Raw genomic sequence first — 54514 nt, forward strand, 5'->3', positions numbered from 1 at the left:
GCAAATAACGGCTGCTGCTTCCGTTACATTTTTGAACGGGCTATTTTTCCCGAAATAGCGGCGCTCACCGCCGTTAAAAAAGCAGTGAACGCCGCGCCCTAATACGCACCAGGCATCTCGATTAAAATTCGCCAGCCACGCCACCCAGCCCCCCGCCCGGCCGGGTACTCCGCCGACAGGGTGACGGGCAGCCTGCCCTACCCTGAAATAACACCGGTCCGTGCCGCAGGCCGGATGGTGTTATGGAAGCCTCGAAATCGGCAAAGCCGATTTGAGGGCCATCTTCGACATTTCATCGGTCTTTGGTGCGGCGGAAAACCCTTGACCTTATCCCCAGGGTTTCCCCCGTTTGCCCGGAATAGAGGAAAACGGATTCCGTTATGCGGGGGCCGAAGAGGGGGCCTGAAACGGAGGCCCAAACAGGGGCTAAAGTAGAGGTTGATGCAGAGAACTGACGTAGAGCCCAAAACGGAGGCTGAAGTGGAACCCGACGTGAAGCCTGGAACGGAGGCCGAAGCGAACCCGAAACGGAGCAACCCTCCCTGCCTGGAGCCCCGGCCCAAAAAGCAAAAAGCCAGCCACCATTTAGTGGCTGGCTTTTTGCCTTTTCGCCTGTTTGCGCCCGCCTCAGAGATGTCCGCCGGCTATGCCATCAGCTGCTCCCAGGCTTCATAATGGCCCTGAAGCTCCTCCCGTTTGGCATCCAGCGCGGCATTGATTTCCTGTACGGCAACATAGTCGTTATAGACCTCCGGGAGGGTCAGCTGCTCCTCCAGCCCGGCGATTTCCTGCTCCAACCGCTCAATCTCCTGCTCCAGCTGCTCCACCTTGCGCTGGCGGCTGCGCTCCTCGCGCTTGGCCTGTTTGTCGGCTTCATAGTTGTTGGCGGGGTTCGCCGCACCGCTCTTGGCGCTGTCGGCCGCGGAGGCCGGGTTCCGGATGGATCCGGCGCCTGCGGCTCCGCTTCCCCAATCCGGCCGGGAAGCCGGCTTGGACGCAGAATCGGCAACCTCCGCGCGGGCTTCCTCCAGCTCCAGCTTTTTCTCAATATAATCGTCATAATTCCCCAGGTAGGCGGTAATGCCGTCCTTGTCCAGCTCAAGCACCCGGTCTGCCATTTTGTTGAGAAAATACCGGTCGTGGGAAATAAACAGCAGGGTGCCCTCATAATCCATCAAGGCGGCCTCCAGCACCTCCTTGCTGAACAAATCCAGATGGTTGGTGGGTTCGTCCAGAATCAGCATGTTGGCATTCTGGAGCATCAGCTTGGCCAGGGATACCCTGGCTCTTTCGCCGCCGCTTAAGGATGAAATCCGCTTGAATACGTCCTCGCCGCTGAACAGGAAGTTGCCCAGCACGGTGCGCACCCGGGCCTCCTCCAGATGCGGGTATTCGTTCCATACCTCGTCCAATACCGTGTTGGCCGGGTTCAAATGGGACTGCTCCTGGTCGTAATAGCCGATTTGGACCCGGGTTCCCCAATAGAAGGTTCCGCCACACGCCTTGAGCTGCCCTGTCAGCACCTTGAACAGGCTGGACTTGCCGATGCCGTTGGGCCCGATCAGCGCAGCCGTGTCGCCGCGGGAGAGCTTGAAGCCTGCATTTTGGAATAAAGGAGGCTGTCCCTCGTAGCACACCGCCAGCCCGGAGACATCCAGGACATCCCGCCCCGACGGGTAAGCCGGCTCAAAGGAGAAGGCCGCTTTTTTCAGCTCCCCCTGGGGCTTGTCCATCCGCTCCATCCGCTCCAGCGCCTTGCGGCGGCTTTGGGCCCGTTTGGTGGTGGTGGCGCGGACGATATTTTTCTGGATAAAATCCTCCATCCGGGCGATTTCTTCCTGCTGCTTGTCGTATTGCTTCATCCGGTTTTCGTATTCTGCCGCCTTCAGCTCCATAAAACGGCTGTAGTTGCCGGTATAACGGACGGATTGATGCCGTTCGATTTCGTAGATGACGGTCACCAGCGCATCCAGGAAATACCGGTCATGGGATACAACCAGAATCGCGCCGGGGTACGAGCGGAGATAACCCTCCAGCCAGGTCAGAGTGGCGATGTCCAGATGGTTGGTGGGTTCGTCCAGCATCAGCACATCCGGCTCCTGGAGCAGCATTTTGGCCAGGGCCAGACGGGTGCGCTGTCCGCCGCTCAGGGTGGCAATCAGGGTATCCGGGGCAAAATCCCCAAAGCCCATTCCCGCCAGCACGCTGCGAATCCGGGATTCCATGCTGTAGCCGCCTTTTTCCTTAAACTGCTCGGATTTGGCGGCGTATTGATGCAGCAGGGTTTCATATGCCTTTTCGTTCTCATGCAGCTTCGGGTCGGCCATTGCCGCTTCCATCTCCCGCAGCTCCCGCTCGGTTTGAATGAGGGGAGCAAACACATCCAGCATTTCCGCCCAAATGGTCCGCTCGCTTTGCAGGCCGCTGTTCTGGGCCAAATAACCGACACGAATATCCTTGTTCTTGAAGATTTCGCCGCTGTCATACGACATTTCCCCGGAAATAATTTGCAGCAGCGTGGATTTTCCCGCCCCGTTGACACCAACCAGGCCGATTCTCTCTCTGTCCTGCACCTGTACATTTATATTCGACAGCACGGTTCGGGTGCCGTAGCTCTTGCTGATGTTTGAGGCCTGAAGCAAAATGGCCATGTTCCTTCGTCCCTCCGTATTTCCCGCTTGAAATTCCCATGCTGGGGCACATTCTGAAAAGCGCAAATTGGCATTTCCGCCGCTGTTTTTGCGCTCTTTGTATACCAGTGTAACATATCCGGCTCCCTTTTCTCACCCCATGAAATATTTATAGCCAAAAAGTCCAATGGCATTAAGGACAGGGGCGGTTTTTTCAGCAGTAGATGCGGTGTCGATGTTCCATTGATTGTTTGTTGCGGACAGAGGGGGCGTTATTTTCCGCATACGGTTCTTTTATCGATTTTCAAGGACACACGATTCGTTATTTCGCTTCAGAAGCATGGAGAACCGCTGTTTTTTCACAACTAAAGGATTCTGTGTCCACTTACGAGAAAAAAAGGCCGGTTTTCGAAAAATAACGGAACCAGGGTCCGCACAATGAGGCGTATGATGCTGAATGTTCAGGAGATAATGGGTCCGAGAAAAACTGGTGTGAGAATCACAGGTGACGCTATTTTACGGTCATGCGTATTGCCGGCATTGCCAGGAGGGAATGATTTTGCGGTGGCGGAGGATTCTTCGGGAACTTTATCGAAGATGTTTTGCCTGGGGGGATTGTTTTTTGCAGGGTGGAATAATATGCTACAATAGAACTAATCTAACCGAACGGATTAACGGGCTTCGCCGGCGGAGGGAAGGAGTGTGCATCAGGCATGTCCCAATGGAAAAAAGAGCTTCGCCGCACGATGCTGGAACAGCGGGAGAGGCTGGGGGCGGAGGAGAGAAGGGTGAAATCCGCCAGTCTTTGCAGCCGGATTGTGGACATGCTGGAAGGGCAGGGGATTCTCCGGGGCCAGGGACAGCTGCTTACCTTTATGCCCTTCGGCCATGAGGCGGACATTCATCCGGTGGCAGAGCGGTGCTGGGCTGCAGGCGGTTCCGTGGCGGTTCCCAAAACTGTTCCGGCGCAGAAGAAGCTGGAGCTGTTCACCGTCCGCAGTCTGGAGGAGCTGACTCCCGGGTTATGGGGAATTCTCGAGCCGGATGCGGAGAAGGGGGCTGTTCCGGCAGACCCGGCGCAGCTGCTGGCTGTGCTGGTGCCGGGAGTTGCTTTTGACCGCAGCGGGGGAAGGGTAGGCTATGGCGGCGGATATTATGACCGTCTGCTGGCGGGTCTTGAGGAGCAGGGCATTCGGCCCTTGAGGATCGCCCCGGCTTTTGAGATGCAGATTTGTGAGGAGCTTGCCCTTGAAGCCCATGATATAAGGGTGGATGCAGTTGTAACCGAATCAGGCTGGTATGTGACGGAAGGGGGTGGAGGCGGTGTCGGAGCATTCCGGGGAATTCAGCCATTTTAATGACCAGGGAAGAGCGCGGATGGTGGATGTGACGGACAAGGCGGCAACGGAGCGCAGCGCGGTGGCGGAAACGGCGGTGCGCATGCGTCCGGACACGCTGCAGCAGATCAAAACCGGCGGGATCGCCAAGGGCGATGTGCGGGCGGTGGCCCAGATTGCCGGTATCATGGCGGCCAAAAAAACCTCCGACTGGATTCCCATGTGCCATCCGTTGGCGCTGACGGGTGTGGACATCCGTTTTTCCGATAATGACAGGGATGCGCTATATATAGAAGCAACGGTGCGGACCACCGGCAAAACCGGTGTGGAGATGGAGGCCTTGACCGCCGTTTCCGCAGCGGCCTTGACGGTGTACGATATGTGCAAGGCGCTGGACAAGGACATGGAGCTTGGCCCAACACGCTTGCTGGCCAAGCAGGGTGGCAAAAGCGGCCCGTACGCAAGGCCCGGCCAATCCGCATTCCAAGACGAGGGAGGAGACCGCTATGGGGTTTAGAGTAGGCATACTGGCCGCCAGCGACCGCGGCGCGCGCAAGGAGCGGGAGCATACCAGCGCGCAAGTGATCCGCGAGCTGGTAGAAGAAGAGCTGATGGGCACAATTGTGGAATTCCGGATTGTTCCGGATGAGAAGCAGGAAATTATGGCGGCCCTCATTGAAATGACGGATTATTATGAGGCGAATCTGGTCATCACCACCGGAGGGATTGGATTGAAGCCCCGGGATGTGACGCCGGAGGCGACTCTGGAGGTAGTGGAGCGTCTTGCTCCAGGCTTTGCCGAAGCCATCCGCAGCGCGATGATTGCGGCGAATTTGCCGGAGGCGCTGTGTATGAGGGGGATTTCCGGGCTGCGGGGGCAGTCGCTGATCCTGAACCTGCCCGCCGACCCCAAGGGCGTCCATGAAAGCATGAAGGCGGTGATGGGCTATCTTCCCACAGCTCTGAACCAGCTGGAGGGCCGGGAGAGCGGAGATGAGGGGGAGGGGGCTTCATTTTAGCCCAATCTGGCCGTTGCCGGTCCGGCTATAAAGCGGTACAATGGTACTGCCGGCGGACTTTTAAAACGCTTGCATAACGATCCATAAAAGGGGAGATGGCCTCATGTTTAACGGAATTGGCGCAACCGGCATTGTGTTGATTATTCTGGTTGCATTGCTTTTGTTCGGGCCCAACAAGCTTCCGGAGCTGGGCAGGGCGTTTGGCCGCACGCTTCGCGAATTCAAGGAAGGCGCCAAGGACATCATGGACGAGGAGCCCAAGCCCCGCAAGGAAATCCGCTCTGAAGAGGTACATGTCCAGCAGGCCCAGAAGTCCGAGAGCTCTGAAGGCTCCGCCAAGCTGCCGGATTGAACCGGTTTTGCGAGCAGACATAATTGACGGATCGGGCAGGTGGTGGCATGCAGGAGATGAAGGATGAAGACATGTCTCTGGTGGAGCATCTTGCGGAGCTGCGCAAACGGGTTATTCTGGTGCTGGCGGTTTTCGTGGTCTCCGTGGTTGGCGGGCTGTTTGCCTCCTCTTATGTGATTGATCTCATCAAAAGCGCCGAACCGGCCAAGTCCATGGCCTGGCATGCCATATCCCTCTGGGACGGCATCCGCATCTATATGCAGTTTGCCGTCGGCATTTCCCTGGTAGTGGCGCTTCCGTTCACCCTGTATCAGGTGTGGGCGTTTGTGAAGCCGGGTTTGAAGGAGCATGAGCAAAAGGCGGCGCTCCGGTTTATCCCCTTTTCGGTGGTGCTGTGGCTGGTGGGACTGGCCTTCGCTTACGGCGTGGTGTTCCAGATGGCGGTGTATTTCACCAGCAAGGTCAACCGGGGGCTGGGCCTGACGGAGATTTATGGGGTCAGCCAATATTTCAGCTTTATGTTCAATATTCTGATCCCGGTGTCGCTGCTGTTTGAGCTGCCGGTGGTGGTCATGTTCCTGACCCAGCTTCGGATTCTGAATCCCCGCTTGATGAAAAAGCTGCGCCGTTTCGCGTATCTGGCGCTGGTGATTGTGGCGACGGCCATTACGCCGCCGGATTTCATCTCGGATTTTCTGGTGGCGGTTCCGCTGATTCTGCTGTATGAGTTCAGTGTGCTGCTGTCCGCCAGGGTGTACCGCAAGCAGCTGGACAAGGACAAGGCGTGGGAAGAGGAGTTCTACGGCAAGAAGCAGGAGCATCCCGTCTAGGGCGTGTCTGATAACTCCGAGGGGAGCAGCTAAGGCCCAAATTTTCGTTCATGGCAAGGAACTTTCGTGAAGGCGTACCGGGGGTACGTCAAGCGGAAGTAACGATGCAAGAGACGAAAAGGCGGTGAAAGATGCCTTCAAGCGGGTTTTCAGACACGCCCTAGCATATGTTTTCCGAAGCTGCGCTTGCTTCGCAAGCGCTTAGGCGGGACAGGGAGGCGTTATCCAATGAAACCGTGGTCCGGGAGGGCGGCGGTTTTTTGCTGTTCCAAGGAGGCGGCTTCTGCGGTCTGCGTGGCTGAACCATTGGTCGCCTTGGAAACGGGGTGGTTGCATGGGAGCCGTGGTGTAAGAGTCGCCTTGTGTATGTGAAAAATCGAGTATAATTCTGCAGAATGGGGGGATAAGCAGCAATTGTATTCGAAAAATCATTCATAATTGGGCTTGCCATAGGCACACGGGCTAAATATATGCGAAAAACCGCATACAATTGAGCAAAATGGAGGTTTGACGAAAGTTATATATGAAAAACCGAGTACATCTGCAGCACATGCAGCCGCCCACCGTGTACTTTCCTCCGTTTCGGCCCGGGCCCTACTTGTTGCGCGGCCATGGAGCCTCATTGCGGAATATTTTTCCTTTCGGTGGAGAGAATGAGGAAGGTGCCTGGGGAATCTTTGATTTTTTGGCCCAAAGGACTTGCAAATTGTTCCCAAACTGATTAATATAAGAATTGTTGTTAGCACTAAGTTGGTTCGAGTGCTAACAGAGCGCATCATGCGCAACCTTACATCCAACTAAACCATTTTTCAAGGAGGCATTTGATCCATGATCAAACCGTTAGGCGACCGCGTAGTACTTGAAGCCATTGCGAAGGAGGAAACCACGGCGAGCGGCATCGTTCTTCCCGATACTGCCAAGGAAAAGCCGCAAGAGGGCAAAGTTGTTGCTGTAGGCAGCGGACACCTGAAGGATGGACAGCGCGTAGCTTTGGAGGTTAAGGAAGGCGACCGCGTTCTTTTCTCCAAATATGCCGGTACCGAAGTGAAGTACCAAGGCAAAGAGCTGTTGATCATGCGTGAAAGCGACATCCTGGCCGTACTGGGCGAATAAGCTTCCTAAGGCGCTGCCGACCGGCAGGCTTGGCCGAACATACATTGCAACATTAAATTCTACTTATTTCGGGAGGTTTCCATAACATGGCAAGAGACATTAAGTTCAGTGAAGACGCCCGCCGCTCCATGCTTCGCGGTGTGGATGCTTTGGCGAATGCAGTGAAGGTAACCCTCGGTCCCAAGGGCCGCAACGTGGTGCTGGAGAAGAAATTCGGCAGCCCGCTGATCACCAATGACGGCGTAACCATCGCCAAGGAAATCGAACTGGAAGACCCGTTCGAAAACATGGGCGCCCAACTGGTTAAGGAAGTAGCTACCAAGACCAACGATGTAGCAGGCGACGGCACCACTACCGCAACCGTTCTGGCTCAAGCCATGATCCGCGAAGGTCTGAAGAACGTGACTGCAGGCGCCAACCCGATGGTGATCCGCAAGGGCATCGAGAAGGCTGTCAGAGCTGCCGTTGAAGAGCTGCAAAAAATCTCCAAGCCCATCGAAGGCAAACAATCCATCGCACAGGTTGCATCCATCTCCGCTGCTGACGAAGAGCTGGGCCAACTGATTGCCGAAGCTATGGAGAAGGTTGGCAATGACGGCGTGGTTACCGTTGAAGAGTCCAAGGGCTTTGTGACCGAGCTGGAAGTTGTAGAAGGTATGCAATTTGACCGCGGCTATGTGTCCGCTTATATGGTAACCGACAGCGACAAGATGGAAGCTGTTTTGGATAACCCGTATATCCTCATCACCGACAAGAAGATCACCAACATTCAAGAAATTCTGCCCGTTCTCGAAAAAATCGTACAACAAGGCAAGCCGCTCCTGATCATCGCCGAGGACGTAGAAGGCGAAGCAATGGCTACCCTAGTACTGAACAAGCTCCGCGGCACCTTCACTTGCGTGGCTGTTAAGGCTCCCGGCTTCGGCGACCGCCGCAAGGCTATGCTGGGCGACATCGCTGCTCTGACCGGCGCTCAAGTGATCACCGAAGAGCTGGGCCTGGAACTGAAGTCCGCTACTGTGGCTCAGCTGGGTTCCGCCCGTCAAGTGCGTGTGACCAAGGAAAACACCATCATCGTGGACGGCAGCGGCGACAAGAAGGACATCGGCCAACGTGTCAGCCAAATCCGCGCCCAACTGGAAGAAACCACTTCCGATTTCGACCGCGAGAAGCTGCAAGAGCGTCTGGCTAAGCTGTCCGGCGGCGTAGCTGTTATCAAGGTTGGCGCTGCTACCGAAACCGAGCTGAAGGAACGCAAGCTGCGTATTGAAGACGCCCTGAACTCCACCCGTGCGGCTGTGGAAGAAGGCATCGTTTCCGGCGGCGGTACTGCCCTGGTGAACGTATATGCTGCTGTTGCTGCGGTTGTTGCCGAGGGCGACGAAAAGACTGGCGTAAACATCGTGCTGCGCGCTCTGGAAGAGCCGGTACGCATTATTGCCGGCAACGCCGGCCAAGAGGGCTCCGTTATCGTTGAGCGTCTGAAGAAGGAGCCTGTAGGCACCGGCTACAACGCCGCTACCGACGAGTGGGTGAACATGTTCCAAGCCGGTATCGTTGACCCGGCCAAGGTTACCCGTTCCGCACTGCAAAACGCTGCTTCCGTTGCAGCTATGTTCCTGACCACTGAGGCTGTTGTCGCCGAGAAGCCGGAAGACAAAAAAGCCGGCATGGCCGAAATGAACGCTATGGCTGGCGGTGGCATGGGCGGTATGGGCGGATTCTAATCCACCCCCTGCTCCAACCCTATATAGAATTTAGGAAGAGACCCTTCGGGGTCTCTTTTTTGTCTTATAATAAATGGCAAAAGGAGTGGATGAGGGCAATGAGCAGCCGGGAGCAGGATTTTTTGAGGGGAATCGCTTATTTGGCCTTGGGAAATGCGCGGCAGCAGGAGGCTTGCCGAGCGCTTCGGAAGCTTAGGATGATGGAGGAGCTGGAGCAATACCATCCTGTGCTGGTGGGGACGGTTCCTATTGACGTGGATATTCCCGGGAGCGATCTGGATGTAATCTGCCAGGTGAAGGAAGGGAAGCAGAAGGCGTTTGAGGCTCTGTTGAAAAAGGTATTCGGAGGGCTGGATGGCTTTGAGTATGCCGCCAGAGTGGTGGACGGCTTGCCCCGGCAGGTGGGCCGGTTCCGGCATGGGGGTTGGATGGTGGAGGTTTTTGGCCAGCCGGTGCCGGTTGAGGAGCAGAATGGTTACCGCCATATGGTGGTGGAGGACCGGCTTCTTGAGCTGCTGGGTGACGGGGGCCGAGAAGCCATCCGCAGGCTGAAGCTGCAGGGGCTCAAAACAGAGTCTGCCTTCGCCCGGCTGCTCCAATTGGAAGGGGACCCGTACCTGAAGCTGCTGGAGATGTACAATTGGACGCCGGAACAGCTGGAGGAGCTTGTAAGGGGCCGAGAATGGCGGAGCCCGGTATAGGCAGGCGAATATTCGGGGGAGAAGGGAATGTATCAGGCCTTAGGTTTCCAAATTCTTCATATATTCTTAAGCTCAAACCAGAACAGATGTGCTATAATAACATGCAAATCATGTACCAGCTACGAGGAGCGGATGGAATGGAACAGCTGATTGCCTTTTTGCAGGAGCAACAAGCGGATTTTGAGATCATCCGCCACGAGCGTTCCTTTCATACAGCCAAGGAGGGAGCGGAGGCGCTGGGGATTGAGCTGGGGCAAACTGCTCCGTCCCTCATCGTCAAAACGGAGGCGGGATTCTTTGCTGTTATGCTGTCGGGCGCCGGAGGGCGGTTGAATATGAACCGGCTAAAGCCTATTCTCGGTGTACAGCAGGTGAAGCTGGCATCTCCTGTTGAGGTGGAGGAGCTTACCGGCTCCAAACCTGGGGATGTGGGGCTGATGCAACGGTCGCTGCCAACCGTTGTGGACAAGCGGCTTTTCCGTTTCAGATACATTTTCGGAGGGACGGGGGTCCCGGATACTACTCTGAAAATCCGGCCGGAGGACGCGGTTCGGCTCAACCGGATTGCAGGATATTTGGAAGAGGAAGCAAATGAAGGGCGGAGAGTGGATTGAAGGACAGGTTCAAGCTGATCCCGGCGGTTCATTTGTTTTTTATCCGGGAGGACCGAATTTTGCTGCTGCGGCGCTACAATACCGGTTATGAAGATGGAAATTACAGTGTGGTTGCGGGGCACCTGGATGGCGGTGAAGAAGTTTGGCAGGCTGCAGCCCGGGAGGCGTACGAGGAAGCGGGAGTTATCCTCAGGCAGGCGGATGTGGAAATGGCGGGGGTTATGCACCGGTTGTCCGATGACGAGAGAGTGGATTTTTTTGTACATATAAGGGCTTGGGAGGGGGAGCTTGTGAACCGGGAGCCGGATAAATGCGATGAGCTGGCATGGTTTGCACTGGATGAGCTTCCTGCCAATACGATTCCGTATGTGGCCAGAGCCATCGGCAATTACCGCAAAGGGCAATGGTTTGACAGCTTCGGTTGGGAGTCAGCGGTCCGGCCGGGCTTGCAATAGGAAAAAGCAAGGCAAACTCCAATCGGATTGCAGGGAGCGGATGCTATGGAAAGCGGGACAAAGCTGAAGCTGGATGGGGCGGAGCTGGGGATGCTTGTCCGGGAGGCCTTCGGGGCTGATCCGGAGGAGACGGAGGAGCTGTCCGATGGCTGGGCGAATACGGCCTACCGGGTCCGGCTGCAGGACGGGAGAAGGATGGTGCTGAAGCTGGCTCCTCTGCCCGAAGTGAAGCAAATGCGGTATGAGGTCAAGCTGATGCAGACGGAGGTGGACATGCTCAAGCGGCTGGAAGGGGTGCTGCCCGTTCCCCGCGTGTTTGTGTATGATAACAGCCGCAGTCTGGTGGCTTCGGACTATTTCTTTATGGAGCATCTGGACGGCACTCCGTACAACAAGCTGAAGCCGTCGCTGAGTCCGGAGGAGCGGGAAGCGGTGGAACTGCAGCTGGGCCGATATAACCGGACGCTGAATGAGGTGCGGGGGGAGAGGTTCGGACTTTATGCGGCTCCGGCGGCTGCGGAGGTTGGCTGGTTTGAGGTTTTCCGCGGGCTGGTGGAAGATGTTCTGGAGGATGGCAAGGAGATGTCGGTGGATTTGCCTGTGCCGGAGCAAGAGGTTTTGGCGCTTGTTGAGGGCAGCCGCTGCGCGCTGGACGAGGTAACGGAGCCCAGGCTGGTCCATTGGGACTTATGGGACGGCAATGTATTCGTCCGGGACGGAAGGATTGCCGGGCTGATCGATTTTGAGCGGGCCATGTGGGGGGACCCCCTTATTGAAGCATACTTCCGCAACGGGACTCTGACAGAGGCGTTCCGCCAGGGCTACGGGCTGGAAGCCTTCTCGGCTGCCCAGGAAGCACGGGTAATGCTTTATGACCTGTATCTGGACTTGATCATGCATATTGAGCGCCCGTTCCGCCAGTTTGCTTCCCCGGATCATGAAGCATGGACAAGGGAGCGGCTTGTGAAGGATTGGGAGCGCATCTGTAAGGCTCTGGGATAAAGGTGCCGGATGGCCGGCCAAGAGGGAGTGGCGTCTTGAAAATTGCGTTTGTGCTGTTCGACGGTGTGACCTTTTTGGACTTTATCATCAAAGCTGAGAAGACTCCGTCCTCTCCAGGGCGGAGATGAATCAGCGGTTTTCTGAAATGTTGCGAACATATGTGCTATGCTATGGAAAAAGCCCACGAAGGGATGAAGTGCGCATGATCGTGCATCAAGCGTACAAGTATCGTATCTACCCGAATGCAGACCAACAGCAGCTCATAAGACGTATGTTCGGTTGCTGCCGGTTTGTGTTCAACCATTTCCTGGCGAAATGGAACAGCGCGTATTCGGAAACAGGGAAAGGGTTGTCGTACCATTCGTGTGCGACTGCGCTTCCCGCCCCGAAAAACCGTCCAAAACTGTCCGCCACATGCCGAACGCTGGATGCAAAGCGATGTATCGACTTCTTTTAACCACTCATACTCCGTTTTCAGGCGAATTTGTCCGTCAGCTCGCGTACAAGGCTTCCTGGTACGGCCGAACGCTTCGGGTGGCGGACCGGTTTGAACCGACCAGTCAGCGCTGTCATGTATGTGGCACGGTCCATCCCGAGGTGAAGAATCTATCGATCCGGGAATGGACATGTTCGACCTGTGGAACCGCTCATGATCGAGACGAGAACGCGGCCCATAATATCAAGAGCGCCGCCATCTAGCAGCGCCCTACTTTGAACTGCGGGAACCGCAGGGATCGCTTGCTAAGAAAGAGGAGGGTCCTCCTCTGTTCGCAAGAATCCCCCACTTCAAGTGCAGCTAAGTGGGGGAGAGTTCAATGAATGGCTGAAGGGCGCGGAGAAGGCCAGGTACAAGGTTTCGGTCTGCACCGGATCGCTGCTTCTGGGAGCCGCCGGTCTGCTGGAGGGGAAAAAAGCCACCACCCATCCCCGGGCTTATGAGCTGTTGGAGCCGTATTGCCAAGAGGTTGTTCCCGCCCGGATTGTTCGGGACGGCCATGTCATTACAGCCGGGGGCGTAACGTCCTCCATTGATTTGGGGCTGTATATGATCCAACTGCTGGTTTCCTCTGAGGCGGCGGAGCAGGTTCAGGGGCAGATTGATTATCCTTACCGGCTGCAAGGTGCAGTGGAGATGGAATCAGACAGCGCCCCGCCGGAGTGATGGGGGAGGAGGTTCAAGATGAAGATACGGATCATCGGTCCTTGCGGAAGCGGAAAATCTACTGCTGCCCGGGCTTTGTCCCGGCAATTGAGCATTCCTTGCTACGAAATCGATAATCTGATCTGGGATAGAAGCGCCACAGGGGTGAGAAATCCGGAGGCGGTCCGGAACCGGATGTTCCAGGAGGTTCTGGAATCGGAGGCTTGGATTCTGGAGGGGGTTCAGCATAGCTGGACGATGGAGAGCTTCCGGCAGGCGGATTGGGTGGTGCTGCTGCATCCCCATGTGCTGGTTCGGGATTACCGGATTATCCGGCGGTTTGTCCGGAGCAGAACGGGGCTGGAGCCGTGGAACTATAAGCAGACCTTTTCCAATCTGGTGAAAATGGTGGTGCAGTGGAATCACGGGTATGACCCGGATAAGATTCTCAGGCTGACTGCGGAGTTTGCCGGGAAGCGGCTTGTGGCCGCCGGGCCGAAGGAGCTGTCCGCTTGGGCGGACCACTTAATGCGGAATGAAGCCTAGGCGGGGGGGGCCAGTGTGGAGCAGCGGGGGGCTTAAATGGAGGGGGCGTGTGGCGGCGGAGGTCTAAGTTGAGGGTGTGCGGGGCAATTGGTGGAGGACTAACTCGTTGTGTTTGTTGAGGCTGCGGCTGCGGTGGCTAGGATGTAATGGCGGTGAGAGCCGCTATTTGCCTCAAAATCGGGGAATGGAAAATCTAACGGAAGCAGGGGCCGTTATTGGGCCAAAATGGGAACTAAGGCCGGTCATTTGGTCCAAATAGCGGCGTTGGCCGCCGTTAGATTTTGAGAAGCAGCGTTTTCGTGGAAATAAAGGCTTTCACCGCCGTTAGAGCTGTCTCCCCCTGCCATGCCTCCACTAGAGGGAGGGGCAACCAACACTACGGCCATCCCCATCAGAGGGAAGCGGCGGCTTACATCATGGTCTTCCCCACCAGAGGAGGCAGGTGCGCACGCTAACGGCCATACCCACCAGAGGGGGGAGCGGCCAATCCACGGCCTCCCCCCAACAGGCGTGAGGGGCGCCTTGCCCTAAAAAATCCGCTGCTGCCAGCCCTTCAGCTTGGCTAAAGCTTCTACGTAGTAGTAGTCGCCATAGATAAGGGAGACATTGACATTCTGTCCCGCCGGCTTGTGGCCTGTGCCTTCCACCAGGATCGCCTCATGCTCCGGCTGGTTCCATGTGGCGTAGCTCCGGGTCAGCGACACCAGGATTTGCTCCGCCGCCCGGGCATACAGATTGGCTTCCGCCGGGGAGCCCACAGCCGCGGCGATTTCCAGAAGGCCGGAAGCGGCGCAGGCGGCAGCGGAGGTATCCCGCGGTTCGCCGTCCAGCAGGCCGTTGTTGGCGCGGAAATCCCAATGGGGCACATGATCCTCCGGCAGATTGGCCAGGAAGAAATGGGCCACCCGCCGGGCCGCTTGCAGGAACCGGATTTCTCCGGTGTAGCGGTACACATTGGCCATGCCGTGCAGGGCCCAGGATTGTCCGCGGCTCCAGGCCGAATCCGGTCCGGCGCCCTGTCCGCCCAGGGATTCCAGGAATGCGCCGCTCTCCGGGTCGAAGGAGACGATATGGCGCACCGAGCCGTCCTCCCGGATGAAATGGGCAAGCACCGTATCCGCATGGGCGATGGCAATATGCCGGAAACGGGGGTCAGGCAGCTCCTCTGCGGCCCAAAGGAGCAGGCTTAAGTTCAATGAGGAGTCTATGATGGACCAGCCGGTATGGTCCCCGTTCCAGGCCCGCAGGAAGCGGCCAGCCAGATTGAACCGGCCTGCCAGGAAATTGGCCGCGGCCAGCCCGCGGCGGCGGGCATCGGCATCGCCGGTCAGCTTGTATTTGATCACCGCCGTAGGCAGATATTGAAAGCCTACATCATGGTGGAAGCGGTTGTCCCGCAAGGTGCATTGCTCAATTCGTTCATCCCAGCTCCAGGCTGCCTCCCGGTATACCGCCTCTCCCGTCATATCATGCATAATCCACAGAAGCCCCGGCCAAAAGCCGGAGGTCCACCAGTCCAGATTGCTGCTGTCATATTTGCCGTCCTGTCCCGCAACGTGAGGAACCTTGTCCCCAATTTGGGCGACCATCGCTTTTGTTTTAACGGCAAGCCGGTCCCAGGCGGCGGGCAGCCATTCCTCCAGCTTCAGGCCAAAATCCGGCAATTGTGTTCCCATATCCGATCATCCTCCAATTGAAATAGTATCGCAGTCAAGGCAGCTCTCCAAAGTTATAAACTCTTCCTCCAGCATAGTGGATGAAGCGCGCCCATAGTGTAGGGCGGTTATGACATAATGTTGCTGTATTATGGTTTCGGGGCTTACAGGCCCCGCTGCACCTTGCGCCCCTTCTGGGCGGAAATCCACAGCAGCTTGTTCAACAGCTTTAAGGTTTCCGGCGAGTGGGAAATAATCCGTGCCGCAGGCAAATCCGGAAGTGTTTTGGCCAATTTGGCTTCTCCCTCGCCTTTGCGCAGGCGCGCCGCGATCTGCTGCAGGCGGCGCTCCACCAGCTCCCGGGGCAGGCGGAAGGCATGAGCCAGTATTTGTGCGGCATGGGCCTCCTCCAGATGCTCCGCGTAGTCTTCGATCATATAAATTGGCATGGCCGCGTACAGCTGGAACAGCCCGGCCTGAATCTCCTGCAGCTCGGCAAACAGCCGTGGGAGCTCAGGTTGGCTGCCCACATGGCGGACCGGGTGGCATAGCTCATGAAAAAACACGGAACGGGCTTCATCATAAGCCAACCTCTGGTCCAGGAAAATCACCGAATACCCGCCCTCCCGCCAATCAGCGAAGGAAGGCCCCATATAAAAAACCAAATCTGCTCCAAATAGCTGCGCCACCCATTCCAGATCCAAATCACCGGGGGTGCGGATGCCGCTATGTATGTACCGGGAATTGATCCACTGCTCCAACTCGCAAGGCCTATATCCCTCAAGTATCATAAAATCACTCCAAAATAGAGAATATATGTTCGGTTTTATGGCCAAAAAGAAAGCCCTTCGGGGCTTTTCTTTGTTTGCTGGACGCGAAAATCACTTGTCCAGTCCCTTCATCCGCCGGTAGGCCTCTACTGCCGCTTCCGCCACCCGCAGCTCCTCTTCCGTATAGGAGTGGGCTCCGCCGAAGAAGGCCCGGCCGCCCGCAGGCTCCCGCCCGAGAAGAGAATCCGCATTCACTTCGAACACGTCGGCAAACGCAGCAACCAGCACATCCTCCACAGGCCGCTTATTGGCTTCGATGCGGGAAAGCACGCTGTTGTTGATGCCGATTTTCTGGGCCAGCTCCAACTGGGTCCAGCCCTTCTCCTCCCGCAAGCTGCGGATTCGATCTCCGATTTTCATCATCCTCACCAACCCTCTTAAAAAAGCACACTATGATTATACCACTTTTGTGAGCGGTGAAAATAATTATTTTGCCGAATTAGCAAAAAAATCATTGACACTTTTTTGCTTAGCCAGTAGTATAAAGGCATTAAAGTTGCTGATTTAGCAAAATAAAGGAGTATTCATCCCCTTTTTACATCTTATTTTTCTGAAACAGCAAATATCGGGAGGTTTTCAAATGAGCAAAGCAGGAAAGGGCGGAATCCGCATCGGTCAAATGGAAATCAACATGGACGAGACCCGCCGCAGGGTGGAGGAGCGGCTGGAAACAGCGCGGGTGTACAAGTATTTGGGGATCGTGCGCAGGGAGGTCCGGATGACGTCAGGCACAGAGCCCCGGTATCATGGGGCAACCAACCGTATCGGCAAGGCGACGGAGGCGGCTGCGGTGTGGAATGCGGATCAGGAGGAGCGGATGCGGACTGCTTATGAGGATGTGGAACGGGCGGTGGGCAGCCTCCCGGACAAGCAGGGGGAAATTATCCGGTTGCGTTATCTGAGCAGTTTGGACGGGGAAATGGATTTTCAAGTATGCCAGGAGGTGCATCTGAGCGAGCGGACCTACCGGAGAGTGAAGGCGAAGGCGATTGTCAATTTGGCGTTGGCGCTCCGGCTGGAGGAATGGAGCTTCGCCGAATAAGTGGCCGCTCTCCGGCCGGGGAATGGCCTGAAGTTGGCCCGCCATTGGACAGCAGCCATGGTATATTGATATCGTGGCCAACCAAGACAAAGGCTGCAAATCCCAACTGCATAACCGCACCCGCTTATTCCGGAAATGGCGCCATATACCGGATGAGACGCGCAAAAGGGACGCTTCCCATGAGGCGTCTTTTTTTACGAAAATGCACGATTGTCGGGATGACAATCATAACGGAGAGGAGAGAGGCCATGAAATGGTTCCGCAAACGGGTTCCCAAGTCCCAGGGTTACTTGGCTGTGCAGCCTGCCCGCTGCAAGGGCTGCCTGTGGGGCAGCTGGGAAGGAAGCGCGCAATTCTGCAGCAAACCCCACAAATGCGTAAAGGAGGACATCGTCCATGCTGACTGTACAAGGGTTGGATAAGGCGATCCGGCAGATGGCCGGGGCCGCGGCCAACCGGCGGTTTTACAACCGGCTGAGATATGACGTTGCGGAGGAGTTCATGGATGCTTGCGCCGCCGGAAGCGCCTGGGTGTCCCCACGACTGGCGGCATCCTTCCAAAGAGCGTCCTACCAGGGCAAGAAGGAATGGGTGTTTGAGGTAAAAGGCCCTTACGCCATGGAAGCGGGAACGACCGTTCCGAATGCGGCCAAGCTGGGCGCTCCCCGGATTATGGGCCGCGCTTTGTCGAAAACGGCAGGCAAGCTGCCTGCTCAGGCGGACCGCTTTTTCCATTCTGCAGGAAAGGCGGCGGGTTTTGATGTATCGAAGCAGTCTTGAGGCCATGAAGGCTACAATCAGGCAGGCAGTACCCGGCGGCCTTCCTTTTTATGTAGAGGCGCTGCCTGGGGAGCTTTCGCTGCCGGCCTTTTATTTGGAGCATATGGCCAGCAGTGCGGAAACTGTCGGCGTCTCCACCGTCCGGTTCCAGATCCAGTGGCAGGTGATGTATCTTCCGGAGATGCCCGCAGCCGGGGGAGTGCCGGATGGGCTGGCCCAACTGGCTGCGGCGGACCAGCTGCGGGAGGCGTTTATGCGGGAGCCTGTGCTGACGGCACCGGACGGCACCTTGTTCCAGGTGGAGGCCTTCAGCGGAGGCACAGGAGAAACAGGCATGTTCCTGGCTGTTACTCTCTCCGCCCAATATATCCCCAGCTTCGGCGGCGAGCCGGAAGAGCCTCTCATGCAGGAGCTGCATTGGAGGGGCCTGTAAGCAGAAGCTGTACATGCAAGACCATTTTATTTAACAGGAGGAATTATTCATGCCATTACCCAGTATCCAAATTGTGTTTAAGCAAGCGGCCGCTGCCGCTGTCACCCAAGGCGCCACAGGCATTGCCGCGCTGATTCTGAAGGATGCCTCTGTCGACAGCGGAGTGGCGGAGCACCAGCTCTACACTGTCAGCGACATTCCCGCTGCATTGACAGACGCCAACAAAGACTACGCCCGCCTGGCTCTGGCCGGCGCCCCTGCTCAAGTGAAGCTGGTGGTGATTCCCGCCGGTGCCGCCGACTATGCAGCCGCTCAGGAATATCTGGAAACCATCCGGTGGAATGTGCTGGCCGTTCCCGGCATTGCCGCTGCCGATGCAGCCTCCATGGGCGTATGGGCCAAGGGATTGTTTGAGACCAAGCTCCGCAAGATTACTGCCGTTCTGCCCTCTGTGGCAGCCGATCACCCGGCTGTGGTCAACTTTACCACCGACACCATCAAGGTTGGGTCTGTGACGTATACCAATTCGGATTTCACTGCGCGGATTGCCGGTCTGATCGCCGGATTGCCGCTGTCCGTATCCCCCACCTATCAGGTGCTGCCTGAGGTCACAGGTGTGCCCAAGCTGACCAAGGCCCAGGCGGATGCCGCTGTGGATGCCGGCAAGCTGATCCTGTACCACGACGGGGAAAAGGTCAAAATCGCCCGCGGCGTTACCTCTTTTGTGACTCCGACAGAAGCTATGGGAACGGATTGGAAGAAAATCAAGGTGGTCCGGATTCTCAACAAGCTGTATGAGGATATCCGCAAAACCGCAGAGGACAACTACATCGGTAAAATGAACAACAGCTACATGAATAAGGTGCTTTTGGTTTCGGCCATTAATGCATACTTCGAGGGTTTGGAGCAAAGCGGAATTCTTGATCCGGGCAAAAACCGGGCGAGCATCGATGTGGCGGCACAGCGCATTTATCTGCAGTCTACCGGTGTGGATGTGACAGGAATGAACGAGCAGCAGGTGAAGGAAGCCAACACCGACGATCAGGTATTCCTGAAGGCAGCGGTTCAGCCGCTGGACGCCATTGAGGACATTAAGCTGGATATTTTTCTGTAAGCTCCAGGCAGCTGCATTTATCCATTTATAAGGAGGAATTCACGTATGGCAATGCAAGGGGAAAAGGTAATCAACGGCACGTTCGGCGAGGTATGGCTGGACGGCGAATATATCGCTGAGGTGAAGGGCCTGCAGGCCAAGGTCAGCATTGAAAAGGAAGACATTCCGGTAGCGGGCAAATATGCCACCGACAGCAAATTTATGGGCTACAAGGGCACCGGTACTCTGCGCATGTACAAAACCAACTCCCGGATGATCGCCAAGCTGAGCGAGCTGATCAAAGCCGGCACCATCACCCGCTTCCAGATTATCTCGCAGGTAAAGGACCCTTCCACCGCGGGTGCGGAGCGGATCATAATCAAGGATGCCAGCTTCGACGATATGACTCTCATCGACTGGGAGCTGCGCAAGAACGGCGAGCTGGAGTGCCCGTTCACCTTCACCGATTGGGAGACCACCGACCTGATGAGCTCCAACCAAAACTGACATTGGCGGGAGCGGCGGCCGGTTCACAGTCTTAGCCCCGCAGGAGGGCTAGAGGCCGAATAGCGGAAGGAAACTTTCCGTTATTGGCTGGCAAGAGTAAGCCGGTTGGCAATAACGGAAGGCATTTTTCCGTTATCAGCCTCCTTTCCCCCTGCAGCGGCCGCCCGGAGGGGAGATAGCGGAATATGGGCTTCCGCTATCGCTCCATAAGCAGCTCTGCCGCCTAAATAGCGGAACAAAGCGTTCCGCTATCCTGAGCCGGAACGGCCCGTCCCGTCCACAGGCCGCAGACTGCAGGCTACAGGCTGTATCGATGTCCATACTTTTACCACATTCATTCAATAAAAGGAGAACGATCATATGAGCACATTGGATTTGCTGTTGGGCCTTGACCCAACCAAGTTGAAGCGCCCGGTGCGCCAGGTGGAGCTGACCCGTCTCAGCGAGGCGGCAGGGGAGAAGGTTGTGTTTACCATCCAGGCCCTGACCCTGTCCGAGGAAGAGGAAATCAGCGAGATTTGTGACAAGGGCGGAGTGAAGGACCCGGTGGCGGTGCGGATTTTTACTCTGCTTAAAGGAGTGACTACCCCCGATCTCAAGTCCCCGAAGCTTCTGGAACGGTATGGCGTTGCCACTCCCAAGGAGCTGCTGGAATCCGGCAAGCTTTTGCAATCCGGGGAAATCGCCCATCTGTACAGCCAAATCTCCGAGCTGTCCGGCTACAGCGACAATGCGGTGACTGAGTTAAAAAACGGATAGAGACGGACGGAGAGCTGGCGTTCCTTTATTACTGCTGGAGCCGCAAGGCGCTCCTTCCGTCCCAGGTGTACACCATGCCTCCCGGTGAAAAGCTGCTGGTGCGGGCATTCTTCGAATATGAAATTATGGAGCGGGACCGGCTGATCCGCCAGCAGGCCTGGCCCACCGTACCGCTCATGTAAGGAAGGGGGGAACCGCTGATGAAGCTCACCGCCGTGCTCAGCCTCACCGACAACTACACGGATACGCTGAAGCACGCCATCAAAAAGACGCAGGAATTCCGCGACGAAACGGAAAAAACGCGGAAGGCGCTGGAGAACACAAACAGGAAAAAATACGAGCTGGATGTGGAAGTTTCTCAGGCAGTAGCAAATTTGAATGAGATCCACCAAACGCTTGTAATGATGAAGAGTACAACTATAAATGTACAGTTTCAAACGAATAATTTTAATCAAGTCATCAATCAGCAAAATCAAGTGGCACAAAAGCAGAATAAGCTTGTGGAAGCCGGGAAAAAGCTGGCTACCAGCGCTATATCCGGCGTGATTAAGCTATTGAAATTAGCAGTGCAGCCTCTATCATTCATGCTCCGGAAAACGGCGGATTTAGTGTCTTCATCGTTAAGGGGGGCCGCTGCCTTTGAAAGAAGTTCTATGAGTGTTGAGCACACGATTGCTGTAAACAACAAGGGGCTGAGTCCCGAGGCAATCAAAAAGAAAGCAGCAGATTATATGAGCACGTATCGTAAAGCTGCAGAGTTGACCAGTTTTGATACGGAAGATGTGCAAAAGGCAGGTACCCGCGCTATTGCCATGGCCATGGGCGATACCCAGGAAGCAACTAACTTGCTTCGCCTTGCAGGCGATATGGCTGCACTGACTCCGGGAAAATCGTTGGAGGATGCATTGGGAGCATTAATGGAGCTGAAAAAGGGAGACGGCGGTTCCATGGATGATTTCGGATTCTTCACAACGGAAAGCAGAGTAAAGGCAGCCGGCAACGACATGGGAAAGGTCACGGACCGCAATGGCATCAAGCTTAACGATATGTTCAGAGGCGGAGGAGAACAGGCGGGAGAATCGGCAGAGGGGCTATGGAAAAGTATCACCAACTCGATGAAAAATGGAATTGAGGATATGGGCAAGGATACTTTGACTGCGCTTAAGCCGGAAATGAAAAAGTGGGCTGCTTTTTTTAGAAGCGATGGCTTTCAAAAGATGATTGCTGCAGGGTCCAATATTATGTCGGGATTGGCTAAGGGAATTGCCGAAAGATCAGCCAGTCTTCGCGGATGGTTTGAGAGCACTTTTTTCAACAATGAGGAGTTTGCCAATCTCAGTCTAAAGGGAAAGTTTCTATATGTGCTGGATGAAATGAAGAAAGGCTTTGATGATTGGTTTGAAACGGAAGGAAAAGGAATTTTTCAAAAAATCGTAAGTGTTGGAAGCCAAGTTCTTGCTGATAGCGCAATAAAGTTCAGTGAAGTGGGCGTGACAATTGGAAAATCCTTGGCGAAAGGAATGGTCGATGGCTTAGGTGAGGTTGCCAAGGACCATCCCGTATTATCAAGCCTTACTGTAGGCGCTGCAGCTACTGCAGTGGGTGGACCTGCAGTAGGGGCCGTAACTGCGGGGACGACATTAGTTGTTAGTAGTGTAGGTGGATTTATGGATAGAGTTGAAGAAAGGAAGAAAACCAGAGAGTTGGAAAAGCAAGCGGCATGGGAGAAATCTAAAAATTCCACCCCAGAAACACCTTTTCTTCCTAATACAACTTTGTCTGGAAAACCCAAAGACCGTACTTTTCTCCATGACGGGAGAGATTGGCTGTGGAATCATCTAATCGACATGGGATTAATGGATGTTCCTAAACCTAAAGCCATCGGCCTTCCCCGTGTCCCTTACGACAATTATCCCGCGTTGCTTCATCAGAATGAGCGGGTGTTGACTGCGCAGGAGGCCCGCAGCATGGACCGGACCGGTTCGCCTGTTGTCATTAACCTGACTGCCGGAAAAACGGTGGACCCGGATATCGGCAGGCTGATGGCCGCCCTCCGGAGCGCGGTGGAAGCCGCCGGTTTTAATATGGCGCCGGGAGGGGCAACCGCATGATTGAATATTGGCTGACCTTCAACAATGGAACGGAAAAACTGCGGCTTCCCGTACCCCCGCAGGAATTTGAAATGTCCACGGGTCTTAACAATACGACAGTGACCAACAGTGAAATTGGCGAGATTAATCTGATCGGCAAACCTCGTTTGAAAACGGTGACCTTGTCGTCGTATTTTCCCATCCGCCCGGACGGGCTTTGTCAGTATACCGGTTTTCCGTCTCCTGCAGAATGTCTCGACCTGATCCGCCGCTGGCGCGAATCGGGCAAGCCCATCCGCCTTCTCGTTGTCGGCGAGAGCCTGAAGGTGAATGAAGCCATGTCCATTGAGAGCTTTCAGGTGTCGCAAAAACCGGGTCCCCAGGATATTTACTTTTCACTGGAGCTTAAGGAATACCGCTTTTTGCCCCCAGAAGTGGATGGAAACGGTCTGACAGATGCGCTGGCGCTTCTGAAGGAATATACCGGGACCCGGCCTGTGGAACGGAGCGTTCCCCAAACGTATACCACCCAGCCTGGGGACACGCTTTGGGCGATTGCCCGCCGTTTCTACCACAATGCCGCCAGGGCGGAGGAGCTTCGCAGGAGGAATGCCTTGCCTGATGAGCCGGCGGTGCCGGAAGGAAAGGTGCTGGTTCTATGAGGCTTCTTCACCTTTCCAAAGGGGGCAGGCAAACGGATCTGACCCATCTGGCCCAGCGGATGACATGGAGCGGCTCCTACCAGGAAGCGGCGCGAAAGCTGGATGTGGAGCTGACGGTATCCGCAACGGATTATTGGCTGCGCTCTCCGGCGGTGGAGCTGGCGGATATGCTGTTGCTGGTTTCCGACGAGGGAGTGGAGCTGTTCCGGGGGTATGTTTTTGGCAAATCGAAAACCCTCACAGGCAATACCTTGACTCTGAATGCCTACGACGGAATGATTTATCTGATCAAATCGGAGCTTTCCAGGCAATTTCAGAACGTGACGGCAGAGCAAGTCGCGGAGGAGGTTTGCCGGGAGCTGGAAGTTCCCGCAGGAGATATGGCCTATACCGGCATCCCCCAAAGCTTTCCCCATCTTGCCAAAACAGGCTATGAGGCAATTATGACGGCTTACACCACCGCCGGCAGGCAAAATGCAAGGCGCTACATGCCCCGCATGAATGCAGGCAAGCTGGATGTGATTGAAAAAGGCACTGTAGTAGCCAAACGCAAGGTGCTGGCATCGGTTCATATTACGGAGTCCAGCTATGGGGAGAATCTGGAGGACATGGTGAATACAGTGCTGCTTACGGATGAAAAGGGCAATTCCCTTGGCCATATCTCCCGCCCTGAATGGGTGTCTTCCTATGGGCTTTTGCAGAAGGTATACCAGCAGGAAGAGGGCAAAGATCTTGTTACCATGGCCAAATCTCTGCTCCAGGATTATAAAAAGGATGCGTCTCTTGAGCTTTTGGGAGGGGCGGATGCTTACGACCTCATAGCGGGAAATGCGGTTCAGGTCCGTGAGTCCTATACGGGACTCAATGGGCTTTTTTATATTGACGAGGATACGCATATCTTTGAGAACAGCCAGCACATGGTGTCGCTGGAGCTGAACTTCCGGAATGTGATGGATGAGCAAGAGGCGGAAACAGGGGAGAAGGAAGAGCCTTCCGGAGACATTGATGAAAATCCGTCAGAGGAAGATGAGATATGGCTCTATTTGAAAAAATACGGTCCGGAGGGATAAACATGCAAAGCGCGGCATGGCTGGTGAATTTCATCCGGAATGAGGCGGCGAAGGCGTGCCCTTCCGGTATTTTTTTGGCTGAGCTGGTGAGCGGTTCTCCCTTCCGCATCCGGCTGTCGGGAGTGGAGCTGGGAAACCCGTTTCTGCTCGTCACCCCGGCTCTGTTGGCTGCGGCGTCCGGGAATGAGCCTGAGGTGAAGCCCGGTGACATGATTCTGGTGCTGGGATTGGATAATCAACAGCAATATGTGGCAGTGAGCAAGGTGGTGAAAAGCTAATGGCGGGCATTTTTCCATTTATGGAGGCGCAGGCAGGTACGCTTGGCAAAAAAGAGCTGCCTCTGTTCCGGGAGTATGCCTGGGACTATGGCAGCGGGCAAATGAAGCTGGTCAACGGCGCGCCGGTTGTTGTGGAAGGGCAGGAGGCCCTTCAGGTTTGGATTTATAAGGCGCTGCACACGGCACGTTACCGTTATCTGGGCTACAGCCCGTATTACGGCTCGGAGCTGGAGAAGCTGGTGGGCAGCGCTTATACCCCGGGGGCAACACAGCTGGAGCTGGCGCGTTATGTCCGCGAGGCGTTGACGGTAAACCCATATATTACGGGAGTTCCCCGTGTAGAGGCAAGTTTTCGGGGCAACCGGCTGGAGGGAAGTGTGACTGTGGACACGATTTATGGGGAGGTGAAGGTGGATGTTTGAGCAAGAAACGCAGGAAAAGCTTCTGAAAGCGATGCTTGGCCGGATGGAGCCGGGAATCGCCAAGTTGGAGGGGAGCTTTTCCTATGATGTGTCGTCGGCTTTGTCTGTGGAACTGGCTATTGCTTACGCCCAGTTGGAGCGTGTGCTGCGACTGGGCTTTGCCGCCACCAGCTCCGGCGTTTATCTGGACCGCCGGGCGGATGAGCACGGTGTAACCCGCCGCAGCGCCGCCAAGGCCAACGGCGAGGTTGTGGTGACGGGCTCGGCAGGCGCTGCGGTGCCCAAAGGTACGGTGTTTGCTACGGGAGCGGGCATCCGTTATGCAGCTGCGGTTGGTGTGGTGCTGCCCGCGGAGGGCCGGGCGGTGGTGAAGGTTGAGGCGGAAAAAGCGGGTGCCTCCGGCAATGCCGCTTCCGGGACGATCACGGTCATTCCCGTATCGGTGTCCGGCGTAAGCGCTGTGAACAATGATGCGCCTGTCACGGGAGGAGCGGATGCCGAAAGCGATGCCTCCCTTCTGGAGCGGCTCTTGCAGCGGGTGCGCAACCAGGCCACCAGCGGCAATGCCGCCCACTACAAGCTGTGGGCCATGGAAGTGGAAGGCATCGGCGATGCCCGGGTTTTTCCGTTGTGGAACGGTCCCGGGACGGTGAAGGTGGTGGTGCTGAATCAGGCCAAACGTGCTCCGGCAGCAGAGCAGATCGATGCTGTGAAGGCCCATATTGAAGCCTCCCGCCCTGTGGGGGCGATGGTTACGGTTGAGGCCTCCCAGGAAACGGCGATGAATGTCTCCGTCCAGGTTACACTGTCTTCGGGCTATCCGCTTGAAAAGGTCAGGACAGCCATTCAAGCCGGAATCCAATCGTATTTGCAAAATCTGGCCTTTAAAGATCCGGTTGTTCGGTACACCCGAATAGCCAACATTATTCTCGATACGGAAGGCGTAGAGGATTATACCGCGCTTACAGTCAACGGCGGCACCGCCAACATCTCGATTGCCGATGGGGCGGTAGCTGTGCCGGGGCAACTAGCAATCCAGCGGGCAGGGGAGTGAGGAAAAATGAGCTTGCGCGAGCAAGTATCGGGTTATATTGCCCCGTTATATAAAGAAGACCTGACCTGCGGATCTGTGCTGAACGCCGGAGCCGACGAGCTGGAGCTGCTGGAAAACGGGATGGAGGATGTGCTGAAGCAGCTGTTTGTGGACACTGCCACTTGGGGGCTGGCCTCCTGGGAAGAATTTCTGGGACTGCCCACCGATGCTGCCAAAAGCGACAATGACCGCCGTGCGGTGATCCGGTCCCAGCTTCGCGGGTCCGGCACCGTAACGGTGGAGCTGCTCCAGAGCGTGGCCCAGGCCTACGACAACGGGCAAATTGAAGTGATGGAGGAGCCGGAGCTGTACAAGCTGACCATCCGTTTTGCCGGTACCATCGGGCTGCCGCCCAATCTGGACGACCTGAAGGCAGCGGTGGAGGCGGTCAAGCCCGCTCATCTGGCGGTGGTGTATGTGTTTAAATATTTGCTGGTCAATCAGGTTCATAACGTCATGACCATTGAGGAGCTGGAGGGGCGGTCCTTGTACGACTTTGCCCCCTTCATTCCTGCCTAAGAAAGGAGAGGGCCCATGCCTAAATATACGCCGAATTTAAACATTCAGCTGGCCGATCCGGCAACGGACGGCAATCAGACCTTTAATATCGAAACCATGATCAATGATCCTGTGGAAAAACTGGACGAAGCCCTTGGGCTGGTGCCTGTGTCCGGAGATGTGCGGGCAGCCACAACCGGCAACATCGTCCTGAGCGGCGCCCAAACCATTGATGGCATCGCTCTCGCGGCAGGCAACCGGGTGCTGGTCAAAAACCAGACCGCAGGCAAGGAAAACGGCATTTACACGGTATCTGCCGGAGCTTGGACCCGGACAGCGGATGCGGACACCACCGCCAAACTGGCGGCGGGCGTCAGCGTGTACGTAGAGGAGGGAACCGCCAATGGGAAAAGCCGATGGCAAATGGCCAACACCGGAGCTGTGATCCTGGGCACCACCGCTCTCCTCTTCGAAAAAACCGGCGGCCCGGGCTCCGCCACCGACACCGTCATCGGCAGCCGGACCGTCTCCGACGCCACCGCCCCTACCGGCGACAGCGGCACCGTGACCACCCTGTTCGGCTGGCTCGCCAATATGGTCAAGGCGATTACAGGCGGAGCCACATGGCGGACCCTGCCCACAATGAGCATCGCCGCCATCAAGGCGGTCCTGGACGCGGCAACTAATGCGGCGACGGCCAACACGCTGATGAAGCGGGACGCCAATGGAAGGGCGCAGGTAGCAGCGCCGGCTGCGGCGGGGGATATTGCCAGGAAGGATACGGTGGATGGGGCCATTGGGGCGCATAAGGCGGAGGCTGATCCGCATGGGCAGTACGTGAAGAAGGCCGGGGATACCATGGTTGGAAGTTTGGTAGTTCCCGGAATGGAAATCCAGAATTCTGCGCCTATTATGGTCTGGACAGAGACAGACAGCAGCAACAAGAAGTGGTATGCCGTGGCGGATGGCGGCGTTTTCTCAATCCGTGAAAACACTCTTGGAGCTTCTGTGATGGAATTTCAGGCCGGCGGCGATGTACGGGTAAAAAACGGCAGCATGGGACTGGCTGCAACAACGGTATCAGACATCACATATTTCGTCCGCACAGACGGCAATGATAATAACTCCGGTACCGCCAACACAGCGGCCGGAGCATTTAAGACGATAGGCAAGGCCATCAGCATGATTCCACAGGTAGTAAACCATAATGTGGCTATTAATGTAGGAGCGGGCACCTACACTGACGAAATCTTCCTTCCCGGTCGAGTAGGCAGCGGGGGAGTTTGGTTCCATGGGGAATCGAACACCACCACAATATGCCCCGGTGTCCACATCATGGCTTGCGGTTGCCTCGTTGAAATTGAAAAGTTCAAATTTACGCGCAGTAACTTCCATGCTGTATGGTTACGGTGGAATTCTAGAGTTTTCGTCGACAACTGTACGATGACGGAGGCCACTTCTGGTTATTGCGGCGTGTTAGTTGAAGCGGGAACTGCATCAATTATCAACTGCACAATCAGCAACAAAGGCGTGGCTATACAAGCAATGAGTAGTGCATTCATCGGAACATGGAATAATAGCGGAACAGGCAACGATGAAAGTTACACCGCAAGAGATGGCGCAAGCTGTATCACGATTGGCGGGACAACAAGAATAAACGGTAACTTGTGGACTACATCGGGAGGTATGATTTTACCTGATGCAGGCGTTATCAACCCATGGGGAGATAACACATGGAACACGAGGACAGCCGTAAGGGCAAACAGAGCAAATAACCTAAGCCTTACCAGTGGAATTAATACTAAAGTTGTATTTGAGACTGAAAATTATGACACGCTTGGCGAATATGATCCAGCTACCGGGAGATTTACGGCACAGAAGCAGGGACTTTACTTGGTTTCATTCTCCTTGCGCATCAACAAGAGTGTGAAAGATTATTTAGTCGGCAAGGTGTACGTGAACGGCGCGGTAAGCACGGTTCCGTATCAGCAATATTCCAATGAGGGCATAAATCACGCTTCCGGTGCAATTATTCTCGCACTTAATGCCGGTGATTATGTGGAAATATATGTAGCGGCGTTCGGAGGGACCAACACCCTGGAAACAAGCGTGGACGGTTCTTATGTTCTGATACGGGCTATTTAAAACGGAGGATTGATGAAATGGATATTTTCAAAACCTTGTCATACCTGTATCCAAAGGCGTCGCCACTCGTGGATTACATCGTCCAGGATGACGGCCCCACACCTGTCTTGCGCCCTGGAGTAGACGGCCTTTTCCGGTTCCAGCTCCGTCCTCCCAAAGAGGATGAAACGGAAGAAATAGAGGGCATCCATTATCGCATGGTCATTGATTACAACCGCCTCACCGAAGGCGAAGACTATGATATTGTGGAGCGAGGCCCGTATATCGCAGTCTGGAACTTACCTGATCCACAACCCACGGAGGAAGAACTGCTGGCCGCGTGGGACGCAATCAAGGACATGCCGCCGGAGCCGGTGCCACCTGCAGAGGCGGAACGTATAGCGGTGCTGGAGACGGATAGTATTCATACGATGATCGCTGTCACGGAGGCTTTTGAAGCACAGCAGGCGGCAGACGGTCAGCGGGGACAAGAAGCCACCAGCACTATGCTGGCACTTACAGAAGCCTATGAAATCATCCTCCAGCAGCAAGACACGATGGCGGCATTAATGGCCCGCGTGGAAGCGCTGGAAGCCAAGACAGGAGGTGAGAGCTGATATGGCACAAATTTATGCCGCCCTGATCCGTAAGGGCTTGAAGACGCTGGAGGACGTACCGGAGTCTAAACGCGACGAAGTAGCCCAATTGCTGGCAGCCGACCATGCGTAACATCCTGCCCAACTGAATTTCCCTATATCATTCACTGTGCTGGGGGCGGTTTCTATTTGCCCCCAACCGCAGCCTGCCTCACCTTCAAATAAAACTGCTGCCATTCCGGGGAGCAGCCCTGGATATGGGGCGCTGTGAGTTTTTGCAACTCCAGCGCTTCTTCCTCCGCTTGGCGAGCTGCTAAGGCGGCAGCCTTCCCGCGGCGGGGCGGGGGCGTTGCCCCTTTGGCATTCGCCGTTGCAAGGGGAGCCATTGTGTTGGCGGTTGCTGTTGTCCCCTCAGCCCTCGCTCCGCTACCTGCCGCCCTGCTTCCCCGCGGACGGCCACGCCGCTTGGGCGTTTCCGCAGGCGCTGCGGACGAGGCTGCTGCCTGCGCCTCAGAAACCGCAGCAGCGCGTATCGCAGTCTTATCCGGCTCTACCGCCACATCCGCCGCCGCCGGCTTTTTCTGATGCCTGCGCTCCTTCAGCTTCATCTTTTCCCGCTTCGACTTGGACATCTCCGGTATCCCTCCTTAAACCATCCATTCCTCGTATCTGTTCCGCCGCCAGTCAACTTACTCTTCCATCCACTGCCGCCTTAGAGTGAACAACTCCCGCAGCTCATCGGTGGACAGCTCCGTAATCCAATTTTCCCCGCTGCCGATAATCTGCTGGCTTAGGCCCTGCTTCTTGTCAATCATCTGGTCGATGCGCTCCTCCAGAGTACCCAGGGAGATGAACTTATGCACCTGCACATCCCGGCGCTGGCCGATCCGGAAAGCCCGGTCCGTTGCCTGATTCTCCACTGCCGGATTCCACCACCGGTCGAAGTGGAATACATGATTGGCGGCTGTCAGGTTTAAGCCTGTACCGCCCGCCTTCAGCGACAGCACAAAAATTCCCGTACCCGCATCCTCCTGGAAGCGGGCCACCATCTCATCCCGCTTGGCTTTGGGGACGCCGCCATGCAGGAACAGCACAGCTTCCCCGCGCTCCGCTGCCAGCGTCTCCTGGAGCAGCCGGCCCATTTCTGCGAATTGGGTGAAGATGAGGCACTTGTCACCCTCTACCCGGAGCTCATCCACCATTTCCAGCAAGCGGGCCAGCTTGGCGGATTGTGCCGCAGCATTCGGCGATCTGACTATCCCGGCACGTCCCGTACCAGACCTGCCTTTTCCCTCGCCAGCCGCTCCTTCATCAGAAGCGTTCCCCGCATCACGGCCCTTTTTCACCAGCAAAAGAGGATGATCGCACACCTGCTTCAGCCGGGTCAGGGTAGCCAGAATCAGGCCGCGGCGTTCCATAGGGGACAGGCTGTCTACTTTCTCGAACATATCCTGGAGAATGGATTCATACAAGGCCCCCTGCTCTGCAGTTAAGGGGACGAAGGTTTTCATTTCGTTCTTATCCGGCAGATCCAGTTGGATGGCCGGGTCCTTCTTCACCCGCCGCAGCAGAAAAGGCTTGATCAGCTGCTGAACCTGCCCGATGCGCTCGGCGTTGCCTTTTTCCACTTCGCTTACGAAATTCCGCCTGAATTCTCCCAACGACCCCAGATAGCCGGGATTGACCACATCAAAAATCGACCACAGCTCGGTCAAACGGTTCTCGATAGGCGTCCCCGTCAGCGCAATCCGGTGGCGGGCGCCCAGTCTGCGGACAGCAGCCGCTTGTTTGGTATATGCGTTCTTGATGTTCTGGGCTTCGTCCAGGCAGAGGGCGCTCCAATCCATCTGAGCCAAAGTCTCCTCGTCCAGTTGGGTCAGGGTGTAAGAGGTGATCACAACGTCCGCTCCCTCCACCGAGGAGGGGAACGCCTCCCCTTTGGCCCGCTGCGCCCCGTAATGAAGATGGACCCTCAGCTCCGGCGCGAAACGCTCCAGCTCCTTCTGCCAATTGCCGATGACAGAGGTAGGGCAGATGAGCAGGGCGGGAGCCGTCAATTGGCCTATTTCCTTTAGATGAAGCAGATAAACGATCCATTGGACGGTTTTGCCCAGACCCATATCGTCCGCCAGGCATCCGCCCAGCCCAAACCGGCTCAAGAATGCCATCCACGACACACCTTCCCGCTGGTAACGCCGGAGCTCCCCCTGGAATCCTGCCGGATCAGGCAAAAGAGGGATCGTGGAGGTTTGCTGAAGCTGGCCCAGCATTTTGCCCAGATGCTCGTTCAATTCCACCTCCAGCCGCAGCAGGCCCTCGTCGTTGTCAGGGGCGTCCGGCCCCGGCTCCTCTGACTCCCCGCGGTGGTCAAGCTCCGTCCCGCCCAGAAGATGCAGCTCCATGGCTTCCCGGAAGGTCAGGCCTTTCTTTTTGCGTGTGCGGCTCATCACCTTGCGGATGGCCTCCAGCATGGCCGGGTCCAGCAAGACCCATTGGCCGTTAACCCGGAGCAGCCGTTTTTTCTCCTCGGCCAACTGCAGAAACTCCGCTTCGCTAAGCTGCGCTTCTCCCAAGGCTACCCGCCAGTCGAAATCAATGATGGCGTCCATGCCGAACATGCTGTTGGCTGCTCCGACAGAGGAGCGGACCTTGGCCTTAAGCCGGACCTTCTGCCTCCTGACCTGCTCCCACCAGGCGGGAAGCAGCACGGCAGCGCCAGCCTCGGCCAGTCTGACACTGTCCTCCGTCAGGAAGCGCCACACCTCCTCATCCGGCAGCACGCTTTTTACCGGTGCGCCGTCGCCTTTCAGCCCGGGAACCGCCGTTAGCCACCGCTGCTGTTCTCTCCGTACTCTCGTGCTCAGCTCAGGCTGCCAGGAAGCAGGAATGGCTTCGACCGCCGTTCCTTCCATCCAATCCTGCCACAGCAGACGGAAAGAAGGATCATCCCGGTCCCATAGAACCGTTTCCAGCCTCCACTCATCATAAACATGGCCTTCGGCATCCACGGTTCCCGGCTCCGAAAGCCGGAGGGCCACGCGGAAGGGAACCTCATCCTTTTTCCACCCGGTGAGGATCTGCCAGTCCTCCTCATCTGCTGCCGGACCGGCTGAATGGCTGGGCTGGATTAGAGGATAAGCCTCCACAATTTTTTCCCAGGCAGATCTTATCTCCTCATTGCCGGTTGTCCATGCATTCAGCACACGGGTAGGCCACTCCGCCACCAGCTGTCCGTCTCCGGCTGGACCCGCCTCCTTGATGGAGCTGCTCCACACCGTCTTTTCCTCTTCTGCAAGCAGCAGCTGCCAGCCTGCCCGTCCTTCCCGCCACGCTGCATAATCCGGAGCGAAGCGGCCCTCCGTAAGACAACGGAGCAGAACGGGCGCCGCTTTGACCAGGGCGGAGAGCCGCAGGCTGAAGGATACATCAATGGCGGCATGGTGGATGCTCTCTGCCAGATAGTGGACAGACATGCCTTCAGGCAACAGAATGGCATCCTTATCCTTGGGTCCGCTTTTGGATGTCTCCAGCAGGGTTCCATAGAAGCTTGGTTCATGCCAGGCAAATAATCTGTGCTTCAAATGCTCAATCGGGAGCACCTCCCGTCCCCCCGGAATTAACAAAAGGCCATTGCCGGTTGGGAGGCAATCCAGTTTGACCGTTTTCGCCGGCGCATATATGCTCATACGATCAATTTTCCTTTCCGCAGTTCTTCCTGGAAGGCGCGCAGCCGGGAATGGCGTTCCGCCAGCTGCCCGATATAGGCTTGCCAGCGGTCCTGCTCCTTCAGTTTTTTATAAAAGCCTGCCAGCTTTTTCAGCAACCGGACCGCTTGCTTGTAGGACTGCCGGTTTTTCTCCAGAATATAACGCTCCGCATCCTGATGGTATAAGGGCAGGATCAGCCGGAGATCGGTTTTTTCCAGCAGCTTCAGAATTTCCTTATCTATATAATAAAGCGGGTAGCCTTCCGAAAGCAGCATATGAGCCACCTGCCGGGCTTCGCCGTTCTCGATCAGGTATGTGATATATACGCCGCGCGATTGGGGCAGCATCCGCTTGATCCATTCCATCCAACCCGGCTCGTGGGGCTGCGCTTTCACCCCTTCCAGCCAGAGGGGGAAGATGGTCTGATTCAGAAGATAGTACTCTCTTTGCAAAAAATGAGTCAGCCCCTGCAGCCATACCAACAGCCTGCTCCAGGCCCGAGCATGGTAGAGCTCCATCACATAGTAGATATAATACGCCTGTGAAAGAGAGGAGTCAGCCGTCAATTTGGCTAAAGCAGCCTCATCGTCTCCGGAAAAAAAGTCAAACTGCGCGAGGCTTGAGCGAATGCGGGACTCCAGGCCGCCGCTGCCTGCCTGATTGAGGATGTCTTCGAGTCTTGTGCGCTCTTCTGCAGCCAGGTCGCCCAAGCTAAACAGTCTGCTCCAAACGGCCCGGTACAACCCGCTCCAATCCAGCCGGGGGGCAATGGGTTTGAAGGTGTTCTGCCGCAGCACCTCCAATGCCGCCGCCAAAACCTTAGGATAACGCTCGTGCACTTCATGTATGTCCATGAGGGTGAAAATCTGCTCCACAAGTCCGGAAGCAGAGCGGGCCAGCTCTTTCGCCAGCTGGCTCACGCCATACTGGTGCGGAGTGAAGGGAAGCCGGGCAAAGAACCGTTCAATGGCTTCCATGGCATAAAGCTGGGCGTGGAGCACAAACAGCCCGCGGGGGGTGGCCGGCCAATGGGCAGACTCCTTCGCCATGTTTTCCATGACGTTATCGTAGAAGGAGGCGATCTCGCCCTCCAATCCGTACAGGTAAGCGCTGGGCCGGGGCGTCACCAGATCCTTGCGGAATCTTCCGTGAAAGTAGTCGCGCCATACCATGGCAGAGTCATGCGGCTGAGGGAATGCGGGGGCAATGGATTTATGGCGAGGGAGTTTAATCACCTTGGCTGTCTCCGGGGCTTCGGGTGATGGATCTGCCGCGGCCGACTTCATCTGCCCTTCTCGCCGCCCTCGTTCATTCACCGCTGCATTGCATTCCATCAGGAACATCTCCGGATTTTTGCCAGCCAGCCGCAGCAATTGCAAAAAAGCCGCCAGATCATGCCGGCAGCAGCTTTCCCCGCAGCTGCAGGACATGGGTTCGCTTGCGGAAGGCACAATCTGCACATGAAATGTATCCGCGCCTTCTCTGATCGCGGCGGCCAATCCGTCGTTATCCGCCGTGTGAATCCATTCCATAACACCCGGCTGACGGAACAGCGCATAACCCTTCTCCAGTTGCTCCTCAGATATATTCAATTTGATAAAAGCCGTTAGGTCATATAACACTTTCGGGGGGATCGGGGATACCGCCATGCTACGCACCTCATAAAAAATGTGAGTTATTTCCCGTTATTATACCACAGATCGCCAGGCTGTTTGACAAGCAAAATACCCCCGCACCAATTGGACGGGGATAGGATACCTTTATTGGCATTGCTATTCCTCTTAGGCCAGCTCCGTCTTGGCGTAAAGACCGCGCCTCAGATCGCGAATGGCTCCCTCTTGCTCCAGGGACCGGAGGGACAGTATCTCCAGAATCTTGTCCTGGCGCTCCTGGCTGGCCTGGAAGGCTGTCATCATCCCATGAATTTTGTGCACATCCAGGGTCAAGGCTTCCAGCTTGGCGTCAGCCAGTTCCTGCCGGTGCATAATCGCCTTCGTCAGCTGGAACAGCTCCTGTTGGCCTGCATTCATGGTATCCAGCCTTTGTTCGAATTGGTTCTGGCGTTCCTCGAACCTGTCTTGGCGTTCCTCAAACTTCTGTTGCCGCTCGTCCATCTGGTCCAGCTTCTGCAGAATCAAATCCAGCTTGTCCATCGCACATCCGCTCCTTGTGGAATATATGATGCGCCTAACCGACAAGAGCGCGGGGCGTGGCTCCGTATTAAGGCTTCCGACAGCGCAAGACTATTATATCACAGGAGAATGGGGGGAAAAGAAGAGTGTTTCAGTCAATTTCCGCATATTAGCACATATGCTATAATGAATACTCCCGCCACTTACCGATGCGATCGCAAACGAACGATGCGGTTTGATCCACAATTGATCAGTTCTGTACATCATCGTGTATCCGACATGACTTGTGGGTATGTTCAAGGGGACTCCGATTCACCTCGCTGCTTGCAGAAGCGGGGGTCCCCTCGGCATGTGCTAGGTCCTGACGCAAACTGTACAAATCGCAAAAATCTAGTAAAATAAAACATGAGATGAAGATACCAGTTAACCGATAAATGGACTATTCTTTAACCCTTATTGCCTCCGACCCTCAAAAAACAAGGGGGACGAGAAAACAGCGAACATGTTTAAGTTTTTTGGGCTCTACGCCAAAATCGGTGCTTGACGCCACGGACTGATGGCTGTTAGACCATGCCATGGTCTGACGCTAACGGCAGTGGGAGCCCTTATTTCTGCAAAAACACCGCTTCAGAAAATCTAACGGTGGCAACAGCCGCTATTTGGACCGATTACTCCGCTGCAAGCCCTTTTTTAGCCTAATAAGGGCTCCTGCTTCCGCTAGATTTGGCAGCCCCCCGTTTTGGAGCAAATAGAGGATCTCACTGCCGTTAGGAATCGGGGCATGTTCTCAGTATCGTGTTGGGTTCAAATCTCCGCTTAACTGCTTATGAACAGACACATAGGCAGAGGCGCGGTTAAGCACTGCTTTATGGTTAGAGCCTTTTTTTGACGCTGCTTTCCATTCGGCTGTGATTTAGATAAATTTGTGTACAGATTCTAATAGAGAACAGTGTGATATGGTCCGCCTCCAGGCTGGCATCCATAAAAGAAAGAAGGATAACCCTATGAAAATAGCCATTGTAGGGACAGGCTATGTCGGCCTCGTCACCGGCGTCTGTCTGTCTGAAATCGGGCATCAGGTTACTTGCATTGATGTGGATGAATTAAAGGTGAATAAGATGCGTGCCGGAATTTCGCCCATCTACGAACCGGGTCTGGACGAGCTCATGAAGAAAAATATAGCTGCGGAAAGACTGTGTTTTACCACCTCTCATGAGGAGGGCTTCCGGGATGCGGAGGCCATCTACATAGCCGTAGGCACCCCACCGCGGGAGGACGGCACAGCCAATCTTTCTTACGTGGAAGAGGTGGCCAGGAGTATTGCTGCACATATTCAAAATTACACGGTTGTGGTTACCAAGAGCACCGTGCCGGTGGGAACCAACTACCGGATCAAGCAAATGATCGCCGCGGGAGCGGAGGGCCGCGCCCAATTTGATGTGGTATCCAATCCCGAGTTTCTTCGGGAGGGAACAGCGGTGCAGGATGCTTTCCAGGGAGACCGTATCGTTATTGGCTCGGACAGTCCCCGCGCCGCCCAAATCGTGGAGGAGATCAACAAACCCTTCGGCATTCCTGTGTACCATACGGATATCAGCAGCGCCGAAATGATCAAATACGCCTCCAACGCCTTTTTGGCCACCAAAATTAGCTTCATTAATGAAATCTCCGCCCTTTGTGAAAAATTGGGTGCAAACGTGGAGGACGTAGCCGCGGGCATGGGCATGGACAAGCGCATCGGCAGCCAGTTCCTGCGGGCAGGCATCGGCTACGGAGGCTCTTGCTTTCCCAAGGATACCAAGGCTTTGGTGCAAATCGCCGGGAACGTGGAGCATGAATTTGATCTTCTGAAATCTGTTATCCAGGTCAACAACAAGCAGCAGCGGTTGCTGGTGGACAAGGCCAAAGCCCGCTTCGGGTCCTTGGCAGACAAAACCGTAGCGCTTCTGGGGCTGGCGTTCAAGCCTCATACCGATGATATGCGGGAGTCCGCCTCCATCGTTGTCAGCCGCCAACTGGTTGAGGAAGGCGCCCGCATACAAGCTTATGACCCCATTCAGCCGGAGCTGGCGACACACCTGCTTCCCCAGGAAGTCACGCTGTGCCGGACCTTGGAAGAAGCGCTCGCTCATGCAGACTGCGTCTTCATCATCACCGACTGGCCGGAATTCAAAACCATGGATCTGGCTAAGGCCACCCAGCTTCTGAAGTCCCCGGTATTCTTCGATGGCCGAAACTGCTTCCGCCTGGAGCACGCCGCCGCCCATGGAATTGAGTATCATTCCATTGGACGGGAGAGTGTGGGGGCCGAGGGTTAGGACGGACAATTATCACTCTTATTTTTTAGTAATCAGCCGAATGGGGCAGTAGATAGGACGAACATTCTTATCACTGCCTTTTTGTTTTGGGATAAAATATCATTTACCATATAAGTAATCATATATAAATAATACTGAAAAAGGATGTGAATATGTGAAGCTCGTATTGCTGTCTGGAGGCTCTGGCAAACGCTTGTGGCCCTTATCCAATGACTCCCGATCCAAGCAGTTTCTGAAGGTTCTTCCTGCACCGGATGGCCAAAGAGAATCGATGGTACAGCGGGTTTGGCGGCAAATTGGCGAGGTGGGGCTTGCTTCTCATGCCTGTATTGTAACGGGGAATGCACAGGCAGAAATTATACATAGCCAGATCGGTGAGCAGGTTCCGCTCATTATTGAGCCTGCACGCAGAGATACCTTTGCTGCTATTGTGCTGGCAGCTTCTTATGTAAGCTCTGTGGTTAAAGCGGACCCGGATGAAACCATTGTAGTGATGCCGGTTGACCCGTATGTTGATGTGGAGTTTTTTGCCACCATTCAAAAGCTGGGTGAAGTGTTGAAATCCACCGGAAGCTCCCTTGCTTTGATCGGTGCGGCGCCTACCCATCCCTCCGAAAAATACGGGTATATTCTGACGGAAGAGAGTACTGGCGAGGTTAGAACGGTGAAGCGGTTTGCGGAGAAGCCGAAGGAAGCGCTGGCCCGGACATTCATGGAGCAAGGGGCTCTATGGAACTGCGGTATCTTCGCAGGCAAACTTTCCTTCTTCATGGAGCTGCTGCGCCATCGAGGCCTTCCTGCGGAATTTGCGTCGCTTAGGGAACGTTATGGGGAGATTCCCAAGAATAGCTTTGATTATGAGGTTGTTGAACATCTGAGGGACATCAGTGTTATTCCCTATACCGGATATTGGAAGGACCTTGGCACCTGGAATACGCTGACGGAAGAAATGACCGAGCCCATCAGCGGGAAAGGGGTATGCAGCCATGACAGTGCGAATACACATATTGTGAATGAACTGGATATTCCGGTTGCTGTACTGGGGGTATCCAATCTAATCGTGGCAGCTAGTCCCGATGGAATCCTTATTGCCGACAAAGAGGAAAGCCCGCGGATTAAAGAGATTCTGGGGGATGATCACCCCCGCCCTATGTATGTAGAGCGTTACTGGGGCTGGTACAGAGTACTGGAATATGGTCTGAATGACCGAGGAGACGAGGTTCTGGTTAGACGGGTTTGTATTTTGGCAGGAAAAAGCTTAAGCTACCAAATGCATAAGCAGCGTGAAGAGGTATGGACGATTACCGCGGGGCACGGCGAAGTCATTCTGGAGAGTAGGCGCCGTGCAGTCCATATAGGAGATGTGATTCGGATTCCACAAGGGGTAAAGCATTCTATTCTCGCGCATCATGAATTGCAGATGATAGAAACCCAGATCGGAAGCTCGATAACGGAAGCTGATATTTATCGTTTTGATTCTCCATGGAGTATTGATGACTAAAGTTGCAATAAGAAGAAAGTCGAAATGGGTCTAATGGTAGTGGCGCAATAATATATTTGGTAAATGTAGTCTCAAAGGCCTTACAATTCCCTGCAATTATAATATAATAGAATTAAAATGTTATAATAGGGGAAACGATTCATATGGCCAGCCGTTATTTTAAGGAAATTCGGACTCCGTTTCTGGTATTTGGCATTAAATTGTTCCGGGATGAAGAGGACCGCTTGTGGATCAAAGTCCGTTCCAAACCACGGAAGCCTCTTTTTAAGTCAAGGTCGGGGGCTTAATGGAAAAAAATAGATTATTCGGTGGAGGAGAAGTGCTGAATGAGGAAAGTGAAAAAGGCGATTATTCCTGCCGCTGGCTTAGGCACACGTTTTCTGCCAGCGACTAAAGCCATGCCCAAGGAAATGCTCCCGATTGTGGATAAGCCCACAATCCAATACATCGTGGAAGAAGCGGTGGCATCGGGTATTGAGGATATTATTATCGTCACCGGCAAAGGCAAACGGGCCATTGAGGATCACTTCGACAACCACTTCGAGTTGGAGCATAACCTGCTGGAGAAGCAGAAGCTGCAGCTCCTGGAGGAAGTACAGCGGGCCTCTAACCTGGTGGATATCCACTATATTCGCCAAAAGGAACCCCGCGGCCTGGGCCACGCTGTATGGTGTGCCCGCAAATTTATTGGAGATGAGCCTTTTGCCGTGTTGCTGGGTGATGATATCGTCAAGGCGGAGCCCAAGCCATGCTTAAGACAGCTGATGGATGAATACGATAAGACACAATGTTCCATTATAGGCGTTCAGGAAGTCCCGATGCAGGAGACACACCGTTACGGTGTGGTGGACCCCGAGGGTCAAAATGGCCGGCTCTATCAAGTGCGCAATTTTGTGGAGAAGCCCGCCAAAGGTACTGCACCATCCAATTTAGCTATTATGGGGCGTTACATCCTTACCCCCCGTATCTTTGATATCCTGGATGATCAAGAGGTAGGGGCAGGCGGCGAAATTCAGCTTACCGATGCCATCCAGAAGCTTAACCTGGAGCAGCCCGTATTCGCGTATAACTTCGAAGGTAGACGTTATGACGTGGGAGAAAAGCTCGGCTTCATCATGACTACGTTGGAATTTGCCCTGGCTAATGATGAACTGAAGGAGCCGCTGATGGAGGAACTGGTGAAGTTGGTTGGGGAGCGGAGAATAGAATCTATTCTATAAATTCATCTATTTCAGCGCTGGAAGAAGAATGGTATAATACATTCGTATTGTATCCTTCAGATTTCGCGCTTTTTTTATGTCAGGAGGTCTTTTTTTGATGAAAGGCATTATTTTGGCGGGAGGAAGCGGAACACGGTTATATCCTCTCACGATGGTAACCAGCAAGCAATTATTGCCGATTTATGATAAACCCATGATTTATTATCCGCTATCCACCCTGATGTTGGCTGGAATCAGGGAGATTCTGATCATCTCTACTCCTGAAGATACTTCTCGATTCGAGGGGTTATTTGGAGACGGCTCCCTGTTTGGGCTTTCCCTGAGCTACAAGGTTCAACCCAACCCGGATGGATTAGCCCAGGCTTTCATATTAGGAGAGTCCTTCATTGGAGACGATTCTGTCGCTATGATTCTTGGGGATAATATCTACTATGGCAGCGGGTTGCGCAGGAGACTACAGAAAGCTGCAGCCAAAGAGAAGGGCGCTACTGTATTTGGTTACCATGTTCAGGACCCACACCGGTTTGGTGTAGTGGAATTTGATGCTGAAGGCAAAGTCCTTAGCATTGAAGAAAAGCCTCAGATGCCAAAATCTAATTATGCTGTTACCGGTCTTTATTTCTACGATAACCGCGTTGTTGAAATGGCCAAGCAAGTGAAGCCATCTGCGCGTGGAGAATTGGAGATTACATCAATTAACCAGGCTTATTTGGAGCTTGGGCAATTGGACGTGGAATTGTTGGGACGAGGTTATACTTGGCTGGATACTGGTACTCATCAAAGTTTGGTGGATGCCACAAATTTCGTGAGAACAGTGGAGGATCACCAGGGCATCAAGATTGCTGCTCCCGAGGAAATTGCCTATATAAATGGATGGATCACGCGTGAGCAACTTCGTTGCTGTGGCGAGAAGCTAAGCAAAACGGGCTATGGTCAGTATCTCATTCGGGTTGCCAACGGACAGATTCAATACTAAATACAGCATAAAGATTGGAGTCAATGCCATGCAATTTACTAAAACCCATCTTGAAGGCGTGCTGGTTATCGAGCCTAAGGTGTTCGGCGATCATCGCGGCTGGTTTATGGAAACCTACAGTAATGCCGTATTTTCCGGCAACGATTTGAATCTCACATTCGTCCAGGATAACCACTCCTTTTCCGCGGCAAAAGGTACTTTACGGGGCTTGCATTACCAGCTTAATCCCAAAGCGCAAACAAAACTGGTTCGTTGCACAAAAGGGGCGATCTACGATGTTGCGGTGGATATCCGACGTGGAAGTCCTACTTATGGCTCTTGGTTCGGTATAGAACTCAGTGCGGATAATAAGAAACAATTATTAGTTTCCAAGGGATTTGCGCACGGATTTATGACTATTACCGATGATGTTGAGGTTCAATATAAGGTAGATGAATTGTACGCCCCCGAATGTGACCGCGGTATTTTATGGGCAGATCCCGAAATTGGTATTGACTGGCCGTTGGAGATTCGACCTGTATTGTCTGCCAAGGATGAAAAGGCGCCGCGGCTTGCCGAAGCAGAGCATAACTTTGTTTATGGGGAATGATAGGATGAAAATACTGGTGACGGGTTATAACGGGCAGTTGGGCTTTGATGTAGTTAAAGCCGGCCTATTGCAAGGCCTCGACATGATCGGTTTGGGCATTAATGATTTGGATATCACTGATGAACAGGCTGTTCATAGCGCGATTAACCGAATTCGACCAGATGCTATTGTGCATTGCGCCGCATATACAGCAGTGGATAAAGCGGAGGACGAGATGGAATTGTGCCGCAAAGTTAATGTAGATGGTACCCGCTACTTAGCTGAAGCAGCACGGGCTGTCAATGCCAGGATGATGTATATCAGTACAGATTATGTGTTCAATGGACAGGGAGCTGAGGCCTATGCGGAGGTTGACCAGCCAGCTCCTATCGGCCAATATGGATTGACGAAATATGAAGGGGAGCAGGTTATTCAATCCATTTTGGAAAATTGGTATATTATCCGCATCTCCTGGGTGTTCGGTATTAATGGCAATAACTTTGTTAAAACCATGCTAAGATTGGCTGAAACCCGTTCTGAACTTAGCGTGGTGAACGATCAATATGGTTCTCCAACTTATACCGCAGACTTAGCAAAGCTTATCGTGGATATGATCCAAACTGAACAATACGGAATTTATCATGCTACCAATGAAGGAATTTGCAGTTGGGCAGAGTTTGCTGAGGAGATTTTCCGGCAAGCGGGGAAGGAAGTAAAGGTAAATCATATTTCCACTGAAGAGTATCCTACCCGGGCCGTTCGGCCCAAAAACTCCCGGCTGTCCAAGGACAAATTGGTGATTTGCGGTTTTGCGCGGCTGCCTCATTGGCAGAATGCATTGAAGCGGTATTTGAATGAGTTAAACTCGAAGGGATGAGTGGGTTGACGCGTAAAAAGGTACTTGTTACAGGCGGGGCTGGCTTTATCGGCGGAAACTTTGTTCAGTATATGGTGGACAAGTATTCCGAATATGATATTTACAATCTGGATCTCCTAACCTATGCCGGTGAATTAGCTAAGCATAAGCATATCGGGGATAGAGATAACTATCACTTTGTTCAGGCGGATATTGCCGACCGGCAAACAATTAATCAGTTATTTGAAGAAGTTAGATTTGATTATGTCGTCCACTTTGCGGCGGAAAGCCATGTGGACCGCTCCATCACCGATCCTGGGATATTCGTGAGGACGAATGTGTTGGGTACTCAAGTATTGTTGGATGCGGCTAAGGCAGCAGGGATTGCCAAGTTTCTGCATGTTTCTACAGATGAAGTGTATGGGGAACTGGATTTCGATCCTGAGACGTTCTTTACCGAGGAAACACCTATACAGCCAAACAGCCCTTACAGCGCTAGCAAGGCTGCTTCCGACCTTCTGGTGAGGGCTTATCATGAGACATATGGGTTGGCTGTGAATATCACCCGCTGCTCCAATAATTATGGCCCCTACCATTTCCCAGAGAAGCTAATCCCGTTAACCATCTCCAGAGCTGTGAACGACCAGAAGATTCCGGTATATGGTGACGGTAAAAATATCCGGGATTGGCTGCATGTCTGGGATCACTGCGCAGCGCTTGATCTGGTGTTGCATCAGGGAGTGAGCGGGCAGGTCTACAATGTGGGAGGCCACAATGAACGGACTAATCTGGAGGTGGTCAAAACCATTATCCAAACGTTAGGGAAGACTGACGATCTCATTGAGTTTGTCACCGATCGGCTTGGCCATGACAAACGATATGCAATTGATCCCACGAAGCTGGAGAAATTGGGGTGGAAGCCGAAGTATTCCTTCGAAACGGGGATTGCCCAGACGATTCAGTGGTATCGGGAGAATGAGGATTGGTGGAGGCCGTTGTTGAAGCGGGTGTGATGAAATAAAAAAGGTTGGACTTCCGGGATGGAGGTCCAACCTTTAACTTTATTTCAGCGATGAAACGATATTATCAATCTGCACCTTTGAGTCAGGATACTTCCCTATGAAGGTGTTGTATCTGTTTTGATCTAAATTTCCCTGTTTTTTGGCGAGAGCCAGATACCAGTGGACAATCATCCTGTTTTGTTCAAAGGAAGCGGGATCAGCTTGCGGATTGATACTCTCTAGCAGCCCATATGCTTCTTCTCCGGCAGGTTGGAGCTGTAACCAGGCTTTTTCATACTCGCCGTTTATCATGTTCACTTGTCCTACTGAATAACGAATGATGGAGCTATGGTAAAAAGGTCTGCCTGACATTTGTTCCTTAGGGAGCGTAGCAATGTGGTCTATTCCTTGTTGAACCTTGTCATAGATCTCTTGTATGGCTGCCCATGCTTGGTCCATCTTCACTTTATCGTTAGCTTGCTTCGCTTGATTCCATTGCGTATTGTATATGGAAGCAGCGCGTTCATAGAAGCTGAGCTCCCATGGATATTTCACTAATGCTTCTTGCAATAATTGGATCGAAGAGGCATAGTCTTGTTGGGTCATAAAGAGGGAATATTGTCGTTCCAACAACAATCGGTTATTGGGTTCATTTTCCCGTGCTTTTATTAAAGTAGAGGCAGCTTGATCTAAAAATTGTTGCTGCTGCTGTTGATCCTTCGATTGAGAGGCCACTTGCATGAAAAAATCATATTTTAGGGCGTAATAATCCGGCTTGGGATTTGCTTTGATAGCTGAATCCAGTTGAGCCATCACTTCATTGAATGACCTGCCTTGCTGTGCATAGGCTATTGCTTTTTCGTAAGAACTGTTGGCATTAATCTTAATGGCGGAAAAAACGAAAAATACCAATGCCAATATACTAATTGCTGCTGGATATATGAATCTTTTGGAGGATAGTGCAGAATACTTGTTCAACCATTTGGGTTTGCTATTCAAGATGGAGGTCATTCCACCCAAACATAGGAAGACTAAACTTCCCAGAAATACGTAACTGAGTTCAAAATCCAGAATACTGTGAATTAAGATTGATATTGTCACCATGTAGAAAATAAGGTGTTTGTCCGTTTGCCCCTTTTCCGAGGAAAAGGATTTTCTTATGAATAAAAAATAGACCAAGACCAGAAGACCAACGAACACCGCAAGTCCGAGAATTCCAACCTCATTCAAATATTGCAGGAAGAAATTATGTGCTTGACGGCTGGTGTAGGGATTATTTTGATATTTTTCGTACAAAACAGCCCAACCACCGCCGCCAGCACCGATAATGGGATAATCCTTAAACAATTTTATAGAATCTTTATAAAAAGTACCACGTTCAAGTACACTATGTTGCTGGAAGTTAATATTTTCCAAACGTGTTTCCAGATTGTCTGGCAGGAGAGATTTCACAGGAGTAGCCAGCAGCAAAACTGCTCCCAGCGCTCCGCCAATAACCAACACCGCTGGCAACAGCAATCTGCTGCGTTTGCGGGAGGAGTAGGTGGTCAATCTTTGATCTAATTTTATGAAGACGAAAGTTTGCAGAAGCCAAATGAGGCCTCCTGCAATCAGAGATACCCCCAAGACTGCGGCCCACCCGCTCAAACTATCGCCATTAAACCAACTTAATGTTTCGGCAGACTTTCTATCGGGTGATACAGTGGTGAGCAATTGGTTGACGATTTGAGTGGACTTATTGGTTACATAACCCGTAATTGGAAAGGATGCGACCACTCCGATCATGGTATACAATGTAAGCATCAATTGTTTTGACATCGTCATCAACGGTAGAATTGCCAAAAAGATAAATGGCATGACTACTATGCCGCCACGAGACAAAGTGAGCCAAAAGGAGAGAAGAATCGGCACAATCATAAAACCATTGACAAAAATCACATACCACTTTCTGGAATGAGTGGTATAGTAGAGACTGCACAATAAAGTCGCCATAAGAAATGCTGCATAAGCATTGGCGTATTGGAACACGGAAGTCAAACGCAAGCCCTGATCGAACATGACCGCATCCTGGGAATACATATTTCCAAATGCACAGGCTAAACCATAAAAGGTAACCAAGTACCCTACTACTGTAATGGAAACCTGTAGTACCTCTGCTCCAAGTTCCCGGCGGGATAAATAAGCACCGGCTATAAACAGTGTAATATACATCATATGTATATGCGTCATGCCTTTTGCGAGATCCGGCGATGCCGCGGCAATTGAGGAAATCCAGAATGTCAAAGGTATAAGCCATACATAGACACTGATCAGATCTCGATTATCCTCAAGCTTCCACTTGAAGAAAAAATAAATAGCCAGCATAATCAAGGTAATGGAAGATAACATAGTGGCAGTATTGATAGGTTTGTCGAAATTAATGGAATAGCCGTTAAATAGGGCGGTGTGGAAGGCAGAATAATACAAAAGAATTGAGATCATTAACAATATGCCTATAGAAAAGATGGGGATTTGATTTGAATCGGCAGCATTTTTATTTTTGCCTTTTGGTCTCGAAAGCATATACAATCTCCTTTTTATAAATGAATGCATTTATTTTATCATAAAATATGACTCAAGAGACTATATTAAGAACTTTAAAAATGTACATTAATGGAATGTCGTGTTATATTCAAGCTTGACGTATTTTTGTTTAAGAATGGCTAAATCTTCGTTGATTACAGTTAGGGGAATAATAAAATGCTAATTAATCCAGTGCGTGTAATTGCAGAATTCTTAAAATTGTGGAAGCTAATTTTGGAACTAGCCAAGAAAGATTTGATAACACGATATCTTGGTTCTTACTTGGGGATTTTGTGGGGCTTTATACAACCCGCAGTTCTAATTTTGATCTTTTGGTTTGTTTTTCAGGTAGGCTTTAAAAGCATACCTGTAGAAAACTTTCCATTTATTCTATGGTTAATCTGTGGGATTAGTCCATGGTATTTTTTTTCAGATGCTATTAACATGGGAACATATGCAATAGAACATAATAGTTATCTTGTAAAGAAGATAGTTTTTAAAGTAAGCATACTTCCTATTATAAAAAACATATCGGCACTATTCATTCACCTGTTTTATATTATTATCATCTTTATTTTATTTGCAGCTTATGGATACAAACCTTCAGTTTATAACATTCAATTATTGTACTATCTAACCTGCTTGTTTTTTCTGGCAGTTGCTTTATGCTACATCACTTCAAGTGTTTTAATATTTCTAAAGGACGTCGGACAAATTGTAGGAATGTTTTTACAATTTGGGTTTTGGTTAACTCCTATTTTCTGGTCTTTTGACATACTCCCTGAAAAATATCAATTCTACTTTAAACTTAACCCTCTTTATTACATAATTGAGGGGTATCGTGATACTTTTATTCACCATGTATGGTTCTGGGAACATCCCTTTTTAACCGCTTATTTTTGGGTATTACTGGCTATAATATTTGCATTGGCTATTATTGTCTTCAAAAAATTAAAACCACATTTCGCTGATGTATTATAAAGGAGTATTTATAAAATGAGAGATAATGAAACTCCCGCGGTGATTAGCTTAAAAAGTATATCTAAGATTTTCAAATTGTATGAGAAATCTTCAGACCGATTGAAAGAATCATTAAGTCTTACTTCAAAAAAATATCACAATCCCTTTTATGCATTGTATGATATTACGTTTGATGTTTTTAAAGGAGAAACTATAGGAATTTTGGGGAAGAATGGTTCGGGTAAATCGACATTACTTAAAATTATTACAGGTGTTCTGACCCAGACGTCCGGTTCTGTGAATGTAAACGGAAGGGTGTCTGCTTTATTGGAATTAGGAGCAGGCTTTAATTTGGAATTTACCGGACTAGAGAACATTTATTTAAATGGTACAATTCTGGGATATAGTAGAGAAGAAATGAATAAAAAGCTTAATGCAATTCTTGAGTTTGCAGAGATTGGGGATTTTGTATATCAACCAGTCAAATTGTATTCAAGTGGCATGTTTGCAAGGCTAGCCTTTGCATTGGCAATTAACGTGGAACCTGACATCTTAATTGTTGATGAAGCACTAGCTGTCGGAGATATCCGATTCCAATCGAAATGTTTTGATCGGTTTAAAGAATTAAAGAAATTGGGAACAACCATTTTATTTGTAAGTCATGATGTTCAATCGGTCCGGAATTTTTGTGATAAAGCTATATGGTTGGATCAAGGAAAAGTCAGGATGTTGGGAAATACTGTGGATGTGACAGCTTCATATATCCAATATATGAACAGCTTTGCAGAACCCCATAGTGAAAACAGCTCGATCAAGGAACTAAGTGAACCCCGAAAGCAAAACGAAAGTAAAATGAGAGTTGGGAAGTTTAATTTCATTAATAGATGGGGGAAATTTGTAGGGCTAATTAAATATGTGGATTTATTAAATTCAAAGGGTAATCCTACCGAACTGCTTCATTATGGAGAAAATGTATCAGTAAAGGTTGGATTTTATGTGGATGAAAATATTGTAGACTTAAATACATTGAGCATAGCGATCTCAATAAAAAATAAACAAGGAATTGATATCATCGTTTCAACCACATTTGATAACGAAATAATTAGAATAACTAAAAGAAATAAATTTTACGAAACAGAGTTCCTCTTCACTAATTATCTTACCAGCGATGACTATATTTTGGTAGCAGCTATTGAAGATAGGAGTCAATCATTGCCTCAATACTATGATTTTATTGAAGGGGCAAAATATTTTCGTGTGCTAACAGATCGTCAGTTATTCGGAATCATTAGTCTCCCTATGAAAAAAAATATTATTGAAATAAAAGGCGAGGAAGGTAAGTATGAGTGAGAACTTGAACTCTAAAGAATACTGGGACAAAAGATTTGAAGATGATTGGGAAAAAAATAGCGGCCGACAACAATCAAGATATTTTGCGGAATTGGCAATGAATATGATGCCTAAAAAGTTGTTAGCGATATCAAAAGAGGAAAATTTCACCTGGTTAGACTGGGGATGTGCACTTGGTGATGGGACTCAAATTATTGCGAACGCAATTGGGATTGAGAATGTATGCGGGTTGGATTTTTCCACCTCAGCAATAGAAACTGCATTAGTTTATTTCCCTAATTTGCAGTTTATGTCAGGATCACTTCTGGATTATGATAAAAAGTATGATATAATATTTAGTTCTAATTGCATGGAGCACTTTAAGGATCCTCACTTTTGGTTAAATCAAATTTTTGATCATGCCAACAACATGGTCATACTCTTATTGCCATTTCAAGAATACGAAAGACTTGCGGAACACGAATATACCTTTGACTATCATTCTTTCAATTTTGAAATAAAGGGATTTCATTGCGTTTTTCATAAGACAACAGAAACAAATCCTGATTTTTGGCCTGGAAAGCAAATTTTAGTTGTTTATATTAAAGATGGATCTGAAATTGAAAAAAATCTCACACTGGAAATATTCAAAAATTATAATTATGTTGATTCACTTGCAAGTACATCTTTATTGAGAAAGTTGAAGGAAGAATCAAAAGATTTTCACAAGCAAATACAGAAATTGCACGAAGAACTAATTAATATGTCAAATTGGAATCATAATATTTTAAAGGAACTTGAAGAAAAAAATATTGCTTTGAAGAATGAAATAGATAAATCTCAGGATCTTAGGGGGGAACTCTCTGATTTATCAGAAAAATACGAAAAAGAAAATGCTAATTGGCAAGATAAACAAGCTGAGCTTAAATCCTATATGGACAATTTAATTGACGAAATAACTAATCTTAACAAAGATAATGATAAGTTAAGGATGGACAATATACGTTTGGGTTTTGAAAACACCGAGTTATATCAGGAAAATTCAAATATTGGAGAACAGTGTAGTTCCCTGCATTCAGATATAAGTAGTTTACATGAAGAGCTAACCAAAATGTCTCAATGGGCTCATTCTATGAAAAGTCGTCTGGATTTCTTTGATAAATTTATATTAATTCGTGCAATAGAAAAACTCAATAAGAATGGACTGAATTGGTTCGTCAAGTCTTTATTTAAACGAGCATTGAGAAGAATTATTCCCCCGATGCTTAGTAATCGTCATCATATGAAGAAAAAAGAAAATGACTTCGATATCTTAAAAAGTGATGTGGAGCAATCTGGCCATAACAAATTTATTATTGTTTTTCCAGTTATCGATTGGAACTTCCGGCATCAAAGGCCTCAGCATATTGTCTCTCAGTTTGCAGATGAAGGGTTTACTGTCTTGTACTTAAATATGGAAATGACCCCTATTCAGAAGAAGATACAAAATAAGTATGAAGCACTTGATTATTTATCCTATAACATCATTTCCAAAAGAATATACCAAATCAACTTAGTGACTGAAAAACCGATTAATATTTATCAAGATACATTAGCTAATAATGATTTAAATAATGCCTTAGTGGGTTTGAGTACTGTATTAGATATATTGAATTATCCAGAACCATTATATTTGGTGCATCATCCAGGATGGGCCAGTTTAGTATATGAAATGAAAAGGAAATTCGGTGGAAAAATTATGTTTGACTGTATGGATGATCATTCGGGATTCAATTCGAATTCGGATGACTCGGTTAAATCCGAAATAGAACTGATTAAAAAATCGGATTTAGTTATTACTACTGCAGATTTATTAAATGAAAAAGTTAATCGTTTAAATAAAAATACTATTTTGGTGAGAAACGGAACTGAATTTGAACATTTTAACAATATTTCCCCCAATGGAGAACTTGAATATTTGACAAATAATCCGATAATCGGATATTATGGCGCTATTTCGGATTGGTTTGATGTTGATATGGTTGAATATGCAGCTCAAAAACATCCTGATTGGAACTTTGTATTAATTGGATCCACTTGGGGCTGTGATATTTCTAAGTTGAGCCAGATTTCGAATGTATATTTTTTGGGTGAAAAACCATACAAAGATTTACCGGGATATTTATATTATTTTGATGTTTGTATAATTCCCTTTAAACTAATTCCGCTTACCCTTGCTACCAATCCTGTGAAGTTTTATGAATATTTAAGTGCGGGGAAACCAGTCGTATCAGTTTGTCTTCCTGAATTGAGGCACTATAAAGATTTTTGCTACTTAGCAGAAAATAAGGAGGATTTCGTTGAGAAAATTTCTTTTGCATTAAACGAAAATCCATCAGAGTTAATGGAGCCGCGGATTCAGCTAGCTCGGGAAAATTCATGGAAGGCAAGGTTTATACAAATTAAACAAGGGATGGAGAAAAAATTTAATGAATAAAGTTTCAATTATTTTGCTTTCTTATAATTCTCTTGAGGATACTACAAAACCATGTATAGAGAGCATATATAGAGCTAAAAATGAAATCCAATTTGAATTAGTAATAGTAGATAATTTATCAACAGATGGAACTAGAAGCTACTTAGCTTCGATCCAGGACCTTTATCCCAATTTAAAAGTTATACTTAATGATAGTAATATGGGATTTGCTGCTGGAAATAATGTAGGTATACATTCAGTTAATAGTTCATACTATATTCTTCTCAACAGTGATACAATTGTTGTTGACTATTGGCTCGACAAACTCATTGGTTTTATGGAAAATCATCCTGAAGTTGGGGTTTCAGGTCCTGTAACAAATTCTATAGGAAATGAGCAACGGATTTTTACAACTAGTACTGATGAAAGAGATATTATTAATGAAGGAATCAAGTGGGCAGCCATTTGCGAAAATGATTTTTTTTATACAAACCTTATTGGCTTTTTCTGCGTTGTTATTAAGAAAGAGGTATTCGATAAAATTGGTCTTCTAGATGAAGGTTATGGTATGGGAATGTTTGAGGATGACGATTTTTGTTACCGTGCGAAACAGGCTGGTTTTTTTCTGGCATGCGTAGAAGATGTTTTCATCTATCATAAAGGCAGTGTTTCTTTTAGTAGATTAGGATATGAAATAACAGACCTATTTTATCAGAATTTGAATCGCTTTCAAACAAAACATAATTTAGTTTGGAAAACTAACCATAATCCTAAAGCTTTTCTTGAATTAATAAAGCATTATATAGTTACTGGTGATCAAAATAACAATAAGGTTAAATTTAAGGTGGAAAATAAAGCGAATGTAGTTTTGCATTATATGCATCTTGATCCCCCGAATCCTCAAGCACAAATTCATTTGGATCAAATACTTTCTTCAGATGCTTGGAAAGCGGTAAGGAAACTTTATTCAATTAGAGATAAACACAAATCTGTTTCCTTAATTATTAAAGGAATTAAACTTGTAAAAAGAGAAGGATTATTTGCTCTGCTGAAAAAAATAAAAAATAAATTATTTAAAATAACTTATGAAGAAAGATTATTTAATCAATTATCAAAAAAAATAAAAGGTAAGAGGGTTATTATATTCCCCACTCCACTCGATTGGAATATTCCATTATTTCAGCGTCCACAACAATTAGCTAAAGCATACTCAAAGAAAAAAAATACATGTGTAATATATTTTTCAGATAAACATGAATATGATCAATTTGACATTATATATCAAGTTGACAAAAATTTATGGTTAGTCGACTCCAAATATATAGATAATGTAAATAAAATTGTCCCTACCGCCGCGGAAACCATTATTTCTATAAGTTGGACAGGAAACATGCGTTATTTAGATTTAATTAAGCATGACAAATTAATATATGAATATATAGATGAATTAAGTTTATTTACAGGTTATGGGGACAAAATGATTAGTGATCATAATTTTTTGCTGCGACATGCTGATGTAACTGTTGCCACGGCATCTAAACTTTTTGATGATGTTAAAAATATTGCTTCAAATCCAATCTTATCTACTAACGCAGGGGACTATGATTATTTCAAGAGAAATAAATCATCCCCAATTAACCAGGAACTTGATTCAATAATTGGAAATTTCGATTGTATATTAGGGTATTATGGGTCATTGGCGAGTTGGTTTGATTATGATCTTGTTTATGAAATAGCAAAAAAAAGACCTAACTGGGCATGGATTTTGGTAGGCTGGGATTATGATGGAACATTAGCTGAAAGCAATATCCTGAAACGTAATAATATTTTCCATATTGGGCCACAACACTATACCAAACTTCCTGGCTTTTTAAATGCATTTGATGTAGCCACATTGCCTTTTAAAATTAATGAGATTACTTTATCTACTTCCCCGGTTAAAATTTTTGAATATATGGCTGGTGGTAAGCCTATTGTCAGTTCGAATCTTCCAGAATGTCAAAAGTATCAATCTATATTTAAATACAATAATTCTGATGAATTTGTTAATTGTATCGAGAAAATTAAAAAATTAACTCAAACAGATAAGTACTGGACTTTGTTAGAGAAGGAAGCCTTGGAAAATACTTGGGAACAAAGAACTGATCAAATATTAAATGCGCTTTATAGAAACTAAAGAAGGTGTATTTTTGAAAAAGAAGTGTTTATATTTAATGCATATTAATTGGTATTGGATAAAACAAAGACCTCAATTTATAGCCGAGCAATTGCAGAATTGTTATGATTTGGATATTGTTTATATTTTTAATCTTAAAGATTATTCAAAATTAGTTAGAAAATCTAAGGAAAAAAACTCACTAAAATTATTAAGGATTATAAAAATTCCATTTTCCTCAAAGATTAAACCACTAAAAACATTTGAATTTCTAATAAATTTCAAAAAAATTAATGGTCTTTATAAGAATAATTATGATATTATTTGGATAACTTCTCCCATTGTTTTAGAGTTTCTTTCAATTATTCATTTTAAAAAGGCTAGCATAATTTATGATTGTATGGATGATATCCTTGCTTTTCCACAGTCTGCAAATCAAATAAACAGACTTCTAAATTTGGAAAAATATTTAATTAATAAAGCAGACATTATTTTTTCTTCCTCAACTCTTCTTAAACAAAAAATGCATGAACGAGGTGCAAATCATGAAAGAGTATTTTTGATAAATAATGCGTTAAGTTCTTCATTTATTCAGGATAACGAATTTTTTGATATTTATTATTATGGGACAGTGTCGTCTTGGTTTGATACAGAATTGATAACTACAATTATAGAGGAAATGCCCAATATACGTTTTTTTATAATTGGACCTCTAGAAATAAAATTACCTCAACATGAAAGAATAGTTTATATCAAAGCTATGCCACATGATAAACTAAAGATATTTTGTCAAAAAGCGGATGCATTTATTATGCCCTTTTTAGTTAATCAGCTTGTTGCCGCGGTAGATCCAGTTAAAATTTATGAGTATATTTCATTTAATAAACCTGTTTTTTCAATCCATTACTCAGAAACAGAAAAATTCGAGGAATTTATTTCACTTTATGATACTAAAGAGCACTTAATGATTTTAATTCAGGAACAAGTGAATAAAAAAAGAAACCAAATTAAAATTCTTTACTCATTTTTAAAAAACAATACATGGGAAATGAGAATAAAGGAGATTAGCAAAATAACTAATTTTATCCTGAAAAAGGAAGAGGTTATGAATGAATCAGATAGTTCAACTAGAAAAGAGAATAGCCTGGATTGATATTTTTAAAGCAATTTGTATATCCCTTATGGTAATGGGACATGCGGGGGCCCCATTTACTACATATATTTATTTATTCCACATGCCAGCTTTTATTTTTATTTCAGGTTATACTTACAATGGGAATAAATATAGTTTTTTTTCTATTTAATTCATAACTTGAGTGTTGCGAATTTAGCATGAACGCCCCCTAAATGGGCACACGCGTAGTGCATTCGGGCA

At 50.4% G+C, this 54514-nt stretch carries 53 protein-coding genes; 44 read left to right on the forward strand and 9 right to left on the reverse strand.

The genetic code is table 11. The features are described from left to right. Positions 1-644: 644 nt before the first annotated feature. Positions 645-2645 carry an ATP-binding cassette domain-containing protein gene (locus tag DQG13_RS26035; RefSeq protein ID WP_113023150.1) on the reverse strand — a complete coding sequence of 667 codons (2001 nt, stop codon included), beginning with the start codon at positions 2643-2645 and terminating at the stop codon, positions 645-647. A gap of 698 nt (positions 2646-3343) precedes the next feature. Here DQG13_RS26035 and DQG13_RS26040 point away from each other — a divergent pair. From DQG13_RS26040 to DQG13_RS26105, 15 genes are all read left to right on the forward strand, one after another. After that, positions 3344-3988: a 5-formyltetrahydrofolate cyclo-ligase gene (locus tag DQG13_RS26040; RefSeq protein WP_113023107.1), complete on the forward strand. Its 645-nt coding sequence runs from the start codon at positions 3344-3346 to the stop codon at positions 3986-3988. 19 nt (positions 3989-4007) lie between these two features. Further along, complete coding sequence (moaC, locus tag DQG13_RS26045; protein ID WP_113023151.1) at positions 4008-4484, forward strand: cyclic pyranopterin monophosphate synthase MoaC; 477 nt, start codon at positions 4008-4010, stop codon at positions 4482-4484. Continuing rightward, positions 4474-4986 carry a MogA/MoaB family molybdenum cofactor biosynthesis protein gene (locus DQG13_RS26050; RefSeq protein WP_113023108.1) on the forward strand — a complete coding sequence of 171 codons (513 nt, stop codon included), beginning with the start codon at positions 4474-4476 and terminating at the stop codon, positions 4984-4986. The genes moaC and DQG13_RS26050 overlap by 11 nt, the downstream gene beginning before the upstream one ends. Before the next feature lie 103 nt (positions 4987-5089). Further along, on the forward strand, positions 5090-5338 hold the full coding sequence (gene tatA / locus DQG13_RS26055) for a twin-arginine translocase TatA/TatE family subunit (protein WP_113023109.1): 249 nt from the start codon (positions 5090-5092) through the stop codon (positions 5336-5338). 47 nt (positions 5339-5385) lie between these two features. Next, entirely contained in the window at positions 5386-6168 is a 783-nt protein-coding gene (tatC, locus tag DQG13_RS26060) for a twin-arginine translocase subunit TatC (protein ID WP_113023110.1), read from the forward strand. A gap of 828 nt (positions 6169-6996) precedes the next feature. Next, positions 6997-7281 (forward strand): co-chaperone GroES, encoded by a 285-nt coding sequence (groES, locus tag DQG13_RS26065; protein WP_113023111.1) that lies wholly within the window; start codon positions 6997-6999, stop codon positions 7279-7281. A gap of 86 nt (positions 7282-7367) precedes the next feature. After that, positions 7368-9008 (forward strand): chaperonin GroEL, encoded by a 1641-nt coding sequence (gene groL / locus DQG13_RS26070; RefSeq protein WP_113023112.1) that lies wholly within the window; start codon positions 7368-7370, stop codon positions 9006-9008. 98 nt (positions 9009-9106) lie between these two features. Continuing rightward, positions 9107-9709 carry a DUF4269 domain-containing protein gene (locus tag DQG13_RS26075; RefSeq protein ID WP_113023113.1) on the forward strand — a complete coding sequence of 201 codons (603 nt, stop codon included), beginning with the start codon at positions 9107-9109 and terminating at the stop codon, positions 9707-9709. Positions 9710-9846: 137 nt separating this feature from the next. After that, positions 9847-10323: an aminoacyl-tRNA deacylase gene (locus DQG13_RS26080; protein ID WP_113023114.1), complete on the forward strand. Its 477-nt coding sequence runs from the start codon at positions 9847-9849 to the stop codon at positions 10321-10323. Then, positions 10320-10778: an NUDIX hydrolase gene (locus DQG13_RS26085; protein WP_113023115.1), complete on the forward strand. Its 459-nt coding sequence runs from the start codon at positions 10320-10322 to the stop codon at positions 10776-10778. The genes DQG13_RS26080 and DQG13_RS26085 overlap by 4 nt, the downstream gene beginning before the upstream one ends. A gap of 45 nt (positions 10779-10823) precedes the next feature. Beyond that, entirely contained in the window at positions 10824-11780 is a 957-nt protein-coding gene (locus DQG13_RS26090; protein WP_113023116.1) for a phosphotransferase family protein, read from the forward strand. Positions 11781-11982: 202 nt separating this feature from the next. Beyond that, positions 11983-12237 (forward strand): helix-turn-helix domain-containing protein, encoded by a 255-nt coding sequence (locus DQG13_RS31640; RefSeq protein ID WP_258525871.1) that lies wholly within the window; start codon positions 11983-11985, stop codon positions 12235-12237. Further along, positions 12219-12479, forward strand: coding sequence for a transposase (locus tag DQG13_RS31645; protein ID WP_258525872.1), 261 nt, complete (start codon positions 12219-12221; stop codon positions 12477-12479). Before DQG13_RS31640 ends, DQG13_RS31645 begins: the two co-directional genes overlap by 19 nt. Positions 12480-12570: 91 nt before the next feature. Further along, the gene (locus DQG13_RS26100) at positions 12571-12942 is read left to right on the forward strand and encodes a DJ-1/PfpI family protein (RefSeq protein ID WP_113023117.1); all 372 of its coding nucleotides are present in this window, start codon (positions 12571-12573) and stop codon (positions 12940-12942) included. Positions 12943-12960: 18 nt separating this feature from the next. Beyond that, the gene (locus DQG13_RS26105; RefSeq protein ID WP_113023118.1) at positions 12961-13467 is read left to right on the forward strand and encodes a P-loop NTPase family protein; all 507 of its coding nucleotides are present in this window, start codon (positions 12961-12963) and stop codon (positions 13465-13467) included. A gap of 527 nt (positions 13468-13994) precedes the next feature. On the opposite strand, the gene DQG13_RS26110 is transcribed toward DQG13_RS26105, so the two are convergent. From DQG13_RS26110 to DQG13_RS26120, 3 genes are all read right to left on the reverse strand, one after another. Next, a complete protein-coding gene (locus tag DQG13_RS26110) occupies positions 13995-15143 on the reverse strand; it encodes a glycoside hydrolase family 88 protein (protein WP_113023119.1) in 1149 nt (382 codons plus the stop codon). Between the two features lie 143 nt (positions 15144-15286). Then, on the reverse strand, positions 15287-15913 hold the full coding sequence (locus DQG13_RS26115) for an ImmA/IrrE family metallo-endopeptidase (RefSeq protein WP_113023120.1): 627 nt from the start codon (positions 15911-15913) through the stop codon (positions 15287-15289). A 90-nt stretch (positions 15914-16003) separates the two neighbouring features. Further along, on the reverse strand, positions 16004-16315 hold the full coding sequence (locus DQG13_RS26120; protein WP_113023121.1) for a helix-turn-helix domain-containing protein: 312 nt from the start codon (positions 16313-16315) through the stop codon (positions 16004-16006). A gap of 217 nt (positions 16316-16532) precedes the next feature. On the opposite strand from DQG13_RS26120, the gene DQG13_RS26125 reads away from it, so the two are divergent. The 16 genes from DQG13_RS26125 to DQG13_RS31275 all read left to right on the forward strand — a co-directional run bounded on the left by DQG13_RS26125 (position 16533) and on the right by DQG13_RS31275 (position 29532). Beyond that, on the forward strand, positions 16533-16994 hold the full coding sequence (locus DQG13_RS26125) for an ArpU family phage packaging/lysis transcriptional regulator (protein ID WP_113023122.1): 462 nt from the start codon (positions 16533-16535) through the stop codon (positions 16992-16994). A 396-nt stretch (positions 16995-17390) separates the two neighbouring features. Then, positions 17391-17774 (forward strand): hypothetical protein, encoded by a 384-nt coding sequence (locus tag DQG13_RS26130; RefSeq protein ID WP_146767207.1) that lies wholly within the window; start codon positions 17391-17393, stop codon positions 17772-17774. Next, positions 17755-18207 (forward strand): hypothetical protein, encoded by a 453-nt coding sequence (locus DQG13_RS26135; protein WP_146767208.1) that lies wholly within the window; start codon positions 17755-17757, stop codon positions 18205-18207. Before DQG13_RS26130 ends, DQG13_RS26135 begins: the two co-directional genes overlap by 20 nt. Positions 18208-18256: 49 nt before the next feature. Next, entirely contained in the window at positions 18257-19321 is a 1065-nt protein-coding gene (locus DQG13_RS26140; RefSeq protein WP_113023125.1) for a phage tail sheath C-terminal domain-containing protein, read from the forward strand. Positions 19322-19366: 45 nt separating this feature from the next. Further along, positions 19367-19807 carry a phage tail tube protein gene (locus DQG13_RS26145; protein WP_113023126.1) on the forward strand — a complete coding sequence of 147 codons (441 nt, stop codon included), beginning with the start codon at positions 19367-19369 and terminating at the stop codon, positions 19805-19807. A 360-nt stretch (positions 19808-20167) separates the two neighbouring features. Then, positions 20168-20566: a phage tail assembly chaperone gene (locus DQG13_RS26150; protein ID WP_113023127.1), complete on the forward strand. Its 399-nt coding sequence runs from the start codon at positions 20168-20170 to the stop codon at positions 20564-20566. Positions 20567-20766: 200 nt separating this feature from the next. Continuing rightward, on the forward strand, positions 20767-22677 hold the full coding sequence (locus DQG13_RS26155; RefSeq protein ID WP_113023128.1) for a hypothetical protein: 1911 nt from the start codon (positions 20767-20769) through the stop codon (positions 22675-22677). Further along, on the forward strand, positions 22674-23318 hold the full coding sequence (locus DQG13_RS31015; RefSeq protein ID WP_181593006.1) for a LysM peptidoglycan-binding domain-containing protein: 645 nt from the start codon (positions 22674-22676) through the stop codon (positions 23316-23318). The genes DQG13_RS26155 and DQG13_RS31015 overlap by 4 nt, the downstream gene beginning before the upstream one ends. After that, positions 23315-24388, forward strand: coding sequence for an XkdQ/YqbQ family protein (locus DQG13_RS26165; protein ID WP_113023129.1), 1074 nt, complete (start codon positions 23315-23317; stop codon positions 24386-24388). Before DQG13_RS31015 ends, DQG13_RS26165 begins: the two co-directional genes overlap by 4 nt. A gap of 2 nt (positions 24389-24390) precedes the next feature. Further along, positions 24391-24666, forward strand: a complete 276-nt coding sequence (locus DQG13_RS26170) for a hypothetical protein (RefSeq protein ID WP_113023130.1) — start codon at positions 24391-24393, stop codon at positions 24664-24666. Then, complete coding sequence (locus tag DQG13_RS26175; protein ID WP_258525873.1) at positions 24666-25088, forward strand: DUF2634 domain-containing protein; 423 nt, start codon at positions 24666-24668, stop codon at positions 25086-25088. Before DQG13_RS26170 ends, DQG13_RS26175 begins: the two co-directional genes overlap by 1 nt. Beyond that, positions 25081-26142 carry a baseplate J/gp47 family protein gene (locus DQG13_RS26180; RefSeq protein WP_113023131.1) on the forward strand — a complete coding sequence of 354 codons (1062 nt, stop codon included), beginning with the start codon at positions 25081-25083 and terminating at the stop codon, positions 26140-26142. Before DQG13_RS26175 ends, DQG13_RS26180 begins: the two co-directional genes overlap by 8 nt. Before the next feature lie 6 nt (positions 26143-26148). Then, entirely contained in the window at positions 26149-26700 is a 552-nt protein-coding gene (locus tag DQG13_RS26185) for a putative phage tail protein (protein WP_113023132.1), read from the forward strand. Positions 26701-26715: 15 nt separating this feature from the next. Beyond that, a complete protein-coding gene (locus tag DQG13_RS26190; RefSeq protein ID WP_113023133.1) occupies positions 26716-28824 on the forward strand; it encodes a C1q-like domain-containing protein in 2109 nt (702 codons plus the stop codon). 17 nt (positions 28825-28841) lie between these two features. After that, on the forward strand, positions 28842-29420 hold the full coding sequence (locus tag DQG13_RS26195) for an XkdW family protein (protein WP_113023134.1): 579 nt from the start codon (positions 28842-28844) through the stop codon (positions 29418-29420). Position 29421: 1 nt separating this feature from the next. Then, entirely contained in the window at positions 29422-29532 is a 111-nt protein-coding gene (locus DQG13_RS31275; protein ID WP_220094449.1) for a CD1375 family protein, read from the forward strand. Between the two features lie 52 nt (positions 29533-29584). On the opposite strand, the gene DQG13_RS26200 is transcribed toward DQG13_RS31275, so the two are convergent. The 4 genes from DQG13_RS26200 to DQG13_RS26215 form a co-directional block, all read right to left on the reverse strand. Further along, positions 29585-30031, reverse strand: a complete 447-nt coding sequence (locus tag DQG13_RS26200) for a hypothetical protein (RefSeq protein ID WP_113023135.1) — start codon at positions 30029-30031, stop codon at positions 29585-29587. A 57-nt stretch (positions 30032-30088) separates the two neighbouring features. Continuing rightward, positions 30089-33085: a DEAD/DEAH box helicase gene (locus DQG13_RS26205; protein WP_113023136.1), complete on the reverse strand. Its 2997-nt coding sequence runs from the start codon at positions 33083-33085 to the stop codon at positions 30089-30091. Next, on the reverse strand, positions 33082-34755 hold the full coding sequence (locus DQG13_RS26210) for a hypothetical protein (RefSeq protein ID WP_113023137.1): 1674 nt from the start codon (positions 34753-34755) through the stop codon (positions 33082-33084). Before DQG13_RS26210 ends, DQG13_RS26205 begins: the two co-directional genes overlap by 4 nt. A 132-nt stretch (positions 34756-34887) precedes the next feature. Continuing rightward, positions 34888-35259 carry a hypothetical protein gene (locus DQG13_RS26215; protein ID WP_113023138.1) on the reverse strand — a complete coding sequence of 124 codons (372 nt, stop codon included), beginning with the start codon at positions 35257-35259 and terminating at the stop codon, positions 34888-34890. Positions 35260-36242: 983 nt separating this feature from the next. Here DQG13_RS26215 and DQG13_RS26220 point away from each other — a divergent pair. The 7 genes from DQG13_RS26220 to rfbB all read left to right on the forward strand — a co-directional run bounded on the left by DQG13_RS26220 (position 36243) and on the right by rfbB (position 43690). Then, the gene (locus DQG13_RS26220) at positions 36243-37556 is read left to right on the forward strand and encodes a UDP-glucose dehydrogenase family protein (RefSeq protein WP_113023139.1); all 1314 of its coding nucleotides are present in this window, start codon (positions 36243-36245) and stop codon (positions 37554-37556) included. A gap of 154 nt (positions 37557-37710) precedes the next feature. Beyond that, a complete protein-coding gene (locus tag DQG13_RS26225) occupies positions 37711-39057 on the forward strand; it encodes a sugar phosphate nucleotidyltransferase (RefSeq protein ID WP_113023140.1) in 1347 nt (448 codons plus the stop codon). A gap of 326 nt (positions 39058-39383) precedes the next feature. Continuing rightward, entirely contained in the window at positions 39384-40277 is an 894-nt protein-coding gene (gene galU, locus DQG13_RS26230; RefSeq protein ID WP_113023141.1) for a UTP--glucose-1-phosphate uridylyltransferase GalU, read from the forward strand. A gap of 97 nt (positions 40278-40374) precedes the next feature. Next, positions 40375-41253 (forward strand): glucose-1-phosphate thymidylyltransferase RfbA, encoded by an 879-nt coding sequence (gene rfbA / locus DQG13_RS26235; RefSeq protein WP_113023142.1) that lies wholly within the window; start codon positions 40375-40377, stop codon positions 41251-41253. Positions 41254-41281: 28 nt separating this feature from the next. Next, on the forward strand, positions 41282-41842 hold the full coding sequence (rfbC, locus tag DQG13_RS26240; protein WP_113023143.1) for a dTDP-4-dehydrorhamnose 3,5-epimerase: 561 nt from the start codon (positions 41282-41284) through the stop codon (positions 41840-41842). 4 nt (positions 41843-41846) lie between these two features. Continuing rightward, entirely contained in the window at positions 41847-42698 is an 852-nt protein-coding gene (rfbD, locus tag DQG13_RS26245; protein WP_113023144.1) for a dTDP-4-dehydrorhamnose reductase, read from the forward strand. A gap of 5 nt (positions 42699-42703) precedes the next feature. Then, positions 42704-43690, forward strand: a complete 987-nt coding sequence (gene rfbB / locus DQG13_RS26250) for a dTDP-glucose 4,6-dehydratase (RefSeq protein ID WP_113023153.1) — start codon at positions 42704-42706, stop codon at positions 43688-43690. Between the two features lie 48 nt (positions 43691-43738). Here rfbB and DQG13_RS26255 read toward each other — a convergent pair whose 3' ends face one another. Then, positions 43739-46240, reverse strand: a complete 2502-nt coding sequence (locus tag DQG13_RS26255; RefSeq protein ID WP_181593007.1) for an O-antigen ligase family protein — start codon at positions 46238-46240, stop codon at positions 43739-43741. Positions 46241-46417: 177 nt separating this feature from the next. Here DQG13_RS26255 and DQG13_RS26260 point away from each other — a divergent pair, with 177 nt between their 5' ends. From DQG13_RS26260 to DQG13_RS31950, 6 genes are read left to right on the forward strand one after another with little or no spacing between them, the layout of a single operon-like run. Continuing rightward, on the forward strand, positions 46418-47221 hold the full coding sequence (locus DQG13_RS26260; protein WP_181593008.1) for an ABC transporter permease: 804 nt from the start codon (positions 46418-46420) through the stop codon (positions 47219-47221). A gap of 15 nt (positions 47222-47236) precedes the next feature. After that, positions 47237-48550 carry an ABC transporter ATP-binding protein gene (locus DQG13_RS26265; RefSeq protein ID WP_113023146.1) on the forward strand — a complete coding sequence of 438 codons (1314 nt, stop codon included), beginning with the start codon at positions 47237-47239 and terminating at the stop codon, positions 48548-48550. Beyond that, the gene (locus DQG13_RS26270; protein ID WP_113023147.1) at positions 48543-51005 is read left to right on the forward strand and encodes a methyltransferase domain-containing protein; all 2463 of its coding nucleotides are present in this window, start codon (positions 48543-48545) and stop codon (positions 51003-51005) included. The genes DQG13_RS26265 and DQG13_RS26270 overlap by 8 nt, the downstream gene beginning before the upstream one ends. After that, positions 50998-53160 carry a glycosyltransferase gene (locus DQG13_RS26275; RefSeq protein ID WP_113023148.1) on the forward strand — a complete coding sequence of 721 codons (2163 nt, stop codon included), beginning with the start codon at positions 50998-51000 and terminating at the stop codon, positions 53158-53160. The genes DQG13_RS26270 and DQG13_RS26275 overlap by 8 nt, the downstream gene beginning before the upstream one ends. 13 nt (positions 53161-53173) lie before the next feature. Then, on the forward strand, positions 53174-54292 hold the full coding sequence (locus tag DQG13_RS26280) for a glycosyltransferase family protein (RefSeq protein WP_113023149.1): 1119 nt from the start codon (positions 53174-53176) through the stop codon (positions 54290-54292). A gap of 34 nt (positions 54293-54326) precedes the next feature. Beyond that, positions 54327-54443: a hypothetical protein gene (locus DQG13_RS31950; RefSeq protein WP_397334021.1), complete on the forward strand. Its 117-nt coding sequence runs from the start codon at positions 54327-54329 to the stop codon at positions 54441-54443. The last annotated feature ends 71 nt before the right edge of the window (positions 54444-54514 follow it).

The organism is Paenibacillus sp. YN15, assembly GCF_003285005.1.
Lineage (GTDB): Bacteria > Bacillota > Bacilli > Paenibacillales > NBRC-103111 > Paenibacillus_AR.

Bases quoted from the DNA above. Each gene is read 5' to 3' on its own strand.
- DQG13_RS26040 (WP_113023107.1), top strand. From the start codon at position 3,344: ATGTCCCAATGGAAAAAAGAGCTTCGCCGCACGATGCTGGAACAGCGG.
- moaC (WP_113023151.1), top strand. From the start codon at position 4,008: ATGGTGGATGTGACGGACAAGGCGGCAACGGAGCGCAGCGCGGTGGCG.
- DQG13_RS26050 (WP_113023108.1), top strand. From the start codon at position 4,474: ATGGGGTTTAGAGTAGGCATACTGGCCGCCAGCGACCGCGGCGCGCGC.
- tatA (WP_113023109.1), top strand. From the start codon at position 5,090: ATGTTTAACGGAATTGGCGCAACCGGCATTGTGTTGATTATTCTGGTT.
- tatC (WP_113023110.1), top strand. From the start codon at position 5,386: ATGCAGGAGATGAAGGATGAAGACATGTCTCTGGTGGAGCATCTTGCG.
- groES (WP_113023111.1), top strand. From the start codon at position 6,997: ATGATCAAACCGTTAGGCGACCGCGTAGTACTTGAAGCCATTGCGAAG.
- groL (WP_113023112.1), top strand. From the start codon at position 7,368: ATGGCAAGAGACATTAAGTTCAGTGAAGACGCCCGCCGCTCCATGCTT.
- DQG13_RS26075 (WP_113023113.1), top strand. From the start codon at position 9,107: ATGAGCAGCCGGGAGCAGGATTTTTTGAGGGGAATCGCTTATTTGGCC.
- DQG13_RS26080 (WP_113023114.1), top strand. From the start codon at position 9,847: ATGGAACAGCTGATTGCCTTTTTGCAGGAGCAACAAGCGGATTTTGAG.
- DQG13_RS26090 (WP_113023116.1), top strand. From the start codon at position 10,824: ATGGAAAGCGGGACAAAGCTGAAGCTGGATGGGGCGGAGCTGGGGATG.
- DQG13_RS31640 (WP_258525871.1), top strand. From the start codon at position 11,983: ATGATCGTGCATCAAGCGTACAAGTATCGTATCTACCCGAATGCAGAC.
- DQG13_RS31645 (WP_258525872.1), top strand. From the start codon at position 12,219: ATGTATCGACTTCTTTTAACCACTCATACTCCGTTTTCAGGCGAATTT.
- DQG13_RS26105 (WP_113023118.1), top strand. From the start codon at position 12,961: ATGAAGATACGGATCATCGGTCCTTGCGGAAGCGGAAAATCTACTGCT.
- DQG13_RS26110 (WP_113023119.1), bottom strand. From the start codon at position 15,143: ATGGGAACACAATTGCCGGATTTTGGCCTGAAGCTGGAGGAATGGCTG.
- DQG13_RS26115 (WP_113023120.1), bottom strand. From the start codon at position 15,913: ATGATACTTGAGGGATATAGGCCTTGCGAGTTGGAGCAGTGGATCAAT.
- DQG13_RS26120 (WP_113023121.1), bottom strand. From the start codon at position 16,315: ATGATGAAAATCGGAGATCGAATCCGCAGCTTGCGGGAGGAGAAGGGC.
- DQG13_RS26125 (WP_113023122.1), top strand. From the start codon at position 16,533: ATGAGCAAAGCAGGAAAGGGCGGAATCCGCATCGGTCAAATGGAAATC.
- DQG13_RS26130 (WP_146767207.1), top strand. From the start codon at position 17,391: ATGCTGACTGTACAAGGGTTGGATAAGGCGATCCGGCAGATGGCCGGG.
- DQG13_RS26135 (WP_146767208.1), top strand. From the start codon at position 17,755: ATGTATCGAAGCAGTCTTGAGGCCATGAAGGCTACAATCAGGCAGGCA.
- DQG13_RS26140 (WP_113023125.1), top strand. From the start codon at position 18,257: ATGCCATTACCCAGTATCCAAATTGTGTTTAAGCAAGCGGCCGCTGCC.
- DQG13_RS26145 (WP_113023126.1), top strand. From the start codon at position 19,367: ATGGCAATGCAAGGGGAAAAGGTAATCAACGGCACGTTCGGCGAGGTA.
- DQG13_RS26150 (WP_113023127.1), top strand. From the start codon at position 20,168: ATGAGCACATTGGATTTGCTGTTGGGCCTTGACCCAACCAAGTTGAAG.
- DQG13_RS26155 (WP_113023128.1), top strand. From the start codon at position 20,767: ATGAAGCTCACCGCCGTGCTCAGCCTCACCGACAACTACACGGATACG.
- DQG13_RS31015 (WP_181593006.1), top strand. From the start codon at position 22,674: ATGATTGAATATTGGCTGACCTTCAACAATGGAACGGAAAAACTGCGG.
- DQG13_RS26165 (WP_113023129.1), top strand. From the start codon at position 23,315: ATGAGGCTTCTTCACCTTTCCAAAGGGGGCAGGCAAACGGATCTGACC.
- DQG13_RS26170 (WP_113023130.1), top strand. From the start codon at position 24,391: ATGCAAAGCGCGGCATGGCTGGTGAATTTCATCCGGAATGAGGCGGCG.
- DQG13_RS26175 (WP_258525873.1), top strand. From the start codon at position 24,666: ATGGCGGGCATTTTTCCATTTATGGAGGCGCAGGCAGGTACGCTTGGC.
- DQG13_RS26180 (WP_113023131.1), top strand. From the start codon at position 25,081: ATGTTTGAGCAAGAAACGCAGGAAAAGCTTCTGAAAGCGATGCTTGGC.
- DQG13_RS26185 (WP_113023132.1), top strand. From the start codon at position 26,149: ATGAGCTTGCGCGAGCAAGTATCGGGTTATATTGCCCCGTTATATAAA.
- DQG13_RS26190 (WP_113023133.1), top strand. From the start codon at position 26,716: ATGCCTAAATATACGCCGAATTTAAACATTCAGCTGGCCGATCCGGCA.
- DQG13_RS26195 (WP_113023134.1), top strand. From the start codon at position 28,842: ATGGATATTTTCAAAACCTTGTCATACCTGTATCCAAAGGCGTCGCCA.
- DQG13_RS31275 (WP_220094449.1), top strand. From the start codon at position 29,422: ATGGCACAAATTTATGCCGCCCTGATCCGTAAGGGCTTGAAGACGCTG.
- DQG13_RS26200 (WP_113023135.1), bottom strand. From the start codon at position 30,031: ATGTCCAAGTCGAAGCGGGAAAAGATGAAGCTGAAGGAGCGCAGGCAT.
- DQG13_RS26205 (WP_113023136.1), bottom strand. From the start codon at position 33,085: ATGAGCATATATGCGCCGGCGAAAACGGTCAAACTGGATTGCCTCCCA.
- DQG13_RS26210 (WP_113023137.1), bottom strand. From the start codon at position 34,755: ATGGCGGTATCCCCGATCCCCCCGAAAGTGTTATATGACCTAACGGCT.
- DQG13_RS26215 (WP_113023138.1), bottom strand. From the start codon at position 35,259: ATGGACAAGCTGGATTTGATTCTGCAGAAGCTGGACCAGATGGACGAG.
- DQG13_RS26220 (WP_113023139.1), top strand. From the start codon at position 36,243: ATGAAAATAGCCATTGTAGGGACAGGCTATGTCGGCCTCGTCACCGGC.
- galU (WP_113023141.1), top strand. From the start codon at position 39,384: ATGAGGAAAGTGAAAAAGGCGATTATTCCTGCCGCTGGCTTAGGCACA.
- rfbA (WP_113023142.1), top strand. From the start codon at position 40,375: ATGAAAGGCATTATTTTGGCGGGAGGAAGCGGAACACGGTTATATCCT.
- rfbC (WP_113023143.1), top strand. From the start codon at position 41,282: ATGCAATTTACTAAAACCCATCTTGAAGGCGTGCTGGTTATCGAGCCT.
- rfbD (WP_113023144.1), top strand. From the start codon at position 41,847: ATGAAAATACTGGTGACGGGTTATAACGGGCAGTTGGGCTTTGATGTA.
- DQG13_RS26255 (WP_181593007.1), bottom strand. From the start codon at position 46,240: ATGCTTTCGAGACCAAAAGGCAAAAATAAAAATGCTGCCGATTCAAAT.
- DQG13_RS26260 (WP_181593008.1), top strand. From the start codon at position 46,418: ATGCTAATTAATCCAGTGCGTGTAATTGCAGAATTCTTAAAATTGTGG.
- DQG13_RS26265 (WP_113023146.1), top strand. From the start codon at position 47,237: ATGAGAGATAATGAAACTCCCGCGGTGATTAGCTTAAAAAGTATATCT.
- DQG13_RS26270 (WP_113023147.1), top strand. From the start codon at position 48,543: ATGAGTGAGAACTTGAACTCTAAAGAATACTGGGACAAAAGATTTGAA.
- DQG13_RS26275 (WP_113023148.1), top strand. From the start codon at position 50,998: ATGAATAAAGTTTCAATTATTTTGCTTTCTTATAATTCTCTTGAGGAT.
- DQG13_RS31950 (WP_397334021.1), top strand. From the start codon at position 54,327: ATGGGACATGCGGGGGCCCCATTTACTACATATATTTATTTATTCCAC.